At 73.2% G+C, this 56,989-nt stretch carries 51 protein-coding genes; 24 read left to right on the forward strand and 27 right to left on the reverse strand.

Annotation, left to right across the window (positions count from 1 at the left end):
* Positions 1-18: 18 nt before the first annotated feature.
* From OO63_RS47575 to OO63_RS12590, 4 genes are all read left to right on the forward strand, one after another.
* Positions 19-1,455, forward strand: coding sequence for a class II aldolase/adducin family protein (locus OO63_RS47575; protein ID WP_346009325.1), 1,437 nt, complete (start codon positions 19-21; stop codon positions 1,453-1,455).
* The gene (locus OO63_RS12580) at positions 1,455-2,804 is read left to right on the forward strand and encodes a TRAP transporter large permease subunit (RefSeq protein WP_030359484.1); all 1,350 of its coding nucleotides are present in this window, start codon (positions 1,455-1,457) and stop codon (positions 2,802-2,804) included. The genes OO63_RS47575 and OO63_RS12580 overlap by 1 nt, the downstream gene beginning before the upstream one ends.
* A 33-nt stretch (positions 2,805-2,837) precedes the next feature.
* Positions 2,838-3,140 carry a hypothetical protein gene (locus OO63_RS12585; RefSeq protein WP_193560650.1) on the forward strand — a complete coding sequence of 101 codons (303 nt, stop codon included), beginning with the start codon at positions 2,838-2,840 and terminating at the stop codon, positions 3,138-3,140.
* 71 nt (positions 3,141-3,211) lie between these two features.
* Entirely contained in the window at positions 3,212-3,382 is a 171-nt protein-coding gene (locus tag OO63_RS12590) for a hypothetical protein (RefSeq protein WP_030359486.1), read from the forward strand.
* Position 3,383: 1 nt separating this feature from the next.
* Here OO63_RS12590 and OO63_RS12595 read toward each other — a convergent pair whose 3' ends face one another.
* The 5 genes from OO63_RS12595 to OO63_RS12615 form a co-directional block, all read right to left on the reverse strand.
* Positions 3,384-4,997, reverse strand: a complete 1,614-nt coding sequence (locus OO63_RS12595) for a helix-turn-helix domain-containing protein (protein ID WP_030359487.1) — start codon at positions 4,995-4,997, stop codon at positions 3,384-3,386.
* Between the two features lie 99 nt (positions 4,998-5,096).
* Positions 5,097-6,221 (reverse strand): tetratricopeptide repeat protein, encoded by a 1,125-nt coding sequence (locus tag OO63_RS47365; protein WP_030359488.1) that lies wholly within the window; start codon positions 6,219-6,221, stop codon positions 5,097-5,099.
* Positions 6,218-7,504: an ATP-binding protein gene (locus OO63_RS12605; protein ID WP_030359489.1), complete on the reverse strand. Its 1,287-nt coding sequence runs from the start codon at positions 7,502-7,504 to the stop codon at positions 6,218-6,220. Before OO63_RS12605 ends, OO63_RS47365 begins: the two co-directional genes overlap by 4 nt.
* A gap of 72 nt (positions 7,505-7,576) precedes the next feature.
* The gene (locus OO63_RS12610; RefSeq protein WP_199819507.1) at positions 7,577-8,788 is read right to left on the reverse strand and encodes an FAD-dependent monooxygenase; all 1,212 of its coding nucleotides are present in this window, start codon (positions 8,786-8,788) and stop codon (positions 7,577-7,579) included.
* Positions 8,789-8,908: 120 nt separating this feature from the next.
* Positions 8,909-9,709, reverse strand: a complete 801-nt coding sequence (locus tag OO63_RS12615) for an SAM-dependent methyltransferase (protein WP_030359491.1) — start codon at positions 9,707-9,709, stop codon at positions 8,909-8,911.
* Between the two features lie 233 nt (positions 9,710-9,942).
* On the opposite strand from OO63_RS12615, the gene OO63_RS12620 reads away from it, so the two are divergent.
* From OO63_RS12620 to OO63_RS12630, 3 genes are all read left to right on the forward strand, one after another.
* On the forward strand, positions 9,943-11,226 hold the full coding sequence (locus tag OO63_RS12620) for a serine hydrolase domain-containing protein (RefSeq protein WP_063750398.1): 1,284 nt from the start codon (positions 9,943-9,945) through the stop codon (positions 11,224-11,226).
* Positions 11,227-11,436: 210 nt separating this feature from the next.
* The gene (locus OO63_RS12625) at positions 11,437-13,719 is read left to right on the forward strand and encodes a LuxR C-terminal-related transcriptional regulator (protein ID WP_030359493.1); all 2,283 of its coding nucleotides are present in this window, start codon (positions 11,437-11,439) and stop codon (positions 13,717-13,719) included.
* A gap of 478 nt (positions 13,720-14,197) precedes the next feature.
* The gene (locus tag OO63_RS12630; protein WP_030359494.1) at positions 14,198-14,635 is read left to right on the forward strand and encodes an SRPBCC family protein; all 438 of its coding nucleotides are present in this window, start codon (positions 14,198-14,200) and stop codon (positions 14,633-14,635) included.
* A 117-nt stretch (positions 14,636-14,752) separates the two neighbouring features.
* On the opposite strand, the gene OO63_RS12635 is transcribed toward OO63_RS12630, so the two are convergent.
* The 4 genes from OO63_RS12635 to OO63_RS12650 all read right to left on the reverse strand — a co-directional run bounded on the left by OO63_RS12635 (position 14,753) and on the right by OO63_RS12650 (position 17,883).
* Positions 14,753-15,493 (reverse strand): class I SAM-dependent DNA methyltransferase, encoded by a 741-nt coding sequence (locus tag OO63_RS12635; RefSeq protein WP_030359495.1) that lies wholly within the window; start codon positions 15,491-15,493, stop codon positions 14,753-14,755.
* Positions 15,494-15,612: 119 nt separating this feature from the next.
* On the reverse strand, positions 15,613-16,146 hold the full coding sequence (locus OO63_RS12640) for a putative immunity protein (RefSeq protein ID WP_030359496.1): 534 nt from the start codon (positions 16,144-16,146) through the stop codon (positions 15,613-15,615).
* A 49-nt stretch (positions 16,147-16,195) separates the two neighbouring features.
* Positions 16,196-16,834 carry an NAD(P)-dependent oxidoreductase gene (locus OO63_RS12645; RefSeq protein WP_030359497.1) on the reverse strand — a complete coding sequence of 213 codons (639 nt, stop codon included), beginning with the start codon at positions 16,832-16,834 and terminating at the stop codon, positions 16,196-16,198.
* Positions 16,831-17,883, reverse strand: coding sequence for an EamA family transporter (locus tag OO63_RS12650; protein ID WP_078619096.1), 1,053 nt, complete (start codon positions 17,881-17,883; stop codon positions 16,831-16,833). The genes OO63_RS12645 and OO63_RS12650 overlap by 4 nt, the downstream gene beginning before the upstream one ends.
* A gap of 80 nt (positions 17,884-17,963) precedes the next feature.
* Between OO63_RS12650 and OO63_RS12655 the strand changes: the two genes are divergently transcribed.
* Complete coding sequence (locus tag OO63_RS12655) at positions 17,964-18,854, forward strand: LysR family transcriptional regulator (protein ID WP_030359499.1); 891 nt, start codon at positions 17,964-17,966, stop codon at positions 18,852-18,854.
* Positions 18,855-18,873: 19 nt separating this feature from the next.
* Here the strand turns inward: OO63_RS12655 and OO63_RS12660 are convergent, their stop codons facing one another.
* Positions 18,874-19,527: a TIGR04222 domain-containing membrane protein gene (locus tag OO63_RS12660; protein WP_030359500.1), complete on the reverse strand. Its 654-nt coding sequence runs from the start codon at positions 19,525-19,527 to the stop codon at positions 18,874-18,876.
* Positions 19,528-19,769: 242 nt separating this feature from the next.
* On the opposite strand from OO63_RS12660, the gene OO63_RS12665 reads away from it, so the two are divergent.
* Both OO63_RS12665 and OO63_RS12670 read left to right on the forward strand, forming a co-directional pair.
* Positions 19,770-21,836 carry a M6 family metalloprotease domain-containing protein gene (locus tag OO63_RS12665; protein WP_030359501.1) on the forward strand — a complete coding sequence of 689 codons (2,067 nt, stop codon included), beginning with the start codon at positions 19,770-19,772 and terminating at the stop codon, positions 21,834-21,836.
* Positions 21,837-21,961: 125 nt separating this feature from the next.
* Entirely contained in the window at positions 21,962-22,495 is a 534-nt protein-coding gene (locus OO63_RS12670) for a hypothetical protein (protein WP_078619097.1), read from the forward strand.
* 92 nt (positions 22,496-22,587) lie between these two features.
* On the opposite strand, the gene OO63_RS12675 is transcribed toward OO63_RS12670, so the two are convergent.
* A complete protein-coding gene (locus OO63_RS12675) occupies positions 22,588-22,974 on the reverse strand; it encodes a hypothetical protein (RefSeq protein WP_030359503.1) in 387 nt (128 codons plus the stop codon).
* Positions 22,975-23,257: 283 nt separating this feature from the next.
* Complete coding sequence (locus OO63_RS12680; protein ID WP_234311235.1) at positions 23,258-23,752, reverse strand: hypothetical protein; 495 nt, start codon at positions 23,750-23,752, stop codon at positions 23,258-23,260.
* A 489-nt stretch (positions 23,753-24,241) separates the two neighbouring features.
* Between OO63_RS12680 and OO63_RS12685 the strand changes: the two genes are divergently transcribed.
* A complete protein-coding gene (locus OO63_RS12685) occupies positions 24,242-25,144 on the forward strand; it encodes a class I SAM-dependent methyltransferase (protein ID WP_030359505.1) in 903 nt (300 codons plus the stop codon).
* A gap of 32 nt (positions 25,145-25,176) precedes the next feature.
* On the opposite strand, the gene OO63_RS12690 is transcribed toward OO63_RS12685, so the two are convergent.
* On the reverse strand, positions 25,177-25,731 hold the full coding sequence (locus OO63_RS12690; protein WP_030359506.1) for a hypothetical protein: 555 nt from the start codon (positions 25,729-25,731) through the stop codon (positions 25,177-25,179).
* Positions 25,732-25,877: 146 nt separating this feature from the next.
* On the opposite strand from OO63_RS12690, the gene OO63_RS12695 reads away from it, so the two are divergent.
* Positions 25,878-26,810 carry a MerR family transcriptional regulator gene (locus OO63_RS12695; protein WP_030359507.1) on the forward strand — a complete coding sequence of 311 codons (933 nt, stop codon included), beginning with the start codon at positions 25,878-25,880 and terminating at the stop codon, positions 26,808-26,810.
* Positions 26,807-28,063: an MFS transporter gene (locus OO63_RS12700; RefSeq protein WP_234311236.1), complete on the forward strand. Its 1,257-nt coding sequence runs from the start codon at positions 26,807-26,809 to the stop codon at positions 28,061-28,063. Before OO63_RS12695 ends, OO63_RS12700 begins: the two co-directional genes overlap by 4 nt.
* On the opposite strand, the gene OO63_RS12705 is transcribed toward OO63_RS12700, so the two are convergent.
* From OO63_RS12705 to uriH, 3 genes are all read right to left on the reverse strand, one after another.
* Positions 28,033-28,503, reverse strand: a complete 471-nt coding sequence (locus tag OO63_RS12705) for a hypothetical protein (protein ID WP_030359509.1) — start codon at positions 28,501-28,503, stop codon at positions 28,033-28,035. The two genes, OO63_RS12700 and OO63_RS12705, sit on opposite strands and share 31 nt — an antisense overlap.
* Positions 28,504-28,724: 221 nt before the next feature.
* On the reverse strand, positions 28,725-30,185 hold the full coding sequence (gene uriT, locus OO63_RS12710) for a uridine transporter UriT (RefSeq protein ID WP_030359510.1): 1,461 nt from the start codon (positions 30,183-30,185) through the stop codon (positions 28,725-28,727).
* On the reverse strand, positions 30,182-31,129 hold the full coding sequence (gene uriH / locus OO63_RS12715) for a uridine-preferring nucleoside hydrolase UriH (protein ID WP_030359511.1): 948 nt from the start codon (positions 31,127-31,129) through the stop codon (positions 30,182-30,184). Before uriH ends, uriT begins: the two co-directional genes overlap by 4 nt.
* Positions 31,130-31,365: 236 nt before the next feature.
* On the opposite strand from uriH, the gene OO63_RS12720 reads away from it, so the two are divergent.
* Positions 31,366-32,370 (forward strand): LacI family DNA-binding transcriptional regulator, encoded by a 1,005-nt coding sequence (locus tag OO63_RS12720; RefSeq protein WP_030359512.1) that lies wholly within the window; start codon positions 31,366-31,368, stop codon positions 32,368-32,370.
* A gap of 86 nt (positions 32,371-32,456) precedes the next feature.
* Positions 32,457-33,272, forward strand: coding sequence for an SAM-dependent methyltransferase (locus tag OO63_RS12725; protein ID WP_030359513.1), 816 nt, complete (start codon positions 32,457-32,459; stop codon positions 33,270-33,272).
* A gap of 64 nt (positions 33,273-33,336) precedes the next feature.
* Here the strand turns inward: OO63_RS12725 and OO63_RS12730 are convergent, their stop codons facing one another.
* The 3 genes from OO63_RS12730 to OO63_RS12740 are packed head-to-tail and all read right to left on the reverse strand — an operon-like array spanning position 33,337 to position 39,088.
* Positions 33,337-34,662, reverse strand: coding sequence for a deoxyguanosinetriphosphate triphosphohydrolase family protein (locus OO63_RS12730; RefSeq protein ID WP_051810800.1), 1,326 nt, complete (start codon positions 34,660-34,662; stop codon positions 33,337-33,339).
* 48 nt (positions 34,663-34,710) lie between these two features.
* Positions 34,711-35,421, reverse strand: coding sequence for a GrpB family protein (locus OO63_RS12735; protein WP_234311237.1), 711 nt, complete (start codon positions 35,419-35,421; stop codon positions 34,711-34,713).
* 28 nt (positions 35,422-35,449) lie between these two features.
* The gene (locus OO63_RS12740) at positions 35,450-39,088 is read right to left on the reverse strand and encodes an nSTAND1 domain-containing NTPase (protein WP_051810801.1); all 3,639 of its coding nucleotides are present in this window, start codon (positions 39,086-39,088) and stop codon (positions 35,450-35,452) included.
* A gap of 232 nt (positions 39,089-39,320) precedes the next feature.
* Between OO63_RS12740 and OO63_RS12745 the strand changes: the two genes are divergently transcribed.
* From OO63_RS12745 to OO63_RS12760, 4 genes are all read left to right on the forward strand, one after another.
* On the forward strand, positions 39,321-39,788 hold the full coding sequence (locus tag OO63_RS12745) for a hypothetical protein (protein ID WP_157853992.1): 468 nt from the start codon (positions 39,321-39,323) through the stop codon (positions 39,786-39,788).
* 81 nt (positions 39,789-39,869) lie between these two features.
* Positions 39,870-41,195, forward strand: coding sequence for a hypothetical protein (locus OO63_RS12750; RefSeq protein ID WP_051810802.1), 1,326 nt, complete (start codon positions 39,870-39,872; stop codon positions 41,193-41,195).
* A complete protein-coding gene (locus tag OO63_RS12755; protein WP_051810803.1) occupies positions 41,195-41,785 on the forward strand; it encodes a hypothetical protein in 591 nt (196 codons plus the stop codon). The genes OO63_RS12750 and OO63_RS12755 overlap by 1 nt, the downstream gene beginning before the upstream one ends.
* A 20-nt stretch (positions 41,786-41,805) precedes the next feature.
* On the forward strand, positions 41,806-42,549 hold the full coding sequence (locus OO63_RS12760; protein WP_030359520.1) for an ATP-binding cassette domain-containing protein: 744 nt from the start codon (positions 41,806-41,808) through the stop codon (positions 42,547-42,549).
* 4 nt (positions 42,550-42,553) lie between these two features.
* Here OO63_RS12760 and OO63_RS12765 read toward each other — a convergent pair whose 3' ends face one another.
* The 7 genes from OO63_RS12765 to OO63_RS12795 form a co-directional block, all read right to left on the reverse strand.
* On the reverse strand, positions 42,554-43,093 hold the full coding sequence (locus tag OO63_RS12765) for a DoxX family protein (protein ID WP_030359521.1): 540 nt from the start codon (positions 43,091-43,093) through the stop codon (positions 42,554-42,556).
* Between the two features lie 394 nt (positions 43,094-43,487).
* Positions 43,488-44,018: a GNAT family N-acetyltransferase gene (locus tag OO63_RS12770; protein WP_030359522.1), complete on the reverse strand. Its 531-nt coding sequence runs from the start codon at positions 44,016-44,018 to the stop codon at positions 43,488-43,490.
* Between the two features lie 139 nt (positions 44,019-44,157).
* Positions 44,158-44,385 carry a ferredoxin gene (locus tag OO63_RS12775; protein ID WP_030359523.1) on the reverse strand — a complete coding sequence of 76 codons (228 nt, stop codon included), beginning with the start codon at positions 44,383-44,385 and terminating at the stop codon, positions 44,158-44,160.
* A complete protein-coding gene (locus OO63_RS12780; RefSeq protein WP_030359524.1) occupies positions 44,385-45,614 on the reverse strand; it encodes a cytochrome P450 in 1,230 nt (409 codons plus the stop codon). Before OO63_RS12780 ends, OO63_RS12775 begins: the two co-directional genes overlap by 1 nt.
* A 281-nt stretch (positions 45,615-45,895) precedes the next feature.
* Entirely contained in the window at positions 45,896-46,540 is a 645-nt protein-coding gene (locus OO63_RS12785) for a maleylpyruvate isomerase family mycothiol-dependent enzyme (protein ID WP_106983394.1), read from the reverse strand.
* Positions 46,541-46,724: 184 nt separating this feature from the next.
* A complete protein-coding gene (locus tag OO63_RS12790; RefSeq protein ID WP_030359526.1) occupies positions 46,725-48,989 on the reverse strand; it encodes an ATP-binding cassette domain-containing protein in 2,265 nt (754 codons plus the stop codon).
* A gap of 148 nt (positions 48,990-49,137) precedes the next feature.
* A complete protein-coding gene (locus OO63_RS12795) occupies positions 49,138-51,063 on the reverse strand; it encodes a PucR family transcriptional regulator (RefSeq protein WP_030359527.1) in 1,926 nt (641 codons plus the stop codon).
* Between the two features lie 256 nt (positions 51,064-51,319).
* Here OO63_RS12795 and OO63_RS12800 point away from each other — a divergent pair, with 256 nt between their 5' ends.
* From OO63_RS12800 to OO63_RS47370, 3 genes are read left to right on the forward strand one after another with little or no spacing between them, the layout of a single operon-like run.
* Entirely contained in the window at positions 51,320-52,165 is an 846-nt protein-coding gene (locus OO63_RS12800) for a helix-turn-helix domain-containing protein (protein ID WP_030359528.1), read from the forward strand.
* A complete protein-coding gene (locus tag OO63_RS12805; protein WP_030359529.1) occupies positions 52,162-52,956 on the forward strand; it encodes an SAM-dependent methyltransferase in 795 nt (264 codons plus the stop codon). Before OO63_RS12800 ends, OO63_RS12805 begins: the two co-directional genes overlap by 4 nt.
* Positions 52,953-54,479 (forward strand): helix-turn-helix domain-containing protein, encoded by a 1,527-nt coding sequence (locus tag OO63_RS47370; protein ID WP_078619099.1) that lies wholly within the window; start codon positions 52,953-52,955, stop codon positions 54,477-54,479. Before OO63_RS12805 ends, OO63_RS47370 begins: the two co-directional genes overlap by 4 nt.
* Positions 54,480-54,519: 40 nt before the next feature.
* Here the strand turns inward: OO63_RS47370 and OO63_RS12815 are convergent, their stop codons facing one another.
* Positions 54,520-55,386: an alpha/beta hydrolase gene (locus OO63_RS12815; protein ID WP_030359531.1), complete on the reverse strand. Its 867-nt coding sequence runs from the start codon at positions 55,384-55,386 to the stop codon at positions 54,520-54,522.
* Positions 55,387-55,632: 246 nt separating this feature from the next.
* Between OO63_RS12815 and OO63_RS12820 the strand changes: the two genes are divergently transcribed.
* Both OO63_RS12820 and OO63_RS12825 read left to right on the forward strand, forming a co-directional pair.
* Positions 55,633-56,295 (forward strand): TetR/AcrR family transcriptional regulator, encoded by a 663-nt coding sequence (locus OO63_RS12820; protein WP_030359532.1) that lies wholly within the window; start codon positions 55,633-55,635, stop codon positions 56,293-56,295.
* 74 nt (positions 56,296-56,369) lie between these two features.
* Positions 56,370-56,972, forward strand: coding sequence for a DUF2867 domain-containing protein (locus OO63_RS12825; protein WP_030359533.1), 603 nt, complete (start codon positions 56,370-56,372; stop codon positions 56,970-56,972).
* The last annotated feature ends 17 nt before the right edge of the window (positions 56,973-56,989 follow it).

The raw sequence follows: 56,989 nt of genomic DNA on the forward strand, positions 1-56,989 counted from the left end.
TCCCCAAGGAGCCCGCCCATGACCACCACCAGGCCCCGCCCCACCGCTCCCGGCGCCCCACCCCACGAGACGCACCAGACCCAACACCCGCACACCGCCGACCATCCGCACCCTTCGCGCACCCCCGCCCCCTCGTTCTCCCACCCCTCCGCGCGCGCCGCCGTCGTCGCGACCGCGCACGCCCTCGCCGCCCGTGGACTCGTGCACGGACGCACCGGCAACGTGTCGCTGCGTACCGCCGACGGCCGCGTCCTCATCACGCCGACCGGCGTCGACCTCGGGGCCGTGGCGCCCGATGACCTGTCCGTCATCGACGCCGACGGCGGCCACGTCGAGGGACCGTCGCCGTCCAAGGAAGCGTTCCTGCACGCGGCGGTGTTGCGGGCGCGGCCGGACGCGCGGGCCGTCGTGCACACCCACTCGCCGTACGCCGTCGCCGTGTCGTGCCTCGAAGGGCTCGACGCCGACGACGCGCTGCCGCCGCTCACCGCCTACTACGCGATGCGCGTCGGACGGCTCCCGCTGCTCCCGTACTTCGCGCCGGGCGACGTGCGGCTCGCGGGCCCGGCCGAGGAGAAGGCCCGTACCCACGCGGCGCTGCTGCTGCGGCACCACGGCCCGGTGGTGGCGGCGCCCGGGCTCGACGCGGCGCTGGAGGCCGTCGAGGAGCTGGAGCAGACGGCACGGGTCTTCCTGCTGGTGCGCGGCACGGACCACGCCCGGCTGACCGAGGAGCAGCGCGCGGCCCTCGCCCCTCGACTCCCGCGTCCCGTGGCGCTGTTCAGCGCGCTCGCGATCAAGAAGGCGCTGGACGACACCGTCCTGGAGGCGTTCGCCGGTACCACCGGCATCGAGGTCGAGGGCGTGTACGAGCCCACGAACGTCCTCCTCGATCAGATCGCGGGCGGCGCGCGGCCCGACGTCATGGTCGGGGTGACGGGCGGCCTGGAGAGACTGGCCGCGTCGGGGGTGCTCGACCAGGCCTCGCTGCGTCCGCTCGCGCGCGTCGGCATCGGGGTGGCCGTGCCGCCGGGCGCGCCCGCCGTCGACGTCTCCAGCACGCAGGCGCTCGTACGGGCGTTGACGTCGGCGCGGTCGGTGGCGTACTCGCGTACCGGGGCGAGCGGTGTCGCGTTCGCGGCGCTGCTCGACCGGCTCGGCATCGCGGCCGAGGTCAACTCCCGGGCCACGGTGGTCGACAAGGGGTTCACGGCGCTCGCGGTCACCGACGGGCGGGCGGATCTCGCCGTGCAGCAGCTGAGCGAGCTGCGGTTCGTGCCGGACGCCCGGGTCGTCGGCCCGTTGCCCGAGGAGGTCCAGCACTACACCGACCTCTCGATCGCGCTCGGCGCGCACGCGCGGCAGCGCCCCGAGGCCGCCGCGCTGCTGCGTCACCTCACCGCCGCTCCCGCCCGCGCCGCGTACCGCGCGGCCGGACTCGAAGACGCAAGCTGATGAACGCGATCCTCGCCCTGGTGGCGTTCATCGGCGTCATCGTCGTCTGGAACGTGGGCTTCCGGCGGAACATCGGTGAGGCGATGGTGCTCGGGTTCCTCGCGAGCGCGGCGTTCGGCGGCGCCGACGCGCCGCGCGTGGCCTGGGAGAGCCTCCTGGAGGGCCTGAAGTCGGAGATCACGTTCGCGGCCCTCGCGTTCGTCTTCGTCAGCGAACTCCTCACGCGGACCGGCCTCGTGCACCGGATGATCGACATCCTCAGCTCGCTGCTCGGCCGCCGCAAGGGCGGTTCCGCGTATGCGGCGACGGTGGCCTCCGGTCTGTTCGGCGCCGTCGCACACAACGGCGCGGCGATCGTCGCCACCGTCGGCTCGCTGGCCATCCCGTGGATGAAGCGGTCGCGGGCCAGCGGCGAGACGGCCGCCCTCGTGCTGTCCGGCAACGCGGGCGTCGGCGCGACCTTCCCGTTCAGCGGCGCGTTCTTCGTGCTCCTCGCCGCCCCGACCGTCGTACCCGTCCTGTCGTCGCACGACGTCGTCGCCACGCTGTTCGTCACCGGGGCGTGGATGGTCGCGATGCGGCTCGTCGTCGCGTACACGATCGTGCGCCGGCGCGGCGTGGGCACGATGGCCGCGGCGGACATCCGGCCGCTGCGGCAGTCGTTCGGCGCGGGCTGGACGTCCCTGCTCGTCCTCGCCGCCGTCGCCGTCCCGGTCCTCCTCACGACGGGGCCCGGCAGCGACTGGGCGACGGACCGCCTCGGCGGGCTCGACGCGACGGACGCGGTGCCGCTGCTGATGTGGCTGCCGGTGGTGATGCTGGTCGCCGGGCTGCTGGTGGAGCGGCGCGCGCTGCCGCACGGCGGGGCCGACTGGTGGCGGACGCTCGGCGAGATCGGCCCGAAGCTGGGTCTCGTGGGCGTGACGATGGTGTCCGCGTTCGCCGCCTCCGAGGTCCTCGCCCGACTCGGCCTCGGCGATCAACTGGCCCCGTACCTCGAGGACCTGCAGGACGTCCCGCCCCTGGTCGCGGCGCTCGTGGTGGGCCTGGTCCTCGTCATCGTCGCGGGCCCCCTCAACACCACGTCCACCCTCGCGGCCGTCGGCCCCGTCGCCTTCGCCGCGCTCACCGCCGCCGGCATCCCGGCCCACGTGGCCTTCGCGTCGGTCATCGTGTGGGCCTCGTCCGAGGGCTGCTCACCCCCCGGGGCCGCGCCCCTGTACGTGGCCGCGGGCATCGCCGACATCAACCCGGCCCGCATCTTCCTGCCCGTCGCCCTCTACTACCTGGTGCCGACCTACCTGTTCGGCGTCCTGATGGCGGTGGGCGTGCTGTGGATCCCGGGCTGACCGCTCGCTCGTCAAGAGAGAAGGAGAGCCATCATGCACAACGTCGTGCACAGCTTCCTGCGCGTCTTCCTGCTCGGCGCGACCCGCGTCCTGCTCATCGCCTTCCTGCTCGGCGGCTGCGCCGTCGTCGCGGGTCAGATCGTGGCCCTCGCGGCGGGCGACCCGGACCTGATGACGCTGTTCGGCACCGACGTCACCGAGGCGGTGTGCGTCATCGCGGGCGCCGCGGGCGCCTGTTCGTTCCTGCTCCTGTACGTACGGGAGCGGGGGCCCGCCGACGGCGCCGCGGGCGGGGACGGCGGGGCGACGGACGAGGGGAAGAGCGTCTGGGACTGACCGGCGCCGCCCGTCACCTCCCGCATAGCACCCTCGGGAAGGGGCACTCGGTGCGGCGGAGGTGGAAACACATGGTTCCTTTGCTGCTGGTTCTGCTGATCGCGCTCGTGCTGTTCGGCGCGGGCTTCGCCCTGAAGTTCCTGTGGTTGGTGGCGGCCGTCATCCTCGTGGCGTGGCTGCTCGGCTTCATCGTCCGCCCGGCCAGGGTGGGCGGACGCAGGGGGCGGTGGTACCGCTGGTGAGTCACGGGGACCCGACGGTGTAGGTGTCCTTGACCTTCACCTCGGTCACCCCGCGCCCCTCGGGGAACACGGCCCGCCAGTCGCCGATGACGTGCAGCTCGTCCGTACCCATGGCGCGCACGACGGCGAGGCCTTCGCGGTGCGCCTTGTACGCCTTGGTCCAGAGGTTGGAGAACGCCTGGGAGCGGATGAGGTGCATCCAGTCGGGGCGGTACAGCTCACGGTTGTAGTTCGACTCGCCCATCGTCGAGACGAACTTCGAGTACATCGCCTTGACGTACTCCAGCGTCACCTCGTCCGCCGCGGCGATCGCCGCATCCCGGGCGTCCTTCAGGGCGACGCGGAACTTCTCCAGGAGGTTCTCCGTCGCGCCGGACGTGAACGACTCGTGGATCTCCGGCGGGTCGCACAGGCCGTACTTCGGGCCGGAGAGGCGCAGGAGCAGCCGGAGGGTGGGTTCGGTGACCCACAGGGGTCCCGGTTCGTCGCGGTTGCCCAGTGGATTGGGCAGGACGTCGTCGTGGTGCCAGTCGGGCGGGGTGATGAGGTGCACGCCCGCGCGGCGGTGGTCGTGGTCGAAGCCGGTGGAGTGCTCCAGCTGGCCGATCGGCAGATGGGTCTTGAGGGCGGAGAGGTAGGCGCCGTTGATGTCGAGGGCGGTCACCTCGTGGGCGCCGGGCGGCAGTTCGCCGCGCGTCCACTTGGGGCGGCCCTCCCAGATCCGGTCGGCGCCGCGCGCCGTCTGCTTGCGCAGGATGTCCGGGACCCAGGGGTGGGCGACGACGTCGTAGCGGGCGCCCTTGCGGGTCTCGTCGAGCAGCGCCATGGCGTCCGGGATCGCCCGCTTCACCAGCGCCGCCGTGGCCGCCTCCACATCACCGGAGGCCGCGGCGAGCGCCCCGGCGACGGCGTCGCCGATCAGATCGGGCATGTCGGATGCGGCCTGCGCGCGCCGCCCCACCGGGACGACCTTCATGCCGCGGCCGGGGCTGCGGACGACACGTTGTGGGGCGGCGCCGACGGGCCGGGGTGCGGCGGCCCGGGACTGCGGCGCCGAGGCCGGGGGCTCGGCCGCGGCGGCCGGGGGCTCCGGTGCGGGGGCGGCGCACTCGGCGGGGTCCAGATGCTGCGGATAGCCCTCCACCTGATGCCGGGCGGGCTGGCCACAGAGCACACAGGGGCGAGGCTCGGCGAGTGCGTCCTGGTCGTCGTCGGCTGCGGCGTCGGCGGGCGAGGTCGGCGCCGAGGCGGCTTCCGGCACGGCCTTTTCCGGCGCCGCCGGTTCCTGTGCCGCCGGTTCCTGTGTCAGTGCCGCCGGTCCGGAGCCGGACCCGGCCGGGTCGTCCGAGGCGCCGCCCCGCTCCCCCGCCCGCCGCCCGTGCCGCTCCTCGGCCTGCTGGAGGAAGTACACGTACCGGCCGCGCAGCTCCCCGCTGGGATCGCGCCCCGCCTCCCACGCCGCGAGCGTCGACGAGCCGACCCCCATGGCACGCGCGACCTGGGCCCGCGACAGGCCGAGTCCTTCGCGCAGCAGCCGGCGCCGGTCGGCGGGGGGCAGCGGGGTGGCGTCGGGCGCGGCCGCGAGCAGCGCGTCGATCGCCTCGAATTCACTCACGGCGCTTCTCCTGGATGGGCGGACCTTCGGCTGGACGGACGGAGCCGTCAGCAGCCAGTATCCAATGTCCGTGGCGGACCACGGGCTGCCCCGGCCCGCTCAGTCCGTCTTCCTCCGGTCGAACCACACCGTGGCGAACGTCGGCACGAGCCCGGCCCAGAACAGCACCGTCGGCACGGCCCGGTCGGTCCAGGGCACTTGGGTGATGACGAGGGTGCAGAGCATGGCCCAGGCCGCCTGGGCGACCACGACACGGGCCCAGCGGCCGCGCCGGAGCAGCGACTGGACGTTGAGCTGGACGCCGGTGCGCCTGCGGCGGTAGCGCAGCAGGGCGCCGACGGCCCAGATCGCGCTCATCGGGACGAGGAACCACAGCCGCTGGCCGAGTTCGACGGGCAGTTCCCGCTGGGTCTCGCCCTCGACGGCGAACAGGTCGATCATCGCGGCGCCGAGGCCGAGGCACAGCAGCGCGAGCCAGCGCACGCCGCGCAGCATGCGGTACGTGGCGTGGTCGAGGCCACGCCGCAGCTCCTCGGATTCCGGCGCGACGGCGAGCCCGGCGGCGTACAGGTCGGCGGCCTCCACGGCCTTCACGCCGGGGGTGCCGGCGGCCTTGCGGGTCTGCCGCTCCAGGGCCCCCGGGTGGTTGGGGTCGAGCCGCAGGATGGCGAGGTCGAGCTGGTCGGCGGCGGTGCCGTTGCCTGAGATCGACGCGATCTTGTACGCGACCTCGTAGCCGTAGACCTCATCGGGCGCGAGGCGCAGCGCCTCCTTGACGTGCTCTTCGGCGAGGCGCGCCGATATGTCCATGTCCTCGCGCGAGACCTGGCCACCGCTTGCCTGGCCCCGGCTGACGATGTTGGTGATGAACACGGCGTCGGCGAGGAGCGCGTGGCCGAGCCAGTACTCCGGGGCGATGCGGACCACTTCGCGCAGGACCTGCTCGACCTCGGGCATCCGGCCGCCACCGACCCGGCGCAGCGCGTAGGACCGCATGAGGAGCCCGCCCACGTCCTCCGGGTCGAGCTTCAGGGCCTCGTCGGCCGCCGCGAGCGCCTCGTCGGGACGGCCCGCGTCGAGGTGGCAGCGGGAGAGCTTGGCCCAGGCGCGGACGTCGGCCGGGTCCTCGGCGATGCGCTGGGCGAGCAGGGCGCTCGCCTCGTCGTACCGCTCCAGGTCGATGAGGGCGTCGGCCCGCTCCACGGCGGGGTGGATCGTGGTCACAGCTTCCGCTTCTTCTTGAGGTGGGCCACCAGGTCGTCGTACATGCCGCCGTCGTTGGCGTACATCGCCACGTTCCGTGCCGAGGCGAACCACGGCTCGGTGGAGGGCACGACCTGCCGTGCGGCGGCGAGCAGGTCCTTCATGCCGATGAGGCGCACGGTGCCGGTGCGCGCCGAGTCCAGGAGCGCGCTCTCGGCCGCGGCCTCGCACAGGTGGGCCAGGTCGGCGCCGGACAGGCCGTCGGTGGCCTTGACGAGCTTGCCCAGGTCGACGTTCTCGATGGGCCGTTCCCGCAGGTGGTAGCGGAGGATCGCCTCGCGGGCCGGGCCGTCGGGCGGCAGGACGAGCAGGGTGCGGTCGAGGCGGCCGGGTCGGCGCAGCGCGATGTCCACGTCCCAGGGCACATTGGTGGCGGCGAGGACGAACACGCCCTCGTTGGCGCCCGCGTCGACGCCGTCCAGCTCGGTCAGGAGCTGGTTGACGGTGTTGCGCATGCCGCTGCTCTGGCTGCGGCTGCGCTTGCCGCCGAGCGCGTCCAGCTCGTCGAGGAAGACCACGCACGGGGCCTGGCGGCGGGCCGTCCGGAAGATCTCGTGCATGTTGCGCTCGGAGTTGCCGATCCACATGTCAAGCACGTCGTTGACCGACACCGACAGGAACGCGGCACCGAGTTCACCGGCGACGGCCCGCGCGATGAAGGTCTTGCCGCAGCCGGGCGGCCCGTACAGGAGCAGCCCGCCGCGCAGGCTCTTGCCGTACACGCGCCGCAGTTCAGGGTTGCGCAGCGGCGCCAGGAACGCGGCCTCCAGGCGCTCCTTGACCTCCTGCATGCCGCCGACGTCGGCGAGCCGGACCGTGCCGGGCCGCTCCACGTCCCACGCGTCGGCGTCCCCGGCGTCCCCGCTCCCGTCGGCGGTGAGCGGAGCCTCGACGAACCGGGGCGGGAGCACGTCACCGACCTGGTCCTGGGCGGCCTTCCAGTCGAAGCCCGGGCGGGCGGGGGCGGGCGCCTGGGCGGGCGGGGTCTGATGGATCCGCGGGGCGGGCGAGGCCTCCGGGTCGGGAGTCACCTGCCCGCCCACCCCCATCGCCCGCGCCATCAGCAGCCGGGCCTCCGCGTCCCCGGGGGCGTGCTGCAGCGCGACGGCCGCCTCGGCGACCGCGGCGTCGCCGTGCCCCGCGTCCAGGAGCAGCGCGGCCAGGTGCAGCCGCAGGGGGACGTCGTCGGGCGCCGCGGCGACGGCTGTCCGCAGGCTCTGTATCAGGGGGGATTCCACCGGCATGGCGCCAACTCTACGAAGCCGCCGCCGGTGTCCGGGCCGCGCCCCCGTGCGGACGGGGCCCGGGGCTGCTCCCTACCGAGGGGCCACGGCACGTGTGTGCGCGGCCCGTGCGACCTTCGGGCCGAGCCAGCGCTTGAGCCGGCGCAGGGCCGTCAGCCGTCCCACGGCCTTGTCGAGGCCGTAGTAGAGCTGCGGCGGGATGTGCGGCAGGAGCGGTGAGTGCCGCTGTCCGAGCAGGGCGAACATGCGGTGCGGCGGCAGCGCGAGATAGCGGGGCAGGTTCTCGTACCACTGGGCGCTGTAGCGGGCGGCGCTCTGGACCGGCAGGAGAGCGGACTTGCGCTCCTGCTCGTACGCGGCGAGGGCGCCCGGCAGGTCCGGGTGCGCGCGCAGGGCGTCGGCGAGCGCGATGGCGTCCTCCAGGGCGAGGGTCGTACCGGCGCCGATGGAGTAGTGCGTGGTGTGGGCGGCGTCGCCGAGCAGGACGACGTTGTCGCGGTACCAGCGCTGGTTGGTGAGGGTGCGGAAGGTCAGCCACTGGGGGCGGCCGTCGGTGGCGGAGCGGCCGATGAGGCGGTGGCCGTCGAGGAGGTCGGCGAAGAGCCCTTCGAGGAGCGCGAGTCCGTCGGCCTCGTCCGCGCGGTCGAGCCCGAGCCCTGACCAGGTCTCGGGGGCGCACTCGACGACGCAGGTGCTGCCTTCGGCGCCGTACCCGTAGGCGTAGCACCAGACCCAGCCGTGCTCGGTCTCCACGAAGGCGAAGTGGAAGGCGTCGAAGACCTTGGTGGTGCCGAGCCAGGTGTAGTGGTTACGCCCGGCCCTGACCTCGGTGCCGAAGTGGTCGGCGGCGTCGGTCCGCAGGGCGCTGTGCAGCCCGTCGCCCGCGACGACGAGATCGGCGTCGGCCGGCAGCGCGCCGACCTCCATCTCGTGCGCGAACTCGATCCGCACACCGAGGGCCCTGGCCCGCTCGGTCAGGATCCGGAGCAGCCGGTGCCGCCCGATCCCGAAACCCTCGTCCCCGTGATGGCGGGTCGTCAGCTCCCGCACGTGGGCCACCCCGTCGTGCCACCGCACGGAGTGCTCCTCGACGGCACGCGCGGACTCCGGATCGTGCGCGTGCAGCTTGTCGAGCAGCCCCCGCCAGTACGTGACCCCCCACCCGTAGGTCGAGCCCTCCGGGTTGCGCTCGTACACGGTGATCTCGGTGGACGGATCCTGACGCTTCAGCAGGACGGAGAGATACAGACCCGCGGGCCCGCCTCCGACGCAGACGACCTTCACGCACACCTCTATACGTTGCTCATGATTGCCGAATCGCAACGGAGAGTAGCACCAAAAGTCAGAGATCCTACTAAATGCCGGAATTGACGCCATCGCGCCCCCGAAGCCCAGCCCACCGCCTCACGGCTTCCGCGCCACCCCCACATACACCGGCATGTCCTCGTCGCGGATCCTCATCGCCCGGTCCGGCCGCCACTTCGGGCCGACGACGACGCCCGGATCGCACAGGTCGAGCCCGGTGAAGAACGCGGAGACCTCGGTGCGTGACCGCGCCCGTACCGGGGTGCCGCCGCTGCGGTAGATCTCGTCGATGCGTTCCCAGATGCCGGGGTTGAACTCATGGGTGACGTGGGACAGCAGGAGGTGGCTGCCGGACGCCAGGGGTTCCAGGAGGGTGTCGACTATGCGCTGCGGGTCCTGCTCGTCGGTCACGTAGTGCAGGAGCGCGATCAGCGACAGGGCGATCGGCCGGTCGAAGTCTAGATGCCCGCGGGCGTATTCGATGATCGACTCGGGGTCCCTGAGGTCGGCCTGGACGTAGGCGGTGCGGCCCTCGGATCTGCCGCGCAGGAGCGCTTCGGCGTGGCGCAGCACGATGGGGTCGTTGTCGGTGTAGACGACGCGGGCGTCGGGGGCGACCTCCTGCGCTATCTGGTGGAGATTCGGCTCCGTGGGGATTCCGGTGCCGATGTCCAGGAACTGCCGCACTCCCTGGTCGGCGACGTAGCGCACGGCCCGGTGCATGAACTCGCGGTTGGCCCACGCCGTCTCCTTGGCGCCGGGCATCAGCTGGACCACTTCCTCGGCGGCCGCCCAGTCGGCGGGGTAGTTGTCCTTCCCGCCGAGGAACCAGTCGTACATACGAGCCGGATGCGGAACGCTCGTGTCGATGCCGTCCGCGTCGAACGCGCTCTCTGCCACGTCGGTCCTCCCTCGCCGCAAGGCGGCGCGCCGTCTTCGGTTCGGCCAATTTGCCTGAATGTGGAGTACGCAGTTGCACAGGCTTGAGCATGCTCCCACTTGGGTCAAGCCACCGACAGGCCATCAGTTGAGTTTGCATTGTGGAAAGTTGAAAGCTGTCCGGAAGGCGCCCGCTACGATCTCGATCACATGGGCCCGGGACCGGGGCCCGCCAGGCAAGTGGGGAACTTCCTATGGTGAGAAATGGGTTCGCTCGTTCGGCGACCGTGGCGGTGACCGGCGTGGTGCTCGCCGCGGTGGGCGCGACCACCGCCGTGGCCCAGCCGGCCGGGGACAAGGCCGCGACCGGCGGCAACGCGGCGGCGGCCGATCCCGCGGCCGTCCGTGCCGCCCTTGAGCGCACCGTCACCGCGGGCGCGCCGGGCGCGTTCGCGGAGATCCGCGACCACGTCGGCCCCAAGCAGAGCTTCGCCGTCGGCAAGGCCGACCTCGACGGCACGCCGATGAACGCCAACTGGCGTTTCCGCGTCGGCAGCAACACCAAGATGTTCACGTCCGTGCTCGTCCTTCGCCTGGCCGAGCGGGGCCGCATCGACCTGGACAAGCCGCTGCGCGACTACCTCCCCGCGGGCACCCTGCCGGCGGGCTGGGACATGACCGGACGCCAGGTCATGCAGCACCGCTCCGGGATCTTCGACCACACCAACGACCTGCTCGAGCAGCAGGGCGAGGAGACCACCAAGGCGTTCGAGGAGCGCATCCGCAACACCGTCTACAAGCCCGCCGACATGGTGGCGATGTCGGTGAAGCACGGCCAGCAGTTCACCCCGGGCAGCAAGTACGCGTACTCCAACACCAACTACGTCCTGCTCGGGATGGCGATCGAGCACCTGACCGGCGGCTCGTACGCCAAGGCCCTGCGCAAGCAGATCATCGAGCCGCTGAAGCTCAAGAAGACCTCGTACGTGGTCCCCTCCAAGGCCATCACCGGGAAGCACGTCACCGGCTACCTGACGAACGACGACCGCACCAAGCCGCTCCTGGACTCCACCGAGCAGAACGGCTCCTGGGTGGGCAGCGCGGGCGCCGTCATCTCCTCCGCCGCCGACCTGGACCGGTTCCTCACCAAGCTGCTCAAGGGCCGCTCCGGCGGGCTGCTCTCCGACGCCTCGGTGAAGGAGATGACGACCGCCCTGCCCACGCCCACGGCCAAGGTCTCCTACGGTCTCGGGCTGCGCGCGATCGAGCTGTCCTGCGGCACGGTGTACGGCCACGGCGGCATCGTGCAGGGCTTCCAGACGCAGTCCTTCGCGACCCGCGACGGCAAGAAGACCGCCGTCGTCTTCGGCAACGCGTCCAACAACACCTCGGTGACGCAGGGCCTGACCAACACCCTCGAACCCGCCTTCTGCAGCACCGAGCCCCCGGCCGCGTCCCGGCGCTCGGCCGACCACGGCGCCGACCGGAACGCCCCGGCCGCCCCCGCCGTCCCGGTGACCGACGACACCCGCGTGTGAGCGAAGGACGCCCCCGTCGGTGACGCCTCGGACAGCACCGTCCGAGGCGTCACCGAAGCCCCCTCGCGCCGTTGACACTGTGCGGCCGTACGCATACGTACAGAAGCGGAAGTACGTATCCCGAACGGCGGCCCAGAGAAGTGGTCGGGACAACAGCGAGAGAGCGGTCGACCCGTCCGGGATACGGCGGTCGACGGGCACGGGGGCGTCATGGGATTCGGCTTCGGGCAGCGGCGCGGCGGGCAACTGCCGGTCGAACGGACCAGCTTCGTCGGGCGCGCGGCGGAGATCGCCCGGGTGCGGGCGGCGTTCGCGCAGGCTCCGCTGGTCACGCTGGTGGGGCCGGGCGGCGTCGGCAAGAGCCGGACGGCGCTGCGCGCGGCGGAGGGGCTCGGGGACCGTTTCCCCGACGGCGTGTGGCTCGCGGAGCTGTCGGGCCTCCGGGATCCGGAGCTGGTGCCGGCGACGGTCGCCGCCGTCCTCGAACTGCCCGAACAGGTGGGGATGGAACCGCTCGACGCGGTCGTGGCCCATCTGCGCGGCAGGCGGCTGCTGATCGTCCTGGACACCTGCGAGCACCTGGTGGACGCCTGCGCGATGCTCTGCGACGTCCTGCTGCGCGAGGCCGCCGACGCGTGTGTGCTCGCCACCAGCAGGCAGCCCCTGGACGTGCCCGGCGAGCAGTGCCTGACCCTCGCACCGCTCGCCGCCGAGGACGCGGTGGAGCTCTTCGTGCAGCGCGCCACCGCCGTGGCACCGGGCTTCACCGCGGGTGAGGACAACCAGGCGCAGCTCAGCGCGCTCGTGGGCCGCCTCGACGGCATCCCGCTGGCCCTCGAACTCGCGGCGGTACGCCTGCGCGCCGTGCCCCTCAGCCACCTCGTGGCCCGCCTCGACCAGCGCTTCGGCGTCCTCACCGGCGGGCGGCGCACGGCCCCGGCCCGGCACCAGACGCTGCGCACGGCCATCGACTGGTCGTACGAGCTGTGCCTGCCGCGGGAGCGTGAACTGTGGGCGCGGCTCTCGGTGTTCGCGGGGTCGTTCGAGCTGGCCACCGCGGAGCAGGTGTGCGGCGGGGGTGAGCCGGCGCCGGATGACGTCCTGGAGACGCTGGTCGGGCTTGTCGACAAGTCGGTGGTGCAGCACCTCGGCGCGGGCACGGGCCGCTATCGGCTCCTGGACACGCTGCGTGCGTACGGCGCCGAGCGCCTGGCCGAGGCGGACGGCACGGCGGTCGTGCGCGAGGCGCACTTCGCGTACTACCGGCGCCTCGGCCAGCGACTGTGGGACGACCTCCTGACAGACGCGCAGGCCGAGCTGTTCCGGACGATGCGCGCCGAAGTCACCGATGTGCGGGCGGCGTTGGGGTACGCCTTCGCCACCCCGGGCCGGGCCAGGCAGGGGCTGTGGCTCGCCGCCCAGCTGGCGCCGTTCTGGCGGGCCGCGGGAACGCTGTCGGAAGGGCGGTACTGGATCGACAAGGGGCTCGACCTGGTGCCCGAGGACTGCTGGGAGCGGGCCTGGGGGCTGCTGCTCGGCGGGGTGCTCGGGGTGTGGAGCGGCGACCTGGAGGTGGCGCCGGGGCGGTTCGCAGCGGCGCGGGAGGTCGCCGGGCGGTGCGGCGAGGAGCGGGTGCTGCTGTTCGCCGAGCCGTACATCGGCGCGATGCGCGCGCTCGGCGGCGAGGTCGAGGAGGGCCTGGCCGCGCTGGAGCGGGGACGGCTGCGGATCGTGGCGGCCGGGGACGCGCTCGGCATCGGCGTGGTGCACTACGAGGCCGCGCTGCTGCGGGCCGTGCTCGGCGACATCGACGGGGCACTCGACCTGTGCGGGACCGGTCTCGCCCGCCTCGAAGGCACCGGCGACCGGCAGTTGTACGCCTCGACGCTGACGGTGCAGGGCATCATCCTGTGGCTCGCCGGGCGGCACGAGGACAGCGCGCCACCGCTCAGGCAGGCCCTGGACGCGGTCAGCGAGGTCGGTGACGTCCTGGTCGCCGCGCTCTGCTGCCTGGGCCTCGGCTGGCACGCGGCCGGACAGAAGCGGTACGTCCGGGCGGCGTGGCTGCTCGGGTACGCCGAGAGCGCGCGGCGGCTGACCGGCGACCCGGTGGCCATGCTGCCGTCGCTCCTCGAAGAGCAGGAGTCGACACAGCTCGCCGTCCGGGACGCCCTCGGCGACGCCGCGTTCGAGCGCTGGCACGGCCTGGGGGCGCGGATGACGGGCACGGAGATCCTGCAGTCGGTGCGTGCCGACGTGGACGCGCCGACGTCGGCGCGGTGCGTGCCCGGAGCCCGGCGGGCGCGGGCCGCGGACTCCCTCACCCCGCGCGAACGGGAGGTCGCCGAGCTGGTGGCGGGCGGCCTCTCCAACCGGGAGGTCGCCGAACGCCTGGTCATCTCCAAGCGGACCGCCGACACGCACGTCGAGCGCATCCTCACCAAGCTCGGCCTGCGTTCGCGAGCGGAGATCCCCGGCTCCCTGGCGGACTGACCGCTCCCTGGCGGACCGGCCGCCCCCGGGGCGGGTGGTGGCGTACGTACGTATGCTGCGGGCCGCCGCCGCGCGCATCCGGCCTGCCTTTACGTATACGGATCTCAGCGCATTGCGGATGCCGGGACGCCCGGCCGCTCGGGAGGATGAGGCCGCAGCCCGGGGGCCGGGAGCGTGGTGGGCGCCGGCAGCGCGGAGGTGTCCCACGCTGCCAGGCACGGGTGCCCGGTACCGCCTCCCCCCTCAGGCGGTGCGGGAGAGGTGCGACTGCCGGCGTCGGCGGGGCAGCCGCGCCTCCGCAAGGCGTCGCGGGCGCCCGCCGCGCCCGCGACGCCCCAGGGCCCCGGACCCCGGCCCCCCGCACCACGCGGGCGCACTCGCCACCCGGCGTCGACCGGCCGCCGCCCAGCAGCCGCCGTCGCCCGGCCTTCGCCGTGGCCCGGCCTGGTGCGCGCCGCCCCCTGCCTACGATCCCTCCATGGCCCTCTTCCGCGTCGAACGCGCCACTCCGCTCAGCCCGGCCGAGGCCTGGCGGCGGCTCACGGACTGGGAGCGGCACGGCCGGGTCGTGCCCCTGACCCGCGTCACCGTCTCCGGCGGCCTCCCGCGCGGCCTCGGCACCGTCTTCACGGCGCGCTCCGGGGTCGGGCCGCTGGCGTTCGACGATCCGATGGAGGTCACCGTCTGGCGACCGCCGGACGCGGCGCGGGGCGGGCTGTGCCGACTGGTCAAGCGCGGTGCGGTGGTGACGGGTTGGGCCGAGATCGAGGTGTGGCCGCAGGGGCGTGGGACGCGGGTGGTCTGGCGGGAGGAGCTGCGGATCCGGTGGCTGCCCCGGCTCCTGGACCCGGTGGTGGCGCGGGTGGCGGCGCGGGTCTTCGGGCGGGCGGCCGGGGCGCTGCTGGCCGCGTCGTGAGGTTCCGGTTGCCGGGTCTGCCGTCGCTGCGGTGACCGGTCCGGCGGATCATCGGCCTCTCCCATGACAGGTCGGGCGGAACCGTCACACCGCCGCCCCGCCGCCCCGTCCCGACGCTCAGTCGAGAGGCTTCTCCCACACCGACACGTGCTTCGTGCTCTCGCCGGTGAACGGGGCCCGCGACCAATCCTCCCACCGGTCCCGCAGCCGGAGCCCGGCAAGGCGCGCCATCAGGTCCAGCTCGGACGGCCACACGTACCGGAAGGGGACGGCCCAGTGCTCGGCACGGCCGTCGGTGATCGTGACGTAGTTCGAGCTCATCGCCTGGGTGGCGACGTCGTAGGTGTCGAAGGCCCACTCCGTCGGGCCGATGCGGAACGGCACGGCGGTCTGGCCGGGCGGCAGGAGCCGCAGGTCGGGTACGCCGACCTCGACGACGAAGGTGCCGCCGGGCCGCAGATGGTCGGCGGCGTTGTGGAAGCAGGCGACTTGGGCGTCCTGCGTGGTGAGGTTGTTGATCGTGTTGTAGACGAGATAGGCGACCGTGAACGTGCCCGGCACCCGGGTCGTGGCGAAGTCGCCGATGCTGACGCCGACGGCGTCGCCGCCGGGCTTGTCCCGCAGCCGCGCCGCCATCGCGCGGGACATCTCGATGCCGTGGACCGGGACGCCGCGGGCCGCGAGGGGCAGCGCGATCCGGCCGGTGCCGATGCCGAACTCCAACGCCCGCCCGTCGCCCGCCAGTTCGGCGAGCAGATCGACCGGCGGGTCCACGGCCTCGGGCCGGAACATGTCCGCCGAAGTCGTGTCGTAGGTCGCCGCGATGTGTTCCCCGAAGTATCCGTCCTCATCAAGCACCCCAGGACCGTAGTACCTGGGATGCCCGGGGCGCGCGGCAATTTCCGTGCGCCGCGCGGCTGCGCGGGGCGGCGTCCTGGACGAGGTCCAGGTGCGCGGCGCGGCGTCCCCTGTGGGGTTCAGGCGCGCAGCGCGGCGTCGAGGTCGCGGATGAATTCGCCCACGCGCCCGTCACCGGACGGCGCGGCGGGCAGGCGGCCGAGGACCGCGCCGACCGCTGCCGGTGCGTGCCGGCGCGCCCACTCCAGGGTCTCCGCGGCGACGCGCGGGTCGTCCCCGGCGACCAGTTCCTCCGCCCGCGCCGCGTGCGCCGCCGCACCGACGATGTGCTTCACCTGATGGGGACTGGCCTTGGGGTGGAGGAACGCGGCCGCCGCCGCGTGGCTCGCCGACCACGCGGCGGCGGCCACGGCGGGCGACTCGGCCTCCTTCGCCGCCTTGTACGCGGCCCACGCGCTCTGCCGCAGCGCGGTCGTGCGCCGCTCCCCCGCGGCGAAGGCGTCCGCCCCCTCGATGGCTTCGCGGGGGCGGGTGTCGGCGGGGAGTTCCTGCTCGAAGACGGAGAGGACCCGGCGGGCACAGTCGGCCGCGTAGCCCGTGATCTCCCGCAGTTCGTCGTCGCTCAGCTCGATTTGCTCTGTCTCGGTGGGCACGGCCCCATCCTGCCCGAGGCCCCGCGAGCCGCCGCCGCAGGGTGCCCCGTCAGCTCTCCCCGACCGTGAAGTGCCGTTCCTCGCGCGGGTTCTCGAGCTCGTCGACGACCGCGACGGCGAGGTCTTCGGCCGAGATCCGGGAGACACCGTCGGCGTCGGTGAGGAGGGTGGTGGTGCCGCGTCGGTACGTACCGTTGCGGTGCCCGGGTTCGAGGACGGCGGGCGGGCTGAGGTAGACCCAGTCGGCCGCCGGGTGCGCTCGGGCGACGTCCAGTTGCGCGGTGCTCGCGGCGGCGATGCTGCGCCACTCCAGCGGCACGTACTCCGGGGTGTCGAGGACGAGGCGGTCGGGGTTGTCCGGTGCCCGCAGGGGTCCGGAGCCGCCGACGACGAGGATGCGGGTGCCGGCCGCCGCGGCCGCGTCGAGCAGCGCCGTCGTCGTCGGCACCGCCGTGTGTTCGTGGCCGGGGGCGGGGCGAGTCGCGGCCACGACCGCGTCGACGCCGCCGAACAGGGTGCTCATGTGGTCGAGGTCCTCGGCGTGGCCCTCGACGGCGGTCACGCCGGGCGGCAGGGCGGCCGACGGCGTTCTGCGGAACACGGCTATGAGGTCATGGCCGCGGCTCGCGGCTTCGGTGATGACGCGGGAGCCGACCATGCCTGCGGCTCCGACTACGGCGATCTTCATCGGGGTGTCCCTTTCGAGATGGAGGTGGAAGCGGGGGTGGAGGTGGAAGCAGGGGCGGAGGTGGAACCGGGTGCGGTCGCACGGGTGGAAGGGGAAGGGGGTACGGAACCCGGGCCCGAGCCGGGTGGGGTGTCGCGTGCCCGCCGTGACGGCGGAAGCTGCCCCGCGACGATCGCCGCGAGCGAGAGCCCGAACCCCACGAGCTGGACCGGGCCCAGCGTCTGCCCGAGGACGGCGGCCCCGAGCACGGCGGCCACCAGCGGCGACAGCAGTGCGAGCACCGCCACGGACGTGACGGGCAGGCTGGTGACACCGCGGAACCACAGGACGAAGGTGATCAGGCCGCCGACCAGACCCAGCCAGAGGTAGCCGAGCACGGCGGGCAGGTCGACCGCGGGCGGCGCCCCCTCGGCGAGGAAGGTGAGGGGCAGCAGGAACAGTCCGCCGGCGGCGAGTTGCCAGCCCGCGAAGGCGGTGGGGCCGACCCCGGCGGGCCGCCCCCAGCGCTTGGTGAGCGTCACACCGAGCGCCATGGTGGCCGCTCCGCCGAGTCCCGCCACCACGCCGACGGCGTCGAACCCGGCGTTCGGCCTGATGACGACCAGGCCGACGCCCACGGCACCGACGACGCCCCAGAGGAAGCGCCGGGCGGAGGGGCTCTCGTGCAGGACCGTCACAGCCAGGACGGCGACCATGAGGGGGGACGCCGCGGCCAGGGTGGCGGCGACGCCTCCCGGCAGGCGTTCGGCGGCGACGAAAAGCAGCGGGAAGAGCAGACCGATGTTCAGGACGCCCAGCACGGCGGCCTTCCCCCACCACGCCCCGCGCGGCAGCGTCCGGGCCACCGCGAGCGCGACGAGCCCGGCGGGCAGCGCGCGCAGCAGCCCCGCGAACAGGGGGTGCCCCTGCGGCAGCAGCTCGGTCGTCACGACGTAGGTCGTGCCCCACACGGCGGGAGCGAGCGCCGTCAGGGCGGTGCGGGGCAGATTCCCTCGCAGTGCACCCGCGCCGGCCACGCCGGAACCCCTCGGTGCTCCAGTACTTGTCATACCCGTAGCCTCGCCCGACGCGATCAATGAGTCCAACACATGTTTGTCAGCTCATCGATCTTGATACAAGATAGATCACCATGGAGCTCCAGCAGATGCGGTACGTCGTCGCCGTCGCCGAGACGAACAGCTTCACCCGGGCCGCCGAGCGGTGCCTGGTCGTCCAGTCCGCCCTCAGCCACCAGATCGCCCGCCTGGAGAAGGAGTTGGGCGCACGGCTCTTCGAGCGCACCAGCCGCCGGGTGCGGCTGACCCCGGCCGGCGCGGCGTTTCTCCCGGCCGCCCGCCAGTGCCTGGACGCGGCGGAGCGGGCCGCGGCCGAGGTCGCGGCGGCGGTGGGGGAGGTACGCGGACGGCTCGCCGTGGGCCTGATCCCCACCGTCGCCGCGGTCGATGTCCCGGGCGCGCTGCGGGACTTCCGCCGCCGGTACCCGCAGGTGCGGATCAGCCTGCGCGTGGGCGCGAGCGACGACCTCATCGAGCAGGTCAGGGAGGGCGCCCTCGACGTGGCCTTCCTCGGTCTGCCGACGACGGCGCGGCCCCAGGGCGTCGCGGCCCACGAACTCGCCCGCGACCGGCTCGTCGCCGTGGTCGCCCCCGACCACCCCCTCGCCGGTCAGGCGTCGGTCGGCCTGCGCAGGCTCGCCACCGAGGTGTTCGTGGACCTCCCGGCGGGCACGGCCGGACGCCTCCAGTCCGACCAGGCCTTCGCGGCCGCCGGTCTCAGCCGGGACGTCGCCTTCGAGGTGACGGCCGCCGACTACATGACCCGCCTCGTCGCACCCGGCCTCGGCATCGCCATGCTCCCCTCCGCCTACGCGCCCCAGCTCACCGGCGTCACCACCGTCGAGGTCGCCGACGCACCGGCCCGCGTCGAGTACGTCATCTGGAGCCGCCACAGCCGCACACCGGCGGCGGCCGCCTTCCTCGCCGTCCTCGACATCCCGACCGGGGACGCACCCGACGCCTGACGCGCCCCCGGTACGGCCATCAGTCGCCGCCGCCCGAGCCCCCACCGCAGCCGAAACCTCCGCCCGAGCCGCCCGAACCGCCGCTCGAACCACCGCAGTCGCCCCCGCCGCCGCCCGAGTCCGTGTCGCGGTCGAGGGCGTGCCCCAGCCGGACCATGGCCCGGCCGAGCCCCGAGGGAGCCGGAGCCGCACTGATGACGCCCTGCCGCACCGGCCCGTCCGGCAGGACCGCGGCACCGGCGAAGACGTACGCGGGAAAGCTCCCGTCCCGCTCGGCCGCCGCGAGCAGCCGTCGGCCCGCGAGGGTCGGGCGGCCGCGCGCCCCGGCCACGAGCCCCTCGTCGGCGAGGCGCAGGACGAGGGCGTCGATCTCCGGTGAGCGCGTCAGGATGGCCCGCAGCCGGGTGATACCCCTGCTCCCTTCGGGCGGGCACGCCGCGAGCAGGGCCCGCTCGACCGGGTGCGCGGGCGGCGGCGCGCCCTGGCGGCCGCGTTCGGCCGCGCCCACCGCCCGTACCCGCGACGCCCGCACCACCACGAGCCCGCGCTCCGCCAGCGCGATCACCGCGCTGTCCACCACTCGCGGCACCCCACCGGCCAGACAGGCCACGTCGTAGACGTCCAGAGCCGGGGACTCCCCCGCCGCCGTGGACCGCCGGAACCGCATCCGCATACCGACCACCCCCTGGAGCACCGCACTTGACGGCAGTGTCACCGTGCCGCGCAGACCGCAACCCCCGGGCCCCGCGCTTCAGAGGAACACTTGAGCTTCCCGCACGGGCGGCCGGGCCGGGCCGCGCACCACCGGGCAAACCCGTCCCAAAAGCCTGTTGACTCCCCAGGCGGCCCAGGCGGAAAGTACCGCTGACCGGCTTGTCATGTTCTTGTCCACACCCCTCCGACAAGAGGTGAGCCTTGTTCCTCCGCCGCACACCCATACGACGCGCAAGAACGACGCACCCCCGAGCCCGCCGCGCAGGCCTCCTCACCGCGCTCCTGGCCCTCGTCCTCTCCCCGCTGGCCGCCGTGCCCGCCCAGGCGAACCCCGAGCCGTCCGGCAGCCGTCCGCTCGTCCGGCCGATCGACCCGCAGCGCTGGCAGAACCCCGACGACATGACGTGGGCCGACTACCGGTCCGTCCCCGGCACCGACTGGGCGAACCCCGATCTGGAGCCGACGAAGCGGACCTTCAAGGGCGCCCTGGTCCTTCTCGACTACCCCGACGAGGAGTTCACGGTCAGCAAACCGGCGGGATCAAGCCTGTTCGGCAATCCGCAGCCCAGCGCCTCGAACGTGCCGCGCAGCCAACTGCCTCCGTTCTACCGCGACTTCCTCAACAAGCCGGGCACGCTCAACCGCGGCCACACCATCAACGAGTACTGGATGGAGGACTCCGGCGGCCGCATCGGCGTCGACCTGACGTCCTTCGGCGTCTACCGCATGCCGCACAAGTCGTTCCAGTACGGCATCGAGCCCCAGATGAACCCGGGCGCCTGCCCGACCGGCTTCAGCTGCGGCAAGGACATCCGCGCCGACGGCAAGGCGGCCTGGGTCGCCGACGCGGGCGAGGCCGAGACCGCGAAGTACGACTTCGTCTTCTACCTCACCGCCGGGCAGGACGAGTCGTCCGTCTGGCAGGAGTTCGGGCAGATGAAGTTCGCGTCCCCGCAGGGCGTGCCGGCGAAGTGGGGGCCGCCCGCGCCCATCAGCACCGGGGGCAACGCCGCCAACACCCGCTATGTGCCCTGGACTTCATGGGCGGCGGCCGCCCGGATCTGGCCGAACGCCTCCGGCGGCTCGTCCACCCAGGCCGAGAGCTCCGGCATGGCCGTGTACGCCCATGAGCTGAGCCACATCCTCGGCATCGCCGACAACTACAACAACCCCTACGGCACTCCGATGCGCCGCGCCTACACCGGCATCTGGAGCATGCTCTCGCGCGGGTCCTTCAACGGCCCCGGCGGCCCGCACACCCGCTGGCAGATCCCGGCCGCCAACGGCGCGTCCATGGGCTCCCAGCACATCCTGCGCGACAAGCTGAAGCTCGGCATCGTCGACGAGAAGAACGTGCTGCGCCTGGACCGCGACGCGCTCAAGGACTCCGGCACGGTCGTCGCCCGCGTCACCGCACGCTCCGCGCCGCCCGGCGACAAGGGGCTCAGCGGCGTCAACATCGCCATGAACCGCGATCTGTCGCCGTCCTGCGACCCCGCCACCGACCCCCTGTGCGACGGCGGCGGCTACGACAACTACACCGTCGAGGTCGTCGACCGCATGGGCATGGACTCCTTCACGCCCGACAACGGCGTCCTGCTCAGCAAGACCAAGAACCAGGACCGCGCCCCGTTCGCCTGGGTCGTCGACTCCCACCCCGAAGACATCGACATGGTCGACTTCAAGCGCCCCGACGGCACCCCACAGAAGATCACCATGGGCGACTACCGGCAGCTCAGCGACGCGCTCCTGCACGCCGGAGCCGACTCGGGCAGCGAGTACGAGTACGTCGACCGCGCCAACCGCCTGCACTTCTACGTCCTGGACCTGCACCGCACCCGCGCCGGTGTGCTCTCCTACACCGTCGCCGTGAAGTCCCTGGACGGCGCGGGCCCGCAGCGCCGTGGCGCCGACCTGAGCCGCGGCCACGCCAAGGGCGACCCCGACCGCCGGGCCGTGTGCAGCTTCGACCTGGACAACACGGGGCGGACGAAGGCCCCGCGGTCCGGACACCCGGAGAGCCCTGACGGCATGGACAAGTACCTGGACTCCGACGTCTACCGGCTCACCGCCACGTCCTCCGCCCGCGGCTGGTCGGCCTGGCTGCCCAACCGCCTCACCACCGCGAAGGCGGGCGGCTCCGTCGAGGTCGACGTCGCCGTCAAGGCGAGGCCGGGCGCCGAGCGGCACAACCGCGTCACGCTCACCGCCCGGTCGGAGAGCGACCCGGGCAAGACCGCGAAGGCCGTCTGCAAGCTCAGGAGGTAGCGGCGGGGGCGGTCGGCCACCACGGCGTGGCGGGCCGCCCCTGGCGTGCGCGTGGCCGTCGTCACCCCTCACAACCGGCTCCCTCGCCGCCCGTTCCTCCTAGGCTTACGCCTGGAAAGGTGGGAATGATGGACATACCAAACGTCGTCGGGGACTGGCAGGAGTATCAGTCACAGGAGTGGGCCGGGCTGCGCGTCCGCGTGCACCACCTCCGCAAGGCCACACCGCAGCGCGGGCGCGACGAGGACGCCAAGGGCCTGACGTACGTCGCGTTCGACGTCACCCTCGACAACCGCGGCTCCACCTACTTCACCATCGACCTGCACGATCACCCGCGCCACTACGACGTCCGCGTCGGCAGGGACGGACACGGCGCGTTCGTCGACGAGTTCGGCGGAGCCGTGATCCGTGACTTCAACCTGTATCCGCAGCGACGCGTCACGGCCACGCTGTACGCCGCGGCGCCCGCCTCGAAGCTGAGGCAACTCGACATCCAGATCAGTCCGGCGGTCGACGACGAGCCCGCGTTCGGGTACGTGTGGTCCGGCGGTCTCGGCGTCCACGAGGGCTCCACGCGCACCGGCGGCCGCGCCTCGTCCGCCAAGACCGGCGTGGCCAGCGAAGTGGAGCGGTTCCTCCAGGACAGCTCGGGCGACTGAGCCGGAGCCGGAACGCGGCCGGGCCCGGCCGGCACAGTCTCGCTGTGCCGGCCGGGCCCGGTGGCACCTGTCAGCGGGTGCCGGTCACCCCGTCAGTTGGTGAGGGTGACGCAGGGCAGGCCCACGCTCGCACCACCGCGGAAGCCCTCCGCGCACAGCCGGGTGCCCGCGGGGAAGTGGCGCTGGGGGTAGGCCTGGTCGCGGTACGTCCTGAACTTGGCCACGTCCTCCACCTTGGTGCTGGCCGACCAGCCGTTGGTGGTCCACACGCGCGCGGAGATGCGGTTCGGCTGGTTGGTGTTGGTGACCGACACCTCGACCCGGCCGAGGTAGGTGCCCGAGTCGTACGTCTCGATGCAGACGGAGTGGTTGCACCACTTGCCGTCGGCCACGGCAGAGGGCCCCGCGACGATGACGCAGCCGAGCGCGGCGACCACGGCTCCGACTCCGGCGGCGACCTTCTTGGTGAGCTGGTACATGCTGAGCACTCCTTCGAGCGTGTCCCTCATGGCCCCGCGGCGAGGCACTGGGAGCTGACGATTCGGGTCCCTCTGAACGGGCCCGCACCGGTCCGATGTCGCCGGACAGGGGCGGCCCAGGCAGACCAACGCGGGGCAAGATCATGAGTTACGCCGGTGTCCCTCTTGGGAGCGGCGGTCGCCCCGGGAACGCGACGGAGCCCGGTCGACCGAGGTCGACCGGGCTCCGCTTCACATCGTCAGGAGGTCAGGGGCCGGGCCCCGGCCCTCCTCGGGTCTGAGGTCAGCGACCCCAGGTGCCCTGGTTCACCGCGCAGTTCCAGCCGTTGCCACGGACCGAGAACTTCACCTTGTACGAACGGGTGCTCAGCAGCCGCGAGCGCACCTGGACGCCGAGGCTGGCCTTCTTCTTCAAGGTCTTGGTGTGGACGGAAACGGTCCTCGACGTCTTGCGCGTGACCTTGCCGCCCTTCGCCTTGGCGCTGCCGAAGCGAATGTTCTTCACGTTGGTCACCGTGAAGGTGACCTTCTTGAAGCTCTTGGTGCTCTTGTTCTTCAGGCCGAAGTACAGGCCGTTGCCCGTGACCCAGCCGTTCGAGTTGGTGTAGAACCTCGACGTGTAGACGATGTCGATCGGGCAGGCGGCGCTCCGCGGCGCGACCTTGGACGCGGTGGGAGCGGCCTTCGGCCCCTCGGACGCGGACGCGGCACCGGCCAGACCGAGCTGAGCGGCAGTGATGGCCCCGGCGGTGGCCAGGACGGCGGCGGACGTGCGCATGCGGTTCACTACGGTGTTACCTCTTCCCCCTGTGGCCCCTTGTGGGACCGACTGACAGCACAATGCGATGCGTTCGCGCCGGACGATTCACGTCCCTGCGGCGCGCCCCGTATTCCTAGCACGAGGACGACACAGGAGAACAAGTCAGCCAGCGCGTCTCCGCGGCACCGTGACAGAAGCCGGACAATCGTAAGGCATTCCGAGGTGTACTCCGGAACGGGTTCCGGAAGGGCCCTTTCCAGGGTGATTCCGGTGAACTCCCGGGGTCGCCCTCCGCGGGCCTTTCCTTCCCGGAGCCCTCCATTCCGCGTCTGGACACGTTCACGGAATTCGATTGCAGTGGCTAATTCTCGCCCCTCGCGGGGGCGTCGGGCATGGCTTGACTGCGTCGTCACGGGGGCCACTGTGGCGGGTGCAATGGACGGGTGCACGGGAACGGACCTGTCCGCGCGGGCCCCGGCGGCCCGCACCTGCTCGGAGGAGACCGTCTTGGCGACGAACCCGACCACGAACGCGCCCGGCGCGCACGGCACTTCGCACCCCACCCCCGACGACGTCGGGGCGATGTACGACCAGTTCGGCGACCTGCTCGCCATGACGCTCGGGTCGACGGCCGTGCACATCGGCATGTTCGTGCCGCACGGCGAGCCCGCGCCCGTCACGTCCCTCGTCGACCTCGCCGACCTCGCGCAGGACCGGCAGACCGAGTTCCTCATCGACACGCTCCACGGAGCCGTCGGCGGCACGCGGGCCCCGCACTTCCTGGACATCGGCTGCGGCACCGGCGGCCCCGCGCTGCGCCTCGCCGAGCGCACCGGCGGCCGGGTCTCCGCCATCACCGTCAGCAAGACCCAGCTGGTCCGGTGCGAGGACCGGCGCCGCGGGCACCCGGCGGGCGAGCGCGTCGACTTCGCGTACGGCAACGCCATGGAGCTCGGCCACCCCGACGCGTCGTTCGACGCCGCCTGGTCGATCGACTGCGTGCCCCATCTGTCCGACCGGCCCGCCGCCCTGCGCGAGGCCCTGCGGGTGCTGAGGCCGGGCGGGCACCTGCTGTTCACCGAGTTCGCGCTGCGCGGCACCCCCACCGAGGAGGAGTCGGCCGCGTACACGCGGCTGTGGACCTGTCCGCCGCTGCGGCCCTTCTCCGCCCTCGTCGGCGAGATCGAGGAGACCGGCTTCCGGATCGCGCGGGTGCAGGACATGACGGCCAACGCCGTGCTCTGCTCCGAGCTGATGTCGACCTTGTACCAGGACCGGCGCGCGGAGATCGAGGAGCGCTTCGGCAAGGAGGCGCTGACCCACACCGACCCGCTGATGGGTCCCTACCGTTCCTTCTGCCGGGACCACTTGGACTACCACCTGGTGCTGCTGCGCAAGCCGGAGGCGTAGCCCGGCGGCGCACCGGCCCGCCGTTCCAGCTCCTACGGCTGCCCGCAGGCGCCCGCCACCTCGTCGAACGTCTCGAGGAGGCCGAGGAACGCCTCCCTCCCCCAGGCGCCCACCGCCAGCGCGGCAGCCAGGACCGCGGCGCCGTGCGCGCACGCCGTGCCGTCCTCACCCCAGCCCCGCAGCCCGGTGTCGTCCCCCGCGGCCCAGGCCCGCACCGCCTGGGACACGGCGAGTTCGTGGTGGGGCGGCCCGGCGGCGGCGATCGCGTCGGCCGTGCGGACGACGTCCGACGGGGTGAGGGTGCGCGGGGCCGACAGGACGATGCCGACGACGAGGCGCAGGATGTCCCCGGTGACGGAGGGCAGTTGGCGGGCCGCGGCGGGGTCCGCCCCGTCCAGGGCGGCGGCGACCCCGGCGGCGTCCTCGCGCGCGTAGGCACGGACGAGCGCGAGCCCGCGCCGCGCGGCCTCCCGGCCGGACGCCGCCCCGGGCAGGGTCGCGCCCCCTCCCGTCCCCGCCCCCGTCTCCTGCGGGTCTGCTTCCGACAGCGCCCCGTACGGGTCCAGCTGTGAGCGGTACGACGCCATGCCCAATCCCCTTTCACAGGACGTACTCCGATCCTGCAACCTGAAGTGCACTCGAGGTCAAATCGGGCCGCCGGGGCGCACCGAGACCGTTCCGGGGCGCGGCACCGCTTGAGTCTCCTCCAGGGGGAGACCGCAAGGTGGAGCGCATGAGCAACGAAGCGCTGTACTCGATCGGTGAGCTGGCCCGGCGCACCGGGCTGACCGTCAAGACGATCCGGTTCTACTCGGACCGGGGCATCGTCGAGCCGACGGACCGCAGTCCGGGCGGCTACCGCCGCTACGGCACCGAGGCCGTCGCCCGGCTCGACCTCGTGCGGACCCTGCGCGATCTGGGCCTCGACCTCGACACGATCCGCAAGGTGGTCGAGCGGGAGCTGTCGCTCGCCGAGGTCACGGCGGCGCACGCCGAGGCGCTGGACGTGCAGATCCGCGGTCTGCGGCTGCGGCGCGCCGTGCTCGCGGCGGTGGCCCGGCGCGGCTCCACCCCCGAGGAGCTGGATCTCGTGCACCGGCTCGCGAAGCTTTCCGAGGCCGAACGGCGGCGGCTCGTCGACGACTTCCTCGCCGCCGTCTTCGACGGCCTGCGCGGGCACCCGGAGTTCATCGGCGTCAAGCGGTCGATGACGCCCGAGCTGCCCGCCGACCCGGAGGTCGAACAGATCGAGGCGTGGGTGGAGTTGGCCGGGCTGTTCCAGGACCCCGATTTCCGGTCCGGCATGCACGGCATGGCCCACGACATGGCGACCGACCGGGCCCCGGACGACACCACCGGTCTCCCCCGCGTCCTCGCCGAGGCCCTCCGCGCCCGGGTCACCCCCGCCGTGGCCGCGGGCATCGCCCCGGACGCCCCCGAGGCCGGTCCGGTCGTCGCCGACCTCACCGCGCACTACGCGCTCATGGTCGGAGACCGCATCGGCCCCGCCGACCTGCGCCAACGACTGCTGTCCCGCCTGGAGACCATGAACGACCCGCGGCGGGACCGCTACTTGGAGCTGCTCGCCGTCGTCAACGGCTGGCCGCCGCCGGACAGCCTGGCACCGGTCCTCGACTGGTCCGTCGCGGCGCTCCGCGCGCGGTGACCGCTGCCTCCGACGAGCTGACGGAGCCCACGGAGCAGAGGACCGCACCCGCAGCGCGCCGGCCCCCGTCCGGCTACCGTGCGCTCCGCGACGTCCCTGGCTTCTGGCGGATCGCGGCGACCGGCATGCTGTCGAAGCTGCCCTTCGGCATGGCCTCGCTGAGCCTGCTTCTTCTGATCAGCCGTCATCATTCCTACGGCGTCGCAGGGTTGGCGATGAGCTGTGCGGCGATCGGGCAGGGGCTCACCGCTCCGGTGCGGGGTCGGCTCGTGGACCGCTGCTCCCACCGACCGGTGTTGCTGTGCTGTCTCGCCGGGCAGGTGGGGGCCGTCGCACTCCTGGTCGTCTGCGTACGGGAACAGGGCCCGCTCCTGTGGCTGCTCGCGCTCGCGACGCTCCTCGGGGCCAGTGCGCCGCCGGTCGCCGTCATGATGCGTACCGTCTGGCAGGGGGTCGCCGCCCGCGCCCTCGGCCCGGCGATGGCGCTCGACTCGGCGATGACGGGTGCGGCGCTGGTCTTCGGGCCCGCGCTGGCGGGCTGGCTCGGCGTGTCGGTCTCGCCGGTCGCCCCGCTCCTCGTCGTGGCCGTCCTCTCGGCCGGGGCGGTCTGGTCGTTGCTCGGCCTGCCGGTCGCACCGGGGCCGGTCGGGCGCGGACTCGGGGCGGGGCCGCTGCGGAGCGCGCCGCTGCGTCGCCTCCTCGTCGTGAACGGCCTGTTCGTGTGCGCCGTCACCGGCATGGACGTGGTGCTGCCGAGCTACGCGCGGGAGCACGGCGCCGCCGCGTACGCGGGGTGGTGTCTCGGCGCGCTCTCCGTCGGGAGCGTCGCGGGCGGCCTGGTCCTTGGGGCCGTGCCCGCCCTGCCGGGAGGGCCGGGGCGCCGGGTCGGCGTGCTGCTGTGCGTCTTCGCGGCGGGCGCGGGCGCACTGGCCTGCGCGGCGCGGGTCTCGCCGTCGGTCGTGCTGCTCGTCTGCCCGGTGGCCGGGCTCGCCATCGGTTCGGTCTTCGCGGCGCTGCGGACAACCGGTGGGGAGCTCGCGCCGGAAGGCCGTGTCACGGAGACCATGGCGTGGCTGAGCACCCTCGACCTCGCGGGTGGCGCCGTCGGGGCGGCGGCCTTCGCGCAGCTCGCGGTGGTGGCGGGGAGCGGTACGGCGCTGGTGGCGGTGGCGGGGGTCGCCGTGCTCGCCGCCGCGGTGGGCTGGATTCCCGAACGCGCTCCTCAGCCGATCCACGCCTCCGGGTCCCGATGACGCCCGAGCCCCACTGCCGTGAACTCGTCCTCGTCCGCGCCCGCCACCGCGCCGAGCCGCCGCAGCACCTGGGAGATCGGGCTCCCGGCGGCGGGAAGCCCCTGCCCCTCCCCGACTCGGAGCGGCCCAAGGACGAGCGTGCCGCCGTCCCACACGCCGGCCAGCTGCTCGCCCACACCACCGAAATACTCGGCTTCCACGTACGCCACCGGACCCGCGGCCGACCAGGTGGCGAGGAGGGCGTCGAAGCCGCCCGGCAGCCGCCGGAACCCCGGCTGGCGCGCGGGCCCGCCGTCCGTGACGGCGTCGAAGAGGGTGTCGGTCATCGGCATCAGCGACAGGCCCTGGCCGAGCGGAGCGAGACGGGCGGCGGCCACCTCGCGTGCGGCTCCCCGCAGCAACGCGCCGTCGGCGATCACCGCGTGCAGTACGTAGCCCATGCCGACGCCCCCTCCACGGCCACCGGTACGAGGACCCATCCTGCCCCACGGACTCGCGGCACCCACCGCGGAGGCGCCGATGCCGAACGCGCGTGGGCGCCCCACCCGCCGAACGGATGGGGCGCCCATGTCACAGGGCCCGCGCCACAAGGCCCGCGTCGCACAGACCGCATGACCACGGCCGCGTCACCGAAGACGCGCGGCCACGGGCCTTCCGGCCCTCACTCGTGAGCCTCCGCCTCCACCGGCTTCGGGATGAGGAAGGACGTCACGAACGCCGCCGCGATGAGGGCGACTCCGGCGATCATGGCGGCCGAGTAGCCCGCGGTCGACGTCTTGTCGGCCGGTGCGGCGGCGGTCTGGACGGCGTACAGGAGAGCGAAGCTCAGGCCCGCGCCGAGGTTGAACGCGCCGGCGTTCAGGCCCGGCAGGAAGCCCGGGTTCTCCTTCGGGGAGAGGACGATGCCCAGGCCGTTGAGGACGATGTTGCCGACCCCGGCGTAGGTGACGCCGATGAGGATGGACGAGACGAGCAGCAGCGCGCGGGAGTCCGCCTGGAGGGTCACGAGCATCAGGGCGACCGTCGCGGCCGAGCCGATGAGGCCGAGGCGCAGGATCCTGCCGTAGCCGTGGGTGGCGGCGAGGCGCCCGGCGAGGGGGCCCATGGCGAGGCCCGCGAGGGCGTACGGGGTGAGGGTCCACCAGGCCGAGGCCTCGGCGCTCATCCCGAATCCGGCGTCCGCGTTCTGGGCGAAGGCCGGGATCATGCCGTTCATGACGGCGAAGACGCCGGTCATCGTCAGGACGGTGGTCAGGAGCAGCGCCCATGTGGAGCGCTGGCGCAGGTGCCGGGTCGCGACCAGCGGATGCTTGCTGCGGTCCTCGGCGCGCCAGAACGCGGCGAAGGCCAGGGCGGCGACGACGGCGAGCCCGGCCACGAGCGGCCAGTTGGCCTTGCCGAGCTTCCCGGCCTCGTTGAGGGCGACGAGGGCCGCGCCGACGGAGACGACCAGGAGGGCCACGCCGGGCCAGTCCATGCGGTTGTCGGAACCGGAGGCACGGGCGGTGGACTCCGGGGTGAGCGTGGCGACGAGGACCATGGCGAGTCCGGCGACGACGGCCATGACCCAGAAGACGGACTGGAAGCCGTAGTGGTCGGCGAGGGAGCCGCCCGCGATGGAGTCGACGCCCGCGATGCCGCCGTTGACGGCGGTGATGACGCCGAGGAGCGTGCCGTACCGCTTCGGCTCGTGGACCTCGTTGCGCAGCATGATCAGGCAGAGCGGCACGGTGGGCCCGGACACGCCCTGGATGACGCGGCCGACGAACAGCATGGGCACGCTCTGCGCGAGGGCGGCCACGACGCAGCCGACGGCCATGAGCGCCATCATCGCGGCGAGGACGCGGCGGCGGCCGATGAGGTCGCCGAGGCGCGGCAGGAAGAGCGAGAACAGCGCGGCGGACGTGAAGAACGCCGTCTGGGTCAGGCCGACCTCGGCGGAGGTCGCGTCGAGGGAGTCCTCGACGCTCTTCAGGGCGGGGCTGAGCATGCTCGCGTTCAGCTGGAAGGCGAAGCAGGCCGCGAGGAGGGCGGTGACGAGGACCCATACTCGGACAGGTCGGCCGGGGCGGCCGCCGGGAGAGGCGGCGGACGGTGCGGGTTCGGCGAGGGAGGCGTTCACGCGGGCACGTCACCGATCCGCTGGAGGGCGTCCACGACCAGGCCCCAGAACCGCTCGTGGTCCAGGTCGACGGCGACCTGGGTGCGGCAGTCGGCGGGGGCGGGCGCGCGGAAGTCCGCGACGGTCATGCCGAGGGTGAGGGTGCCGGTCAGCTCGATGTCCACGGGGGCCTTGCGGACGGTCATGACGCTCGGGTCGATGACGTACGCGACCGCGCACGGGTCGTGCACCGGCGGGTGCTCGAAGCCCTGCGCCTCGCGGTAGGCGGCGCCGAAGAAGTCCAGGAGTTCGCCCACGAAGACGGCGGGGCGGGTGCCGACCTCGGCGATGCGGCGGGTGACCTCCGGTGTCGCGAGGGCCTGGTGCGTCAGGTCCAGGCCGACCATCGTGACGGGCCAGCCCGCGTTGAACACGATGTGCGCGGCCTCGGGGTCGATCTTGATGTTGAACTCGGCGACGGGGCTCCAGTTGCCCGTGTGGTAGCCGCCGCCCATGAGGACGACCTCGCGGACGCGCTCGGCGATGCGCGGCTCCTTGCGGACGGCGAGGGCGATGTTCGTCAGGCCCGCGGTGGGCACGATCGTGATCTCGCCGGGCTCGTGTGCCATGACCGTGTCGATGATGAGGTCGACGGCGTGGCGGGGGTCGAGGTCCAGGGTGGGCTCGGGCAGGACGGGGCCGTCGATGCCGCTCTCGCCGTGGATCTCGGGGGCGGTCTCGATGGTGCGCACCAGGGGGCGGGGGCAGCCGGCCGCGAAGGGGACGCCGGTGATGTCGGCGATGCGGGCGACGGAGAGGGCGTTGCGGGTGACCTTCTCCAGGGTCTGGTTGCCGACGACCGTGGTGACCGCGACCAGTTCGACGTCCGGGTTGCCGTGCGCGAGGAGCATGGCGATCGCGTCGTCATGTCCGGGGTCGCAGTCGAGGATGATCTTTCGGGCCATCGGCGGAACCTCTTTGTTCGGCTGAGCTGCCACGGCGGGGTGGCGCTCGGGAAAACGTTCTCCAACAGACTGTGTGGAGGTGGCTGAATTATGTCAATGATCCGCGACACGTCCCGACCCACGCGCCGCCGCGGGACCCTCTTCCCCCCCTTCCGACCAGGCATGAAGAACCCCTGGTAGTAGCCCCCCGCCGTTGATAACGTTTGCCGAAACGCACCGAAGGGGTGGGCCGAGGCGTGGCTGACGTAACACTGCGGGACGTGGCCCGGGCCTCCGGCTGCTCCGTCGCCACCGTCTCCCGGGTGCTCGCCGGGACGCGCCCCGTCGGCCCGGAGACGGCCCGCCGCGTCCGCGAGGCCGCCGAGGCCCTCGGCTACCGGCCCAACCAGGCCGCCCGCGCCCTGCGCAGCCGCTCCACCGGCACCGTCGGCCTGGTCCTGCCGCAGATCACCAACCCCTTCTACCCCGCCCTGGTGCGCGAGCTGACCCACGCCCTGCACGCCGAGGGCCGCGCCGTGCTGTTCGCCGACTGCGACGACGACCCGAAGGCCGAGGCCGAGTACATCGACGACCTGCTGAGCCGTCGCGTCGACGCCCTCCTCGTCGTCCCGGCCGACGAGCACCGCAGCCGGGACGCGGTCGCCGCGGCGGCCGCCCGGGTGCCGCTGGTCCTGATGGACCGCGGCTGCGGCCCGGGCATCGCCGACTCGGTGGCCGTCGACAACGCCGCGGGCATGGCCCTCGTCCTCGACCACCTGGCCGCGACGGGCCGCCGTCGCGTCTGCTACCTGGGCGCGGACGGGACGGCGTCGGCCGCGGCCGAGCGGCGCGCCGCGTACGCGGCCGGGGCCGCCGCCCTCGATCCGGGCGCGCCCGGGCGCCTCGCGCTCGGCGGCTTCTCCGTGGAGTGGGGCCGGGCCGCCGTCGACCTGGTGTGGGACGCCCGGCCGGACGCGCTGGTGTGCGCCAACGACCTCATCGCGGTGGGCGCCCTGCAGCGCCTCCAGCAGCTCGGCGCGGACGTGCCCGGCGACGTGGCCGTCACCGGCTTCGACGACATCCCGATGGCCGCGCTCGCCGCCCCCGGCATCACGACCGTCCGCCAGCCCGTCGCCGAACTGGCAGCGGAGGCCACCCAGTTGCTGGGCCGCCGCCTCGCCGGGCGCGGCGAGGGCCCGCAGCGGGCGATACGGCTCGCGCCGGAGCTGGTCGTACGGGAGTCGAGCGCGCCGCGCCCCTGAACCGGCACCGGTGTCCCCGTCAAGGTCATCGGGACGTACCTTGTGCGGTGAGACAGTTCACGCCCCGGTAGAAGACGGACGGTGCCATGACCGACCCCTCGACGACGCCCGGACAGGCCGCGCGCCCGCACATCGACACGTCGGTGCCGCACTCGGCCCGGATCTGGAACTACTGGCTGGGCGGGAAGGACAACTACCCCGTCGACGAGGCGGCCGGTGACGCCTACAGCGCCGTCTACCCCGGCATCGTCACCATCGCCCGCAGCAGCCGCGCCTTCCTGGCCCGCAACATCACGTACCTGGTCGAGGAGGCGGGCATCCGCCAGTTCCTCGACATCGGGACCGGCCTGCCGACCGTGGACAACACCCACGAGGTGGCGCAGCGGCTCGCCCCCGAGACCAGGATCGTCTACGCCGACCACGACCCGATGGTCCTCGCGCACGCCCGCGCCCTGCTCACCTCCACCCCACAGGGCGCGACCGCCTACGTCGACGCGGACATCGCCGACCCCGACCGCATCCTGGCGGCCGCGGCCGAGACGCTCGACTTCAGCCGTCCCACCGCCCTGATCCTCAGCAACATCCTGGGCCACGTCGCCGACTACGACCAGGCGCGCGCCATCGTCGCCCGCCTCCTCGACGGGCTGCCCTCGGGCAGCTACCTCTCGATCAACGACGGTTCGCGGGGCGTCGACGCCGACTACGAACAGGCCCAGGACGCCTACAACGAGACCGGCGCCGTCCCCTACTACTTGCGCCCCGTCGACCGGATCGAGGCCTTCTTCGACGGCCTGGAGCTCCTGGACCCCGGCGTCGTGTCGGTCCCCTTCTGGCGCCCGGACCCCACGTCCCCCGCCCCGGTGGCCATCGGTGAGCACGGGGGCCTCGCACGCAAGCCGTGACGCCTGCGTCGGGATGGGCGCACGGCGGTCCGGCGGGCCCTGCCCCGCCTCCCGGAACAGGCGGTCACAGCCACCCGGTGTCGCTCACGGACCCCAGGCCGGTGCCCGACAGACGGCGGTGCAGGGTGACGGCCTGGTCCTCGGTCAGGGACGCGACGTGGTCGGCCGCGGCGCGCAGCGGGTCGCCGTGCAGCTCCAGTTCCTCGGCCCGGTCGGTGGGCAGGAGCCCGGGGGACTCATGGGTCCAGCGCAGCAGTTCGGAGACGACGCGTCGCTTTCCGTGCTGCTGCGTGGCGAGCGCCGGGCGGTCGATGACGTAGCACCAGACCAGTTCCTTGAGCAGGTCGCAGGCGGCCCGGCGCTCGGCGGGGACGACGAGCCGCGCCCCGTGCCGGATCGCCGCCGGACCGCCGACCTCGAGGTCTATGTCCCGCGTGAAGTGGTCGATCAGCTTGGCGGTCCGCGCGTTGACGGCGACGTCGTCCGCGTGCCGCCCCGCGTAGGGACCCGGCACCGAGAGGGCCTTGGCGATGTCGGCGAGGAGGCGCAGCGCCTCGTCCCGGTCGAAGGCGGCACCGGCGCGCTGCCGCTTGGCCCCCACGTAGTCCAGGAAGCGCCGCGTCTCGCGCTCGGTGTCGCCGCCCCCGGCCCCCGGCAGCGGGAAGAGCGCGGCAAGCGGGATCAGCCCGGTGCGGTAGAAGTCCTCCACGTCGTGGCAGGCGTACGTGACGTCGTCGGCCCAGTCCATCACCTGCTCCTCGACCGGCACCGCGTCGTCGCCGCGGCCCGCCCGCACCCATGCGAACGCCTGCCGGTCGACCGCGTAGACGCCCCACTTGGTGTGCCGGGCGGGGTCGACGTCGCGCGGGGCGCGCTCCCAGGGGTACTTGGTCGCCGCGTCCAGGCAGGCGCGGGTCAGGTGCAGGCCGCGATGGCCGGGGTACTTGTGCGCGGCCAGGAAGGTGAGGATGTGCAGGGTCTGCGCGTTGCCCTCGAAGCTGTCGAGCTCCCCGCCGGCGGCGCGCAGCGCGTCCATCGTCGCCCGCAGCGCGGTCTCACCGGCGTGGCCGAAGGGCGGGTGGCCGATGTCGTGCGCCATGCAGGCCGCCTCGACGAGGGCCGGGTTGGGGCCGCCGTAGCGCCGCTCGAGGCGCTCCGCCATTCGCCGCCCGAGCTGGGCGACCTTCATGGAGTGGGTCAGCCTGGTGTGGTACGCGCCGAGTTCGCCGCTGGCGACGACCTGGCTCTTGCCCGCGAGCGCGCGCCACTGCGTGGAGTACAGGATCCGGTCGACGTCGTGCTCAAACCCCGATCGCTGTCCGTCGTCCGCGACCCTTCGGCGCAGGGAGTGCTGTTCCAGGTCTTCGTCGCTGTACCGGGCCGGTCGCATGACGGGATGGTAGTGCCCCCGCCTCCGCCGTCGGCGGGCGGCCGCGCGTCAGCGTCCGGTTCCCCGCACTTCGGCCCCTTTCGCCCCGGCCCCCTCCCGCGCCCTGGCGAGGATCTCCTCGACCACGCCCGTCTTGGCGTCGGCGTAGTTCTGCAGGTACTCCCATGTCCGCGCCGCCAGCGTCCTCTTGGTGCGGGCGTACAGGTCACGGTCGTCGTCGTGGGCGCGGAGCCAGTCCCGGAACCGGAGCATCCGGGCGGTCTCCTCGCAGCCCTCCGGGAACACGTGCAGATTCGCCGACGCGGCGCCGGGTGCGAGGTCGTAGCGGCGCAGCACGCGGTGCTCGAACCAGTCGGGCTCCCGGATGGCGAGGGCGTAGCCGACCTGTTCGAGCGCGGGCACGTACGTCGTCTCCGCCCCCGGGTCCGGGACGGTCAGGAGCATGTCGATGACCGGCTTGGCGGGCAGACCGGGCACCGACGTCGACCCCACGTGCTCGATCGTGTGCGGCACACCCGCGAGCGCCCCGCCGAGGAGCGCGGCCTCGGCAGCGAAGACCAGGGGCCAGCGGGGGTCGTAGTCCACCAGCGTGACCTGGTCGTTGAGCCTCGGCACCGCGCCCACGTAGGCCGCGGCGATCTCGTCGGCGGTCATCGGCACCGCGCCGTCGGGCGCGGGAGCGTGCGGCTCCTGGTCGTGGAACTCCTGCTCGGGCATGGTCTTCCGCTCCTGAACTCGGTGGGTGGGTGGCGTGCTCATGATCCGGCACCCGGAGCCGGGCGACCGCCTAGTCCGGGCACAGGTCCCGCACCGGTTGGTCCGGGAGGAGCCGCCCCCAGCGGTGGGCGGTGCTGAGACGGCAGACGCGCTCGGCGACGTAGTCGGCGTCGATGCTCCAGGCGCGGGTGGTGCCGGGGGTGCCGACGGCGGCCAGGGCCCGGCCGTCGGGGGAGAACCGCACCGTGGTGATGCGCTCGACGGCCCGCCCGGTGAGGGTGGCGCGCACGCGGGCGGATCGTGGGTTCCACAGTCGTACGCTCCCGTCTGTGCTGGTGGTCGCGAGGGTGGAGCCGTCAGGACTGAACTCCACGCCGAGGACGGCGCCGGTGTGGCCGGTCAGGGTGGCGGTGGTGCGTCTCTCGGCGATGTCCCACACCTTGACGGCTCCGTCGTTGCCGCCGACGGCCAGGGTGCGGCCGTCGGGACTGAACGCCAGCGCCATGCTGGGGTCGATCGGGGCGGGCAGGGGCGGGGCGGCCTGTCCGGAGCGGAGGGTCCACAGCCGCGTGGTGCCGCTGTCGCCGACGAAGGCCACTGCGCGGCCGTCGGGCCTGATGGCCAGCGCGGTCACCGAACGGGCGGTGCGCAGAAGCGCGGTGGTGCGACGGGTGGCGACGTCCCAGACGCGGATGGTGCCGTCCGTTCCTCCGGCGGCGAGGGTGCTTCCGTCGGGAGTGATCGCGAGTTGCCGCAGGTTCCAGGTGGTCTTCGGGAGCGTGAGGAGGTTTCTGCCGGTCGCGCGGTCCCATACGCGTACGGTGCGGGCGCGGTCCCCGGTGGCGAGGACCTTGCCGTCGCCGCTGGCCACGGATTCGGTGACGGGCTTCGGGGAGCGGAGGGGAACCGGGCGGGACCGCGGCTCGCCGGTGGACCAGTAGGCGGCCAGGGTGTCGTGGTCGAAGGTGAGGAAGGCGCGGCGATCCGCGAACGACGGCCGCGCTGTGCCGGACCCGGAGCGCCCGGACAGGGTCGCGGTCTGGCGGCGCGGGGCGACGTCCCACAGCCGGGCGGCGGGCTCTTGGCCCGCGGTGGCCAGGGTGCGGCCGTCGGGCGAGAACACCACTGAGTGGACGCGCCGCTTCATGGTCAGTGTGGCCCGTGCCTTGCGTGTACGGGGGTGCCACAGGCGGACGGTGCGGTCGGCGCTCGCGCTGGCCAGCGTGCGCCCGTCCGGCGAGAACGCCACCCCCTGCACGGTGTCGGTGTGACCGGTCAGCGTCGCCAGCTGACGGCGGGAGCGTACGTTCCACAGCTTCACGCTGTCGTCGGTGCCCGCGGTGGCCAGCGTGCGGCCGTCGGGTGAGAACGCGACCGCGTTGACGGCGCCGGTGCGGCCGGTCAGGACGGCGAGGGTCCGGCGGGAGGCCACGTCCCACAGGCGGGTCGTGCGGCCCACGTCCGCGCTGGCCAGGGTGCGGCCGTCCGGCGAGAACGCCAGCCGGTACACCGCGTCGGGGTGGCCGGACAGGACGGCCCGCTCCCGGTGCGTACGCGTGTCCCACAGGCGCACCGTGCGATCGCTGCCCGCGCTGGCCAGGGTCCGGCTGTCCGGGGAGAACGCGACCCCTTCGACCATGTTCGTGTGGCCGGTCAGCGTGGCGAGGAGACGGTGGGAGCGCGTGTCCCACAGCTTCACGCTGCGGTCGTTGCCGGACGTGGCCAGGGTACGGCCGTCCGGGGAGAACGCCACCGCGGTGACGGCACCGGTGTGGCCGGTCAGGGTGGCCAGGAGGCGGTGGGAGCGTACGTTCCACAGCTTCACGCTGTGGTCCCAGCTCGCGGTGGCCAGGGTGCGGCCGTCGCGCGAGAACGCCGTGCTCAGGACGGTCTCGGTGTGCCCGGTGAGCCGGCCGACGTTGAAGCGGGCATGGGCGCTCAGCAGGCTGCTGCGGGCTTCCGTGGTGGGGGCCTGCCGATATCCCCGCAGCGCGAGAGCCATGGCCGCCTCGGGTTCGCCCTGACTCAACTGATCGGCACGGGCGGCCAGTTCACGGGACATGGCCAGGCGCCGCTGGGTGTCGGCGGCGGTCGTCCGCTGGACGGCGATGCCGGTCGCGGTCAACGCGAGCACCACAAGGACACTGAGGGCCGCCATCACCTGACGGGTGCGGCGGGTGCGCCGTCGGGCGGCGCGGACGGACTGGTGGAGGAAGTCACGCTCCGGCGGAGTCAGTTCCCCTTGCTGTCCGGCGGTGCGGAAGGCGTCCTCCGCCTCGCCGAGCTCGGTACCGCGCAGCAGTGCCCCGCTGTCCCGGCCGCGGTCGTGCCAGTTGCGGGACGCCGCGGTCAGCCGCCGGTGCCTGCGCAGCCGCTCGCGGTTGTCGTCGATCCAGCTCCGCAGCCGGGGCCACGCGGTGATCAGTGCCTCGTGGGCGAGGTCGACGGTGTCGCCGTCCAAGGTGACGAGGCGGGCCCGGGCCAGTCGCTGCAGCACCGTGTCCGGGGCGGGGTCCGGAGCCGGGCCCGCGCAGGGGGCGGTGGCGAGTTCGGCGCGGTCGACGGGGCGGCGGGTGTCGGGGGCGCCCTCGCCCGGGGTGATCAGGCGCAGCAGTATGTGGCGGGCCGCCTCCGCCTGGGGCGGGGTGAGTCGGGTGTGGAGGTCTTCGGCGGTCTGGGCGATGGCGCCGTGGATGCCCCCGGCGGCTTCGTAACCCGCCAGGGTCAGGGTGCGGCCCTGACGGCGGCGCCAGGTCTCCAGGAGTGTGTGCGAGAGGAGCGGAAGTCCGCCGGGTTCCTGGCCGGTCTCCTCGATGAGCCGGGCGGTCAGGGCCCGTTCCACGATGAGGCCCTCGGCGGCCGCGGGTTTGACGATGACGTCGCGCAGCTCGTCCGGCGACATGGGGCCGACGGGCAGGCTCGCCTCCCCGAGGACCCCGGCGAGCCCCTCGTGGTCGAGGCAGCGGGCGTAGAAGTCCGCCCGCACGCCGACGACGGCGCGCAGCCCGCTCCCGGCTTCCCGGGCCGAAAGGACCAGGTCGATGAACTCCCGCCGCTGCCCCACGTCGTGGCAGAGGGTGAACACCTCCTCGAACTGGTCCACCACCAGCCAGGTGTCCCCCGCTCCCGCGGCCGGGGTGAACAGTCCGCGGTGGTCGCGCACCGGATGCGGTCCTGGCGTGAGGATGCGGATGGCCGCCGGTCGCAGCTCCGGGTCGGTGGTGTTCCGTAATCGCGGGACGAGGCCGGCGCGCAGGAGGGAGGACTTGCCGCTGCCCGAGGCGCCGAGCACCACGAGGCACCGTCGGGCCCCGGCCAGGGCGGTGAGCCGGTCCACGAGACGGGTGCGGCCGAAGAACCGTGTGTGGTCGCCGGGTTCGAACCGCGTCAGACCGCGGTAGGGCGGATCGGCCGCCTCCGCGTCGGCCTCCCGGACCTGCGCGGCCTCTTCGTCCCGCACGGCCTGCCATCGCCGCTCCCACTCCGCGGGTTCCCCGCCGCAGGCCCGTACATAGGCCAGGGTCAGCGCCAGGGACGGCAGCGCCTCCCCCGCCGCCGCGCGGGACAGCGCGGCGATGGAGTATCCGGCGTCCTCGGCCATCGCGCGGTAGGGCGGACTGCCCGCCTCCCGGCGCAGTTTGCGCAACGCGAAGGCGAATGCCTGCACCGGCCCCGCGCCGGGATCGATCGGTTTCTCACGGCGCCCCACCGCAGCCTCAGCCTCCCCTTCGACGGACTCCTCCCCAGCCCATCACAGCCACCACGGCGCCGAGAAGGCGCCGTCAGGCCGGTCTCCCCCGCAGCCGGGCCGGTCGCTGTTTTTGTCTACCGGCACGGACAGGGGCTGCGAGAAAACAGCCGACCGCCTGAAATCGCCAGGACAGCCCGGCCACGAGCCGAGCACGCAGCTGTCACATCCGGACGGAAGGGATCGTTCACCCGTGAACTCACATATGGCCAAGGCGCGCACAGCCGCCGTGAGCGGCATTGCCGCCGCATCGCTGCTGGGCGGCATGCCGACGGCGACCGCCGCTCCTCAGCCCGGCGCCGATGCTCCCCAGCTCCGCAACTGGCAGGGCCATCTGAGCGGCGCCCTCACCGGGTTCCAGTCCCGCCGGTGGCAGGACAAGGGGTACTCACAGGTGTGGTTCAAGAAGTGCCGGGTCCTTGGCGCCCGGGACATCTCCACGCATGTGCAACTCCGGTGGGACCGCAGCTTCCGGCCGGACAAGAGCTGGGGCACCAAGAAGTTCTCCCGGTGCTTCCACGGCAACCGCAAGAGCAACGGGCAGTGGCACGGCCTGTCCAACGGAAAGCACTTCTTCCAGATCAAGAAGATCAACGGCCGTGACTACGGCAACAAGCTCAGCGTGCGGAAGGTGTACGTCGACACCTCGAAGCACGACTGACCCCGAAGCCGGCCACGTCGAGGGGTGCCTGCGCACCACGCAGGCACCCCTCGCTTCTCGTCTCTGCTGCTCTGGAGTCCCATGAGATTCGCCGCCCTGGTACGCACCTCCAGCGCCCTGTGGGCTGCCCCGCCGGCGCTCGGGCTGGTGTTGTTCTACTTCCACGTCAGCTTCTCGCGCGACTACGAGTTCACCCGGGGGGACATCCCGTACGCCCTGGAGACCGTCTCCTTCGTGCTGGACCCCCTGTACGCCCTCGCGTACGCCACCGCGTCCAGCCTGGCGGCGTGGGAGAGCGGCCGCATGAATCGCGCCGGAGTGTGGGCGAGCGCACCCGCCAGGAGCCGCCACGCCATCGCCGCCCACACGCTGCTCCCCGTCCTGGTGCTGGCCTGGGCCATGCTCCTGTTTCCGGTGGGCCTGGGCCTGCTCAGCGAGGGAACGGCGTTGACGCCGGACTGCGCCCCGCTGCTGATCATGGCTCTGTTCGTGGCCGCCGCTCACGGTGTCATCGGCTTCGCCGTCGGCCTGGTCGTGCCCCGCCTCGTCGCGCCGCCGCTGCTCGCCGCGGGCGTGTTCTACGGCGTGGCCTCGTCGGCCTCCTCCGGCGAGCGCATGTGGCCCCGCCATGTGTCCGGGGCGTTCTCCACGGTCCTGTCGTTCGGGGAGCGGACCACGTGGACCGCTCTCGCTCCCCAGTTCCTGTTCACCGGGAGCATCGCGCTGGGCTTGGCGTTGCTCGGGGTGACCGCCCGGAACCGCGGTGTCCGCACGGCCGTGCCCGTGCTCTCCTGCGTGGTCGCCCTCACCGGCACGCTGGCCGCGTACGACATCGCCGAGGGCTGGGGCCACACCGCGCCGCTGTCGGTCGGCCACGCGCGGATGACCTGCGCGGGATCGGCTCCCCGGGTCTGTGTCCCCGTCGCCGGGGGCGCGGAGCCCGCCGAGGTGCGTGCGGAGGCAGAAGCCGTGGTGCGTGAACTCGCCGCAGCGGGCGTGCGGGTGACGTTGCCCCGCACCATGTCCGACAGCGTCGTCAACGGCGCCCACCCCCGCCCCTCCACCGGCGACATCTGGTGGCTCCCCCTCACAGCCGGCCAGCGCGACGCGACCACGCGCTACCAGGTCCTGACCCGGGCCGTCCGCTTCCCGTGCGCGAGCACCTCCGACGAGGTCGCCAGCCGCAGCGCCATGTTGTGGGCCGCCGGGAACACCGGTGAGGCCAAGCGGTATCTGACGGCGCAGCGCGAGGAGTTGGCCCAGTACGACAACGGCGACGAGGTGTTCGCGCTCATCAAGGAGCGGGTCGCGACGGTGCGCCGCGCCTCCACCGCCGCGCAGGCGTCCTGGTACCGGAGCGAGCTCAAACGCGCCTGCGGTGACGCGGGCCGCGCGGGTGACACGTGATGTGGTGGTGGGTCAAGGCACGCCGCGCGCACACCCTGCTGCCCGTAGGGCTGACACTGCTCACCGCACTCGTCCTGCTGCTGCACGACACCGTGGCGCGGTTGCCGTCGTTCCGCACCGGTGCCGACAACCCGGTGCCGGCCATGCTGCTGGTGCCAGTGCCCCTGTGTGCCGTGCTGCTGATGTCGCTGGAGTCACGGCTGTCGGCTGCCGAGGACTCGTCCGTGCGCCGTGTCCGTGCCCGGGACGCGGGACTCACGCTGGCCGCCGTCGCCGCCGCGACGACGGTCGGGCTCGGCGCCGACGCGGTGCTGGGCTCCGGTGCCGCCGCGCCCCTGGGCCGCAACACCGCCTTCCTCACCGGACTGACGCTCTGCGTGCGGTCCCGCGCCGGGCCGCCCGCCGTGATGACACCGGTCGTCTGGTTCGCCGCCGTCGTCTTCTTCGGCTTCGACCGCACCGGCCGCCCCGCCCTCTGGACCGTGCTCCCCCGCGCCGCCGACGACCCCGTCGCGGCCACGGCGGCCGCCCTCACGCTGTCCGCCGGTCTCGCCGTCCAACTCGGCACCCGCCCCCGTACCGACTCCTGACCTCTGGGGAAGAGATCGCCATGACCCTCGAAATGCGTTCGTGCACCTACGCCTACCGGCCATGGGCCCCGCCCGTCCTGCGCGACCTCGAGTACACGCTGCCGCGGGGCCTGACGGTCCTGGTCGGCCCGAACGGGGCGGGCAAGTCGACCCTGCTGCGCCTCGCGGCATCCGTGGCCCGTCCGCAGAAGGGCACCATCACCCTCGACGGCACCCCCTCGCACCGGCGCGCCTACCGTGCCGCTGTCGCGTGGCTGCCGCAGCGCGTCATCCCCATGACCGGGCTGACAGCGCGCGAACAGGTCGCCTACACCGGCTGGCTCAAAGGCATGGGCAAGCGCGCCGCGTGGGACGCCGCCGCCCGTGCGCTCGCCCGCGTCGAGCTCACGGAGGAGGCCGAGACGAAGGCCAGGCGCCTGTCCGGCGGCCAACTGCGCCGCGTCGGCGTCGCCTCCGCCCTCGTCCACGAAGCCCGTGTCCTGCTCCTTGACGAGCCCACCGCCGGCATGGACCCGCACCAGCGCCGCGTCTTCCACGACACGCTCGGCGCACTCACCGACGACGTACGCGTGCTCCTGTCCACCCACGACGTCGCCGACCTCGCCGCGGCGGCGGACCACGTGACCGTCCTGCGCTCCGGCCGCGTCACGTTCAGCGGCACCCCTGCGGGCTTCCTGGCCCACGCCCCGGCGGACTCCGCCCCGGGCCGTGTCGCGGAGGCCGCCTACACAGCCCTCAGCGAGGGACAGTGGGCACGAGGCTGAGACGTCAGTCCCGCAGCACCACCAGGACGAACGCGGCCGACACCGCGCCAAGCATGACGGCCGCGACCCCGCGTGAGAACCGGTGGTCCCGCAGCACGGGCAGCAGTTCGTCGGCGGCGAGTCGGCCGGGCCCCGCCAGGGCCACCGACACCGCGCCGGCCAGGAGCACGATGTCGTACTCGACGCCCTCGGGGCTGAAGAAGCCGCCGCCCCACTTCACGGCCATGGCGTTGAGCATGATGCCGAGGATCCCGGCGCCCGCGAGCGGTGTGAGCAGGCCGATCGCGAGGCCGAGGCCGCACAGGGTCTCGGTCAGGGCGGCGACCCAGGCCATCGTCTTGGCGGCCTTGTAGCCGTCGGAGGCGAAGAAGGCCGCGGTGGCGTCGAGGCCGTTGCCGTCGAACCAGCCGAAGAGCTTCTGCGAGCCGTGCGCGGCCATCGTGAGGCCGACCGCGAGACGCAGCAGCAACAGGCCGACGTCAGCGCCGGGTTGGGGACCGGAGGCGACCGCGAGGGCGTGTCGGCGCGGGGTGCCGGTCGGCACGGAGGGGTGAGGGGACGGGGAGGGGGGCGGCGGGGCCGAGGAGTCGGCGGAGTGAGGGGAGTCGGCGGAGTGGGTGGGGTGAGCGGAGTGAGGGGGACGTGACGGTGAGGACATGCGTGATCTCTCCTTGTGCCGAGGGGGGAAGGACGGGAACAGGGAGGAGAGGTCCCTCTGCGTGCTGAACGGCGCGCGGCGTGGCTCCCGCAAGCGGGACGTCCTGTCGGAGCCGAGGCGCCCGCCCCGGCCCGAGGGCGTACGCTCGCCCGCTCATGCCGACCGATGATAGGTCCAGACCAAGTCGGTATGAAGCCCTCCGACCGTCACAGACCCCGCCCTGGCTCACTGCGGCCGGTTTTGGCCCCTCACCGCTCCCCTTCCCCCGTTCCTCCCGCACCTACCGCAGAGGCGCGGCGGGCGGCGGCACGGGGCGCCGCATGCACACGCGGGGCCAGCGGTCCAGGCCGTGTTCGGCCTCCTTCGCCCGGACGGCCCGCAGCCCCGGGCCCAGTTCGGCCTCGGCGAGGAGCACGAAGCCGCAGCGCGCGTAGTACGGGGCGTTCCACGGCACGTCCCTGAAGGTCGTGAGCGTCAGCGCGGGGACCGCCTCGGCCGCCGCGCGGTCGGCGAGGTGGTCGAGGAGGGAGCGGCCGATGCCGTGGCGGGCGTGGTCGGGGTGCACGGACACCTGCTCGACGTGCAGGTCGCCGTCGACGCGGTCGGCGATGAGGTAGGCCACCGGTACGTCGTTCTCGTCGGCGGCCACCCAGGCGAGACCGGCGCGCTCATAGCCCGCGAGTTCGTCCAGGGCGGGTGGTTCGTCGTCGGCGATCTCCGGCATGCCGACGTCGTGGAAGCAGCGGCCGGCCGCCCGCTCGATGTCCTGGAGGCGGGTCAACTCACCGTGGCGCGGGGATCGGATACGCATCGCGCCATTGTCCCGGGTCGGCGGGAAAGCGGGGACTCGGGCCCCAGTGCACGGTCACTCCGGTCGTCGGCGAGGCGAAACCGCCTCGCCGACCCCCATGGGGCTTCGGGGTCGGCAGGGCGGATCTCCACCCGGTCGCTCAGGCTTCGCCGTGCCGGGGCTCGGTCTCGAACGTCTCCGTGTGCAGGGTGATCGCCCGCACCGGGCAGGCCCGCGCCGCCTCCCGCAGCATCGGGTCACCCACCTCTTCCTCGCACCCCGGAAGCAGCTCGCTGAAACCGTCGTCGTCCTGTGTGAAGACCTTCGGTGCCGTCAGGACGCACTGGCCCGCGCCGATGCACACGTCCGTGTCGATGGTGACGCGCATCAGCCGCGCCCCCAGGTGACGGGCAGGTCGACCAGGCCCTGGATGGTGTCGCCGGGCTTCATCCGGATCTCGTCCACGGGGACGGCGAGCCGCAGGTCGGGGAGGCGGGCGAGCAGGGACCGCAGGGCGATCTCCAGTTCCGCGCGGGCCAGGTTCTGGCCGAGGCACTGGTGGATGCCGAAGCCGAACGCGAGGTGGTGCCGGGCGCTGCGGCGCACGTCGAGGTCGTCGGGGTCGGGGTAGACGGCGGTGTCGCGGTTGATGGTGGAGGCGGCGAGGACGACGCCCTCGTCGGCGCGGATGGTCTGCCCGGCCACCTCGATGTCCTCGGTGGCGACGCGCACGAGTCCGTCCGCGATGGACAGGAAGCGCAGCAACTCCTCGACGGCGTCGCGGATCAGGTCCGGGTCGGCGTGCAGGGCCGCGAGCTGGTCGGGGTGTTCGAGCAGGGTGAAGGTGCCGAGCGAGATCATGTTGGCGGTGGTCTCGTGCCCGGCGACGAGCAGGATCAGGGCGAGGCGTACGACGTCGTCGCGGTCCAGGCTCCCGGCGCTCAGCCGTTCGCGTACCAGCTCGTCGATCACGCCCTCGGGGGTGGCGTCGGCGCCCCGTCCCGTGCGGCCGTCGGCCGTCTTGGCCTTCCGGTCCACCAAGTCGCCCAGGTAGTCCATCAGTTCTCTGCGTCCCGCCTCCGACTCCTCGGCCGTGGCGCCCCGCAGGATGCGGCGTGCGGCGTCCTCGAAGAAGTCGTGGTCGGCGTACGGGACGCCGAGGAGTTCGCAGATGACGATGGACGGCACGGGCAGGGCGAAGGCGGCGACCAGTTCGACGGGCGGCCCCTGGGCGACGACGGCGTCGAGGAGCCCGTCGACGATGTGCTGGATGCGGGGGCGCATCGCCGCCACCTGTTTCACCCCGAACGTGGGGATGAGCATGCGGCGTTGTTTGTTGTGCAGCGGGTCGTCGACGCCGAGCAGGGCGAGCGGCTCCCGGCGGGAGAGCTCGAAGCGGGCCGCGATCATCGGGAAGGCGGGGTGCTGGCGGTCGGCGGAGAGGCGACTGTCGGTGAGCAGGGCCTGGGCCTCGGCGTGCCCGGTGACGAGCCAGGCCTCGCTGTTGTCGTAGAGGGTGACGCGGTTGACCGGGCCCTGGGTGCTGAGCGGCCGGTATCCGGCGGGCGGGTGATAGGGGCAGGTTCGGTCCTGGGGGAAGGGGGCGGCTTGCGCCATGGGGGCCTCCGATGCGCTCGGACGGGTGGTGCGGTGTCCCGACCCCCACTTCATGCCCTATGCACGCATCTGGAACATGCCCGGTTCGGCCAACTTCGCGCCGGACGCCCCTGAGTTCAGCATCACGGCCGGTTTGTGATGCTCCCGCGCTGCCGTCACGCCCCTATGACCTCGCAGGGGTCGCAGCTCTCGCCCGAGATTTTCGCGACAGTCGCTGACGCGAATGGCGTGATCACGCCGGTCCCGTGCTGCCGCGCCACAGAGACGGGCGGCGCGCCGCGCTAGAGCGCCGCCGCCAGGCGTTCGGCGCCCCGCCCGGACACGCCCGCGAGCCCGGCGGGCCTGCCGGTCGCCAGAAGCAGCAGGTCGCCCGCCGGGCCGCTGACCTCCTCCGTGCCGTCGCCCGTCGACCAGTCCGCGTCGGTGGCGATCAGGCGCAGGCCGCGCAGGCGCTTGCGGGCGCCGTAGAACGGACTACCCACGACGTGGTCGAGGGCGGTCGTCGTCGGCTCCGGGGGCATGGCCCGCGTGCGTCCGAGCGGGCGCGCGATGTCCTGCCCGTGGACGAGGAAGTCGACCAGGGGGTCCGCGGGGGCGGCCATGGGTGCCCGGCGGGGCGACGCGGCCGTCTCCCTGATCTGGGCGACGAGGTCGGCGGGCGGGAAGGCGGCCGCCCGGCGCACGGCGAACTCGGCCTCCATGCGGTTCCAGTCACCGCGGGCGCGCAGGGCGCCGCCGAGCACCATGCGCCACGTCGTGCGCGTCGACAGCGTCAGATGCGCGGCGACATCGCGCACCGTCCAGCCCTCGCAGAGCGAAGGCGCCTTCCATGCGGCGTCGTCGAGATCCGCCAGGAGGTCGGCGACGCCGAGGCGCTCCGTCTCCACCCAGCCCAGAATCCGTTCCGCGTTCACGTTCGTGCCCATGGTCACGCCTCTCACCTCGAAGGCAGCAGGGCACCGGGGGCGAGGACCGCCGGAACCCCTGCGCGGGAAGTGCAGGTATGACCACCCGCCCGGCGAGAAGTGAGCGACCCGCGAAGGTGTCCTGGGTCACAGCGCGAGCGCGGCGGGCGGGTCATGGTCGGCGACCCGCCCGCCGCGGCACCGATCAGGACCCGACGTAGTCGCGCAGGTGGCGGGCCGTCAAGGTGTCGCTCCCTGTGACCAGTTCGGCGGGGGTCCCGGTGAAGACGATCTCGCCGCCGTCGTGGCCGCCGCCCGGGCCGAGGTCAATGATCCAGTCGGCGTGGGCCATGACGGCCTGGTGGTGCTCGATGACGATGACGGAGTTGCCGTCGTCGACGAGCCGGTCGAGGAGGGCGAGGAGCTTGTCCACGTCGGCCAGGTGCAGGCCCGTCGTCGGCTCGTCGAGGATGTACGTGGAGGATTTCTCGGCCATGTGGATGGCGAGCTTCAGGCGCTGCCGCTCGCCGCCGGAGAGGGTGTTCAGGGGCTGCCCGAGGCGCAGATAGCCGAGGCCGACGTCGGCGAGGCGGCCGAGGATGGTGTGCGGCTGGCCGGACGGGAAGAAGTCGTACGCCTCGGCGATCGACATGCCGAGGACCTCGCTGATGTTCTTGCCGTTGAAGCGGTAGGTGAGGACCTCCGGCGTGAAGCGCTCGCCCTGGCACTCCTCACAGACCGAGGCGACGCCCTGCATCATCGCCAGGTCGGTGTAGACCAGCCCGAGGCCGTTGCACTTCGGGCAGGCGCCCTCCGAATTGGCGCTGAACAAGGCCGCCTTGACGCCGTTGGCCTTGGCGAAGGCGTTGCGGATCGGGGTGAGCAGGTTCGTGTACGTCGCCGGGTTCGAGCGGCGCGAGCCACGGATCGGCGACTGGTCGGCGACCACCACCCCGTCCCGCCCGGACAGATAGCCGTGGATCAGGGAGCTCTTGCCGGACCCGGCCACGCCGGTGACGACGGTGAGCACGCCGAGCGGCACGTCGACCGACACGTCCTTGAGGTTGTGCGCGCCGGCGCCCTCGATGGCCAGGTGGCCCTTCGGGGTGCGGACGGTGTCGCGGAGCCGGGCGCGGTGGTCGAGGTGGCGGCCGGTGAGGGTGCCCGAGGCGCGCAGGCCCGCCACGTCGCCGGTGTAGCAGATCTCGCCGCCCGCGGTGCCCGCGCCCGGGCCGATGTCCACGACGTGGTCGGCGATCGCGACGACCTCCGGCTTGTGCTCCACGACGAGCACGGTGTTGCCCTTGTCGCGCAGCCGGAGCAGCAGGTCGTTCATGCGCTGGATGTCGTGCGGGTGCAGACCGATCGTCGGCTCGTCGAAGACGTACGTCACATCGGTGATGCTGGAGCCGAGATGGCGGACCATCTTCACGCGCTGCGCCTCGCCGCCCGACAGGGTGCCCGAGGGGCGGTCGAGGCTGAGGTAGCCGAGGCCGATCTCGGTGAGCGAGTCGAGCAGGTCAAGCAGGTTGGCCAGCAGCGGGGCGGTGCCCGGGTCCTCGATCGAGCGGACGAAGTCGGCGAGGTCGTTGATCTGCATCGCGGAACACTCCGCGATGTTCACGCCGTCGATCCGCGAGGAGAGCGCCTCCTGGGTGAGGCGGGTGCCCTCGCAGAGCGGGCACTGCCGGAAGACGACGGCCCGGTCGACGAAGGCCCTGATGTGCGGCTGGAGTCCGTCGCGGTCCTTGGCGAGCCAGGTGCGCTGCATCTTGGAGACGAGGCCCTCGTACGTGAAGCCGTTCGAGCCGACCTTCACCTTCACCGGGCCCTTGTGCAGCAGGTCCGCCCACTCCTGCTCGGTGAAGTCCTTGAGCTTCTTGTCGGGGTCGTAGAAGCCGGAGTTGACCATGATCTGCCAGCTCCAGGAGTCCACCGCGTAGTACGGGAGGGTCAGGGCGCCCTCGTTGAGGGACTTCTCGCGGTCGAGGAGCTGGTCCACGTCGACGGTCGAGACCTCGCCGGCGCCCTCGCACTCGGGACACATGCCGTCGGGCAGATTGAAGCTGAACGCCCCGGACGTGCCGATGTTCGGCACGCCGAGGCGGCTGAAGATGATCCGCAGCATCGTGTACGCGTCGGTGGCGGTGCCGACCGTGGAGCGGGAGTTGGCCCCCATGCGCTCCTGGTCGACGACGATCGCGGCGCTGAGGTTGCGCAGCTCGTCGACGTCGGGGCGGCCCACGCTCGGCATGAACGACTGGATGAAGGCGGTGTACGTCTCGTTGATCAGGCGCTGCGACTCGGCCGCGATGGTGGCGAAGACGAGCGAGGACTTGCCGGATCCGGAGACTCCGGTGAACACGGTGAGGCGCCGCTTGGGCAGGTCGAGGGAGACGTCCTTGAGGTTGTTCTCCCGCGCTCCGCGGACCTGGATCAGGGTGTGGCTGTCGGCGGGGGTGACCTTCACGGGGGCTCCTTGTACGGCTCGCACAGCTGTCCGGCATGAATAGCGTACAGCGTACTCAGTCAGCGGCCGCGACGCCTCTGTTTTTCGTGAGCCTCCCGTGCCGCGGTCCCCCTGCCCCCCTACGCCCCGTATGTCGTGGGTCCGGCGGTCACGTCGCCGGGACCAGGACGCCCCGGCTCTCCGCGATCTCGACCTTCCCGGTCGCGACGTACAGGGCGAACTGGAGGTCGCGCAGGCCGCCGAGGGAGCCGAGGTCCCGGGACATGTGCGCCTCCAGGGCGCGCAGATGGGAGCGCACGGTGGCCTCCGAGAGGCCGAGGGCCCGCGCGGCCGGCTCCAGGTGCGCCTCGTGGGTGAGCCACACCGTCGCGGTCGTGATGAGGTCCCTGCGGTCGCCGCGGGCCGACCGCAGCAGGGTGTCCGCCCACGCGGTGATCTGGGGCGAGGAGAGGAGGGAGTGGAGCGTCGGGGCGTACGCATCCGGCGTCCCCGGCGTCCCCGGCGTCATCGACCGGGCGGGCGGCTCCCGGTGGGTGACCAGCTCCAGGGCGAGGCCGACGGCTATCCGGTCGGCGACGGAGGTGAAGTCCACGCGCAGCGCCTCCGCGGCCCGGGCGACGCGGCGCGTGACGGTGTTGCGGTGCAGGTTCAGGCGCCGTGCGGCGACGGTGTAGGGGTGGGCGAGGGCCATCGACAGGGTCTCGCGCATCTGCTCCCACTGGGCGTCGTGGCGCATCAGCGGGTCGAGCAGGGTTCTCGCCCACAGCTGCGCGTCCCGGGGCGGGAGCAGGCCGATCAGGTCCGTGTTCGGCGCGGACAGCGCGGCCGCGTCCGGCTGGAGCAGGGCGAACCCCTGGGCCGCGCTCGCCTCCCGGAGCGCGTCGGCGAGCAGGGACATGGAGTAGACGCCGCTGCCGCCGACGGAGGCCTCGGCGCCCAGGGCCGCGACGAGCCGGGTGAGGTCGGCGCCCACGCCGTCGTCGGGCCGGCCGGGGCGGACCGGCTGCACGACCACGATCCGGCGGTCGGCGCGCGGGTCGGCGATCACCAGGGCGCGGCCCTCCGTGACGACCTCGCACCGGCGCACCGCGACGTCCCGGTGGGCGCAGGGCACGTCGACGACGAAGACCCGGACCGTGTCGGCGTCGAGGAGACCGGGCGCCTGGGCGGCGAGCACCCTGCGGGCCTTGTCCACCTCGCCGTCGAGGAGCAGCTCCACCGCCGCCCTGCGGGCCGCGCGGGAGGTCTCGGCGGCCGCGCGGTACTCCCGGCGTGCCTGGTCGAGCAGGCCGAGGAGTTTCGCGGCGTGCCCGAGCAGGCGCACCTCCGCGTCGTCGAAGGGGGCCGTGCCGCGGGCGACGGCGAGGACCGTGCCCGCACCGCGCGCCGGGCCGAGGGAGATGAGGCGGGTGTGCGGACCCGAAGGGCGGCTGGACGCCGCGGCGTCGACGGAGCTGTGGATGATCGCCGGGGCCAGGGCCTCGGCGGCCGTGGCGGGCGAGGCGGCGAGCACCCGGTGCGGGTCGCTGACGAGGACCTGGACCTGGAGGGCGCGGGCGAGCCAGTCCGCGATGCGCTGCATCGCGCGGGGGTCGGCGAGTTCGGACGGCACCTGCTGCACCAGCGTGGTGAGCTGGCTGGCGCGCAGCTCGGCCCCGGCGAGACGGCTCTCCTGGAGGCGGTGGCGCGTCTTGGCCCACTCCCGCAGCGGCGCGGTGGTCACGAGCACGGGGACGGAGAGCGCGTGGGACAGGTCGCGGATCGCCTGGGGCAGCGGCTGGTGCGCGCCGGGCGCGAGGCTCACCACGAGGCCGGCGCAGCCGTCCAGGGCCAGCTGCTCCATGAGCGTCTCCAGGGCGACCTCCGCGCGGCCCCTGCCCCGGAACTGCAACCCCGTGACCAGGACCAGGCAACCGGCGTCGAGGCGCCGCTGGGGCTCGCCCTCCAGCAGCTGCGACACGGTCAGGGCCGTCAGTCCGGCCACGCCGACGGCCTCGAAACGGGCGGCGTCGACACCTCCGGCGAAGGCCAGCTCCAGCTCCGCCCTGCCTGCCAGCATGCCCAGTGTCAGCACGTCATCTCCCCCTTCTGCCCGAGGAGTTGGTGATGTCCCTCGACGGGTCTCACAGCCGCATGGTGTGCCGACGCGCTCTCTCTCGGGCTCGCCGACACGTCAACTCCAGCCGAAGCAAGCTCAGGCAGTGCACGGCGACTTGACCGGTTTCCCGTCGGCTGTCGCCATGGACATACTCAAAGGGTTGCGCACACAGATTGCAAGCGACAAGGTGTGCACTGTCCGCACATTGCGGAGAGTGCCGGAAGGAGCGTTCGTGGCCCGCGAAAGGTCTGGTCCGACCCTCGCGCATCTCGTTCTGGCCACCCGGCTCAAGAGCCTCCGTGAGGCGGCGGGACTCTCCCGCAAGCAGGCCGCCGACGCCCTCGGCGCCCACCCCGTCACGGTCCGCCGGATCGAGCAGGCCCAGACGTCCCTGGACGAGGGCCAGGTCCGCTCGCTCCTCGGGGCGTACGGGGCACCGGACGCGGAGATCGAGGAGTTCCTCGGTAAGCTCGCGACCGCCAACCTGCCCGGCTGGTGGCATCCCTGGCGCTCCGTCATGGACCCCTGGCAACTCGACCTGATGAGCGTGGAATCCGCGACCAGCATCATCCGCACGTGGGAACCGGCACTCGTCCCCGCCCTCTTACGCACGCGGGACTACGCCCGCGCCGTCGACGACGCCCTGCGGCCCGACCTCACCGCCGCCGCCAAGGAGGCCCGCACCGAACTCCTCATGGTGCGCCAGGAGCGGCTGCGCACCCAGCAGATCCGGATCTGGGCGCTGATGTCGGCCGTGGCCCTGCACACCCGCGTCGGCGGCGAAGGGGTCATGGCCGAGCAGCTGACCGCGCTGCGGGCCGCCACCGAGCGGTCGGACGTGACCTTGCAGATCCATCCGCTGGACGGTCCCCCGCACGCCCTGACCGGCAAGCCGGCCATCACCGTCTACCGCGTCGAGGCACCGGAGATCCCCGACCGGGTGGTCCGCGAGGGCGGCCCGGTCGGCGCCGCCGACATCTGGGACGCGCCCACCACCGTGACCGACTACCGCCTGCTCCTCGACTACTCCTGCGCCACCGCCCTCCATCCCGACAAGTCGAAAGAGGCACTGTCATGACCGAGCCGACAGACCCCCTGCAGATCGACACCTCCGTCGCGCACAGCGCCCGGGTCTGGAACTACTGGCTGGGCGGCAAGGACTGGTTCCCCGCCGACCAGGCCGCGGGTGACGCCTACCGCGACAAGTACCCGATGATCGAGCCGATGGCCCGGGAGTCCCGCGGCTTCCTCATACGCAGCGTCAACTGGCTCGCCCGGGAGGCGGGCATCAGGCAGTTCCTGGACGTCGGCGCCGGGCTGCCCACGGCCAACAACACCCATGAGGTCGCCCAGCGCATCGCGCCCGACTGCCGGGTGGTGTACGTCGACCACGACCCGCTCGTCCTGCTGCACGTCCACGCGATGCGCAAGAGCACGCCCGAGGGCGCGATGGACTACGTACTCGCGGACATGCGCGACACCGACGCCGTCCTGGAGGGCGCCGCCAAGACCCTGGACATGACCCGGCCCATCGCCTTAGTGATCAATGACGTGCTCGGCCACATCGTGGACTGGGACGAGACGCTGTCGCTGGTACGCCGGCTCATCGCCCGGCTCCCCTCGGGCAGCTATGTGTCGCTGAGCCACTCCACCGCCGCCGACGAGCGGCACCGGGAGGTCCAGGAGGAGTACAACAACTCCGGCGCGATCCCCTACATCTTCCGGGAGCCGGAGCAGACGGTCGCCTTCTTCGACGGCCTCGAGCTCGTCGAGCCCGGCTACGTGTCCTGGCCCAACTGGCGGCCCGACGCCACCACCGGCCGGCTCACCGAGCGGGCCGGGTGGGGCGGGGTCGCCCGGGTCTCATGACGACCGGTGGCACGGGCCGCCCGCAGCACCTCGCGGCGCCCGCACCCACTCCCGCCGCGCCGGACCCGGCGGGCCAGTGGGTGCAGCGGCTCACGCGGGCGGCGGCACGCTCCGGCGCCGTCCTGATCGCCGAGACCGCCGCGCTCGCCGACGGCTGGGCCGCCCTCGTGGACCCCTCGGTCGGCGCCGTCCACAGCACCCCCCGTACCGCGGGCCCCGACGGCGAGCGCGCCGCCGCCCACCCGCAGACCCATCCGCACCTCACCGTCCGGCACGTGGGCGACGCCTCCGGTTCCGTCCTGGTCGTCGGCCCCGGGCGGGCACCCCACGCCCACGTCGCCCTGATCGCCCAGGCCACCGCCGACCTGCTGCGGGTACGGGCCCGGCGGGCGGACGACGTGCGCGGCACCGAGCAGCGGCTGCACGCCGCCGTCCTCAACCTGCTGCTGCACGGCCAGCACGCCCTGGCGGCCTCCGTCCTGGGCGACGGCGGCGCGACGCACGCGACCGTGTACCGCCTCACCGGGCGCACCGTGCACGCCGCCTACCAGTCCCTGTGGCGGGCGGCCCAGCCCGGCGCGTTCCTCGGCGGCCCCCGGATGCTGGTCTGCGTGGACGGGACGGAGCTGGTGGCCGTCGCCCGCCACGGCGCGCACGGCGACCACACGTCGGCGCGCACCCTCGTCGCGCGCATCGCCGAACGGCACCAACTGACGGGGGGCGCGGCGGAACCCGCGCCGCTGGACATGTTCGCCACCGCCTGGTCGGAGGCCGGCGCCGCCCGGCACAGCGCCACCGCGGGCCGTCTCGCCGCCGCGAGCGGGCTCGGCGCGGAGGGGCTGCTCCGGGTCGTGCCGGGCGACCGCCTCGGCGCCTGGTCGGCGGCCGTGCTGCGGCCCCTGGACCGGGAGCAGCGCCGGACCCTGGAGGCCTGGCTGCGGTCGGGCTCGGCGCAGACGGCCGCGCCCGCGCTCGACGTGTCCGAGGGGACGGTACGCGCGCGGCTGCGGACGGCGGGGAGCCTCCTGGCCGTCGATCTCGACCACCCCACCGTGCAGGCGCAGTTGCTGCTCGCGCTGCGCGCCCCGGCCGCTCCCCTGCCCGGGCAGGCCACCGCCGCCCCGACGGCCGCTCCGGTGCTTCCGGTCCCGCCGGTGCGGGCGACCGCGCCGACCCGGCTGCGCACCGACCCGGCGCTGCCCGCCGGCCTGCTCGGCCCGCAGGACGCGGCCCGCTGGGCGTCCGGCCTTCTCGAACCGCTGGACACCCGCTTCCGCATCACGCTCCGGTGCTGGCTACGGCACCGGGGCCGCACCGCGCCCGCGGCCGCCGAGCTGGGGCTGCACCGGTCCACCCTCACGGCCTGGCTGACCGAGTGCGGCAAACTCCTGGACCTGGAGCTGTCGTCGGCGACGACCAGGAGCGAACTGCACCTGGCCGCCGAGACGATCGCCACCCCCGCCGACACACCGGCGGCGCTGCCGCGCCGCGGGGGCAGGACCTATCGAGGGGCACGGCAGTAGGCCCGCCGCCGTACCCCGCCGCACCCCTCACATGGCCGCGCTAGGCCCCGGCGGCGGCCAGGGGCGCGGCGAGTTCGCCCAGGACCCGGGCCGCGGGGGCCGGGTCGGTCAGCCACTTCAGGTGGCTGCCCTCGAGGTCGCGGACGTCGTACGGGTTGTCCGGGGTCAGCGCGTCGCCCTCGCGGATCAGCCGGTCCTGGAGGGCGAGCGGCAGGCTCGTGTCGTCCGTGAGCCGCACGTAGGTCTTCGGGATCCGGCCCCAGGTCTCGGCCTGCGCCCGGTCGGCGGACGTGCCGACGTCCAGGTTCTCGTCTGGCTGGAAGGTGTTCAGGAAGGTCAGGAACTCCTCGTCGGTGCCGTCGGCGAGGAAGGCCGCCTTGAACGCCGCCAGGGCGTCCGGGTCCGCGGTGCGGAAGTTGACACGGAGCAGGCCGAGTTCGGCCGGGTTCCCGGCCATCGCCAGGGCCATCGACGCGGCGTCGACCGAGGCCATCTCCGGCTCGGCGTAGTAGTCGCCGACGTCGAGGAGGACCGGGCACCAGGCGGAGACGTAGACGATGCGGTCGATGAGGTCCGGTCGCGCGTTGGCCGCAGCGGTCGCCGTGATGCCGCCACGGCTGTGCGAGACGAGTATGACGGGGCCGTTCCGCTTGGCCCGCTCCAGGATCCCGATCAGGTGCGCGACGTTGTCGGCGAGCGTGACGCCCTTGATCCCGCCGGGCGCGGTGGCGAGCCCCGCGGGGTCCTGCGGCGCCTGATAGGCGCGGGTGTAGGTGGCGGCGAAGCCGTGGCCGGGCAGGTCGACGGCGACCGAACGGTGGCCGAGGAGGCCGAGTTCGGCCTGGAGCGGCGCGAAGGAGAAGGAGTTCGCGAAGGCTCCGTGCACCAATACGAAGGTCGGCTGCATCTGTGTGCTCACTTTCTGGCCCCCAGGGCGTCAGCGGCACGCTCGACGCCGGGAAAACTGGTTTCCGGTTTCCGTTGGCGCACCCTACCTGCGTGTTTCCACGAGGATCACCCCTCCGCTGACCAGCGGCCCCCCCGCCCGAAGAAACATACACACGTGCATGTATGGTGACGTCCGGAGGAAGGGCAACCGGCTCCCACGCAGCGGGAGTTCGGCCTTTCGCCCGACGAACCGAGCGGAGCAGCCATGCGGACCCCGGACGCACGAGACGAGGCACGGCGCCCGTCGGCCGCCCCGGACGGCGCCGCCCGCCCGCGCCCCACCCAGGCCGACCGCAGCGCGCGCTCACGCACCGCGCTCCTGGAGTCGGCCGCACGGGGCCTGTCGCGCCACGGCTACGGCCATCTCAAGCTGGAGCAGGTGGCCCGCGAGGCCGGGTACACGCGCGGCGCGCTCTACCACCAGTTCAAGGACAAGCAGGATCTGGCCCTTGCCGTGTGCGCGTGGTTCCGCGAGACGTACTGGCACGAGGTGGCGCGCTTCGTCGAGCAGGAGCCGGACCCCGTGGTGGCGCTGCTCACCCTCGCCCGCGGTCACGCCGTCTTCTGCCGGCGGGACGTGGCGCGCGTGCCGATCGCGCTGCGCCTGGAGTTCAGCGGCCGGGACCATCCCGTCGGGCGCGAGGTCGAGCGGAACTACGACACGCTCCTCGGCCGCGTCACCGGTCTCGTCGACGCCGGGCGCGCGGCGGGCGCGATTCCGTCCGGCCGACCCACCGGGGCCCTCGCGCTCGCCTACGTCGGCGCGCTCGAGGGCACCGTGATCGCACTGGCAGGACAGGCCCCGGACGACGAACTCTTCGCGGCCCGGGCCGTCGCGGGCGTACTCGGCATCGCTCCCCCGCCCTAGGCGGACCGCGCGCCCCAACCGGACACACTCTCTCGCCGTCGTCCGACGGCACCGAGCAGACGGAGGTTCCACCCATGAAGCTCCCCGACACCGCGCACACATCACAGCCCTGGCGGATCCACGAGATCACGCCCGACTTCCGCCTCTACGACGTGTGGGCCCTGCCGACCCCGGGAGGTCCCGACGACTTCCCGCACCTGGTGCGGCAGACCACCGGCGGTGACACGTCCGACAACCCGTCCCGGGTCGCCCGCGCGCTCTTCGCGATCCGCTGGAAGCTCGGCAAGCTGTTCGGCTGGGACAAGCCCGACGCCGACGTCGGCTCCCGGGTGGCCACGCTGCGGGACCGGCTGCCGGACGATCTGCGCGACGGGCCCGCCGGGCCGGAGTTCGACCGGCTGCCCTTCCGGTCCGTCTTCCTGACGGACAACGAGTGGGCCTCGGAGATGAGCAACCGGACCATGCACGGAGTGATGCACCTGACCTGGGTCCCGGACGGCAAGGGCGGCCACCGCGGCCAGATGGCCGTGCTCGTCAAGCCCAACGGCCTGTTCGGGAAGGCCTACATGGCCGCCATCGCGCCGTTCCGGCACCTGCTCGTCTACCCGCCCCTGATGCGGGGCATCGCCGCCGAGTGGCGTGCCGATCCGCCCCGCGGCGCCAATCCCACCGCCTAGGACCTGACCGGCGGGCC

The sequence above is a fragment of the Streptomyces alboflavus genome (assembly GCF_000716675.1).
GTDB lineage: Bacteria > Actinomycetota > Actinomycetes > Streptomycetales > Streptomycetaceae > Streptomyces > Streptomyces alboflavus.

Bases quoted from the DNA above. Each gene is read 5' to 3' on its own strand.
- OO63_RS12750 (WP_051810802.1), top strand. From the start codon at position 39,870: ATGAGATTCGCCGCCCTGGTACGCACCTCCAGCGCCCTGTGGGCTGCC.
- OO63_RS12620 (WP_063750398.1), top strand. From the start codon at position 9,943: ATGGTGAGAAATGGGTTCGCTCGTTCGGCGACCGTGGCGGTGACCGGC.
- OO63_RS12580 (WP_030359484.1), top strand. From the start codon at position 1,455: ATGAACGCGATCCTCGCCCTGGTGGCGTTCATCGGCGTCATCGTCGTC.
- OO63_RS47575 (WP_346009325.1), top strand. From the start codon at position 19: ATGACCACCACCAGGCCCCGCCCCACCGCTCCCGGCGCCCCACCCCAC.
- OO63_RS12805 (WP_030359529.1), top strand. From the start codon at position 52,162: ATGACCGAGCCGACAGACCCCCTGCAGATCGACACCTCCGTCGCGCAC.
- OO63_RS12775 (WP_030359523.1), bottom strand. From the start codon at position 44,385: ATGCGCGTCACCATCGACACGGACGTGTGCATCGGCGCGGGCCAGTGC.
- OO63_RS12770 (WP_030359522.1), bottom strand. From the start codon at position 44,018: ATGCGTATCCGATCCCCGCGCCACGGTGAGTTGACCCGCCTCCAGGAC.
- OO63_RS12590 (WP_030359486.1), top strand. From the start codon at position 3,212: ATGGTTCCTTTGCTGCTGGTTCTGCTGATCGCGCTCGTGCTGTTCGGC.
- OO63_RS12675 (WP_030359503.1), bottom strand. From the start codon at position 22,974: ATGTACCAGCTCACCAAGAAGGTCGCCGCCGGAGTCGGAGCCGTGGTC.
- OO63_RS12730 (WP_051810800.1), bottom strand. From the start codon at position 34,662: ATGCGACCGGCCCGGTACAGCGACGAAGACCTGGAACAGCACTCCCTG.
- OO63_RS12735 (WP_234311237.1), bottom strand. From the start codon at position 35,421: ATGAGCACGCCACCCACCCACCGAGTTCAGGAGCGGAAGACCATGCCC.
- OO63_RS12755 (WP_051810803.1), top strand. From the start codon at position 41,195: ATGTGGTGGTGGGTCAAGGCACGCCGCGCGCACACCCTGCTGCCCGTA.
- OO63_RS12585 (WP_193560650.1), top strand. From the start codon at position 2,838: ATGCACAACGTCGTGCACAGCTTCCTGCGCGTCTTCCTGCTCGGCGCG.
- OO63_RS12760 (WP_030359520.1), top strand. From the start codon at position 41,806: ATGACCCTCGAAATGCGTTCGTGCACCTACGCCTACCGGCCATGGGCC.
- OO63_RS12680 (WP_234311235.1), bottom strand. From the start codon at position 23,752: ATGCGCACGTCCGCCGCCGTCCTGGCCACCGCCGGGGCCATCACTGCC.
- OO63_RS12820 (WP_030359532.1), top strand. From the start codon at position 55,633: ATGCGGACCCCGGACGCACGAGACGAGGCACGGCGCCCGTCGGCCGCC.
- OO63_RS12670 (WP_078619097.1), top strand. From the start codon at position 21,962: ATGATGGACATACCAAACGTCGTCGGGGACTGGCAGGAGTATCAGTCA.
- OO63_RS12650 (WP_078619096.1), bottom strand. From the start codon at position 17,883: ATGACAAGTACTGGAGCACCGAGGGGTTCCGGCGTGGCCGGCGCGGGT.
- OO63_RS12625 (WP_030359493.1), top strand. From the start codon at position 11,437: ATGGGATTCGGCTTCGGGCAGCGGCGCGGCGGGCAACTGCCGGTCGAA.
- OO63_RS12825 (WP_030359533.1), top strand. From the start codon at position 56,370: ATGAAGCTCCCCGACACCGCGCACACATCACAGCCCTGGCGGATCCAC.
- OO63_RS12605 (WP_030359489.1), bottom strand. From the start codon at position 7,504: ATGCCGGTGGAATCCCCCCTGATACAGAGCCTGCGGACAGCCGTCGCC.
- OO63_RS12645 (WP_030359497.1), bottom strand. From the start codon at position 16,834: ATGAAGATCGCCGTAGTCGGAGCCGCAGGCATGGTCGGCTCCCGCGTC.
- OO63_RS12630 (WP_030359494.1), top strand. From the start codon at position 14,198: ATGGCCCTCTTCCGCGTCGAACGCGCCACTCCGCTCAGCCCGGCCGAG.
- OO63_RS12695 (WP_030359507.1), top strand. From the start codon at position 25,878: ATGAGCAACGAAGCGCTGTACTCGATCGGTGAGCTGGCCCGGCGCACC.
- OO63_RS12655 (WP_030359499.1), top strand. From the start codon at position 17,964: ATGGAGCTCCAGCAGATGCGGTACGTCGTCGCCGTCGCCGAGACGAAC.
- OO63_RS12725 (WP_030359513.1), top strand. From the start codon at position 32,457: ATGACCGACCCCTCGACGACGCCCGGACAGGCCGCGCGCCCGCACATC.
- uriH (WP_030359511.1), bottom strand. From the start codon at position 31,129: ATGGCCCGAAAGATCATCCTCGACTGCGACCCCGGACATGACGACGCG.
- OO63_RS12660 (WP_030359500.1), bottom strand. From the start codon at position 19,527: ATGCGGATGCGGTTCCGGCGGTCCACGGCGGCGGGGGAGTCCCCGGCT.
- OO63_RS12785 (WP_106983394.1), bottom strand. From the start codon at position 46,540: ATGGGCACGAACGTGAACGCGGAACGGATTCTGGGCTGGGTGGAGACG.
- OO63_RS47370 (WP_078619099.1), top strand. From the start codon at position 52,953: ATGACGACCGGTGGCACGGGCCGCCCGCAGCACCTCGCGGCGCCCGCA.
- OO63_RS12690 (WP_030359506.1), bottom strand. From the start codon at position 25,731: ATGGCGTCGTACCGCTCACAGCTGGACCCGTACGGGGCGCTGTCGGAA.
- OO63_RS12780 (WP_030359524.1), bottom strand. From the start codon at position 45,614: ATGGCGCAAGCCGCCCCCTTCCCCCAGGACCGAACCTGCCCCTATCAC.
- OO63_RS12705 (WP_030359509.1), bottom strand. From the start codon at position 28,503: ATGGGCTACGTACTGCACGCGGTGATCGCCGACGGCGCGTTGCTGCGG.
- OO63_RS12815 (WP_030359531.1), bottom strand. From the start codon at position 55,386: ATGCAGCCGACCTTCGTATTGGTGCACGGAGCCTTCGCGAACTCCTTC.